The sequence below is a fragment of the Paenibacillus algorifonticola genome (assembly GCF_050481745.1).
Taxonomy (GTDB): Bacteria; Bacillota; Bacilli; order Paenibacillales; family Paenibacillaceae; genus Pristimantibacillus; species Pristimantibacillus algorifonticola_A.
This window is the reverse complement of record NZ_JBCNGR010000055.1, coordinates 1-57,671: the sequence shown is the minus strand read 5'-3', so window position 1 is coordinate 57,671 and position 57,671 is coordinate 1. Positions and strand designations below refer to the sequence as shown.

51 protein-coding genes, 2 tRNA genes and 1 riboswitch (1 of these 54 running past the window's edge) are annotated in these 57,671 nt (G+C 49.8%); of the genes, 46 read left to right on the top strand and 7 right to left on the bottom strand.

Annotation, left to right across the window (positions count from 1 at the left end; all coding sequences use genetic code 11):
* On the top strand, window positions 1–470 hold the final stretch of the coding sequence (locus tag ABEW34_RS30395; RefSeq protein ID WP_430165134.1) for a glycosyltransferase. 727 nt of this gene lie to the left of the window's left edge; only the last 470 of its 1,197 coding nucleotides appear in the window; its start codon lies beyond the left edge, outside the window; the stop codon is at window positions 468–470.
* Window positions 467–1,942 carry a phytoene desaturase family protein gene (locus ABEW34_RS30390; protein WP_430165131.1) on the top strand — a complete coding sequence of 492 codons (1,476 nt, stop codon included), beginning with the start codon at window positions 467–469 and terminating at the stop codon, window positions 1,940–1,942. The genes ABEW34_RS30395 and ABEW34_RS30390 overlap by 4 nt, the downstream gene beginning before the upstream one ends.
* A 280-nt stretch (window positions 1,943–2,222) precedes the next feature.
* On the opposite strand, the gene ABEW34_RS30385 is transcribed toward ABEW34_RS30390, so the two are convergent.
* From ABEW34_RS30385 to ABEW34_RS30375, 3 genes are all read right to left on the bottom strand, one after another.
* A tRNA-Pro gene (locus ABEW34_RS30385) sits at window positions 2,223–2,296 on the bottom strand.
* 9 nt (window positions 2,297–2,305) lie between these two features.
* Window positions 2,306–2,381, bottom strand: a tRNA-Thr gene (locus ABEW34_RS30380).
* Window positions 2,382–2,495: 114 nt separating this feature from the next.
* Complete coding sequence (locus ABEW34_RS30375; RefSeq protein WP_056041703.1) at window positions 2,496–2,705, bottom strand: YrzA family protein; 210 nt, start codon at window positions 2,703–2,705, stop codon at window positions 2,496–2,498.
* A 164-nt stretch (window positions 2,706–2,869) separates the two neighbouring features.
* Window positions 2,870–2,953, top strand: a riboswitch (cyclic di-GMP riboswitch).
* Window positions 2,954–3,048: 95 nt separating this feature from the next.
* Here ABEW34_RS30375 and ABEW34_RS30370 point away from each other — a divergent pair.
* The 5 genes from ABEW34_RS30370 to ABEW34_RS30350 all read left to right on the top strand — a co-directional run bounded on the left by ABEW34_RS30370 (window position 3,049) and on the right by ABEW34_RS30350 (window position 8,100).
* The gene (locus ABEW34_RS30370) at window positions 3,049–4,815 is read left to right on the top strand and encodes a methyl-accepting chemotaxis protein (protein ID WP_430165128.1); all 1,767 of its coding nucleotides are present in this window, start codon (window positions 3,049–3,051) and stop codon (window positions 4,813–4,815) included.
* 180 nt (window positions 4,816–4,995) lie between these two features.
* Window positions 4,996–5,370: a GntR family transcriptional regulator gene (locus ABEW34_RS30365; protein WP_430165125.1), complete on the top strand. Its 375-nt coding sequence runs from the start codon at window positions 4,996–4,998 to the stop codon at window positions 5,368–5,370.
* A gap of 19 nt (window positions 5,371–5,389) precedes the next feature.
* Window positions 5,390–6,088, top strand: coding sequence for an ABC transporter ATP-binding protein (locus tag ABEW34_RS30360; RefSeq protein ID WP_430165122.1), 699 nt, complete (start codon window positions 5,390–5,392; stop codon window positions 6,086–6,088).
* Entirely contained in the window at window positions 6,085–6,828 is a 744-nt protein-coding gene (locus tag ABEW34_RS30355; RefSeq protein WP_430165119.1) for a hypothetical protein, read from the top strand. Before ABEW34_RS30360 ends, ABEW34_RS30355 begins: the two co-directional genes overlap by 4 nt.
* Before the next feature lie 102 nt (window positions 6,829–6,930).
* Window positions 6,931–8,100 (top strand): sn-glycerol-1-phosphate dehydrogenase, encoded by a 1,170-nt coding sequence (locus ABEW34_RS30350; RefSeq protein ID WP_430165116.1) that lies wholly within the window; start codon window positions 6,931–6,933, stop codon window positions 8,098–8,100.
* A gap of 538 nt (window positions 8,101–8,638) precedes the next feature.
* Here ABEW34_RS30350 and ABEW34_RS30345 read toward each other — a convergent pair.
* On the bottom strand, window positions 8,639–9,007 hold the full coding sequence (locus ABEW34_RS30345; protein ID WP_430165114.1) for a DUF6713 family protein: 369 nt from the start codon (window positions 9,005–9,007) through the stop codon (window positions 8,639–8,641).
* A 290-nt stretch (window positions 9,008–9,297) separates the two neighbouring features.
* Here ABEW34_RS30345 and ABEW34_RS30340 point away from each other — a divergent pair, with 290 nt between their 5' ends.
* The 13 genes from ABEW34_RS30340 (at window position 9,298) to ABEW34_RS30280 (ending at window position 22,884) form a co-directional block, all read left to right on the top strand.
* On the top strand, window positions 9,298–10,707 hold the full coding sequence (locus tag ABEW34_RS30340; RefSeq protein WP_430165111.1) for an ATP-binding protein: 1,410 nt from the start codon (window positions 9,298–9,300) through the stop codon (window positions 10,705–10,707).
* 122 nt (window positions 10,708–10,829) lie between these two features.
* Window positions 10,830–11,522 carry a response regulator gene (locus ABEW34_RS30335; RefSeq protein ID WP_430165108.1) on the top strand — a complete coding sequence of 231 codons (693 nt, stop codon included), beginning with the start codon at window positions 10,830–10,832 and terminating at the stop codon, window positions 11,520–11,522.
* Window positions 11,523–11,607: 85 nt separating this feature from the next.
* Window positions 11,608–13,233 carry a DUF2339 domain-containing protein gene (locus ABEW34_RS30330; RefSeq protein ID WP_430165106.1) on the top strand — a complete coding sequence of 542 codons (1,626 nt, stop codon included), beginning with the start codon at window positions 11,608–11,610 and terminating at the stop codon, window positions 13,231–13,233.
* A 197-nt stretch (window positions 13,234–13,430) separates the two neighbouring features.
* Complete coding sequence (locus ABEW34_RS30325) at window positions 13,431–14,030, top strand: nitroreductase family protein (protein ID WP_430165104.1); 600 nt, start codon at window positions 13,431–13,433, stop codon at window positions 14,028–14,030.
* Between the two features lie 344 nt (window positions 14,031–14,374).
* Complete coding sequence (locus tag ABEW34_RS30320) at window positions 14,375–15,049, top strand: lytic transglycosylase domain-containing protein (protein ID WP_430165102.1); 675 nt, start codon at window positions 14,375–14,377, stop codon at window positions 15,047–15,049.
* Between the two features lie 164 nt (window positions 15,050–15,213).
* On the top strand, window positions 15,214–16,380 hold the full coding sequence (locus tag ABEW34_RS30315) for a cysteine desulfurase family protein (RefSeq protein ID WP_430165099.1): 1,167 nt from the start codon (window positions 15,214–15,216) through the stop codon (window positions 16,378–16,380).
* A complete protein-coding gene (gene thiI, locus ABEW34_RS30310) occupies window positions 16,370–17,599 on the top strand; it encodes a tRNA uracil 4-sulfurtransferase ThiI (RefSeq protein WP_430165096.1) in 1,230 nt (409 codons plus the stop codon). Before ABEW34_RS30315 ends, thiI begins: the two co-directional genes overlap by 11 nt.
* A 178-nt stretch (window positions 17,600–17,777) precedes the next feature.
* Entirely contained in the window at window positions 17,778–18,455 is a 678-nt protein-coding gene (locus tag ABEW34_RS30305) for a TerC family protein (protein ID WP_430165094.1), read from the top strand.
* Between the two features lie 203 nt (window positions 18,456–18,658).
* The gene (locus ABEW34_RS30300; protein WP_430165091.1) at window positions 18,659–19,141 is read left to right on the top strand and encodes a hypothetical protein; all 483 of its coding nucleotides are present in this window, start codon (window positions 18,659–18,661) and stop codon (window positions 19,139–19,141) included.
* Window positions 19,142–19,200: 59 nt separating this feature from the next.
* A complete protein-coding gene (typA, locus tag ABEW34_RS30295) occupies window positions 19,201–21,042 on the top strand; it encodes a translational GTPase TypA (protein WP_430165089.1) in 1,842 nt (613 codons plus the stop codon).
* A gap of 32 nt (window positions 21,043–21,074) precedes the next feature.
* Window positions 21,075–21,398, top strand: a complete 324-nt coding sequence (locus ABEW34_RS30290; protein WP_056041674.1) for a YlaH-like family protein — start codon at window positions 21,075–21,077, stop codon at window positions 21,396–21,398.
* Between the two features lie 130 nt (window positions 21,399–21,528).
* On the top strand, window positions 21,529–22,587 hold the full coding sequence (locus tag ABEW34_RS30285) for an LCP family protein (protein ID WP_430165086.1): 1,059 nt from the start codon (window positions 21,529–21,531) through the stop codon (window positions 22,585–22,587).
* A gap of 81 nt (window positions 22,588–22,668) precedes the next feature.
* On the top strand, window positions 22,669–22,884 hold the full coding sequence (locus ABEW34_RS30280; RefSeq protein ID WP_430165083.1) for a hypothetical protein: 216 nt from the start codon (window positions 22,669–22,671) through the stop codon (window positions 22,882–22,884).
* Here the strand turns inward: ABEW34_RS30280 and ABEW34_RS30275 are convergent.
* Window positions 22,881–23,504: a YhcN/YlaJ family sporulation lipoprotein gene (locus ABEW34_RS30275; protein WP_430165080.1), complete on the bottom strand. Its 624-nt coding sequence runs from the start codon at window positions 23,502–23,504 to the stop codon at window positions 22,881–22,883. The genes ABEW34_RS30280 and ABEW34_RS30275 overlap by 4 nt on opposite strands.
* Window positions 23,505–23,619: 115 nt before the next feature.
* Between ABEW34_RS30275 and ABEW34_RS30270 the strand changes: the two genes are divergently transcribed.
* A complete protein-coding gene (locus tag ABEW34_RS30270) occupies window positions 23,620–24,951 on the top strand; it encodes a PhoH family protein (RefSeq protein WP_430165078.1) in 1,332 nt (443 codons plus the stop codon).
* A gap of 423 nt (window positions 24,952–25,374) precedes the next feature.
* The gene (locus ABEW34_RS30265) at window positions 25,375–26,649 is read left to right on the top strand and encodes an ABC transporter substrate-binding protein (RefSeq protein ID WP_430165076.1); all 1,275 of its coding nucleotides are present in this window, start codon (window positions 25,375–25,377) and stop codon (window positions 26,647–26,649) included.
* Here the strand turns inward: ABEW34_RS30265 and ABEW34_RS30260 are convergent.
* A complete protein-coding gene (locus ABEW34_RS30260) occupies window positions 26,644–27,741 on the bottom strand; it encodes a hypothetical protein (RefSeq protein WP_430165073.1) in 1,098 nt (365 codons plus the stop codon). The genes ABEW34_RS30265 and ABEW34_RS30260 overlap by 6 nt on opposite strands.
* A 290-nt stretch (window positions 27,742–28,031) precedes the next feature.
* A complete protein-coding gene (locus ABEW34_RS30255) occupies window positions 28,032–28,268 on the bottom strand; it encodes a DUF2626 domain-containing protein (RefSeq protein WP_056041661.1) in 237 nt (78 codons plus the stop codon).
* Window positions 28,269–28,732: 464 nt separating this feature from the next.
* Here ABEW34_RS30255 and ABEW34_RS30250 point away from each other — a divergent pair, with 464 nt between their 5' ends.
* The 24 genes from ABEW34_RS30250 to sigG all read left to right on the top strand — a co-directional run bounded on the left by ABEW34_RS30250 (window position 28,733) and on the right by sigG (window position 57,631).
* Window positions 28,733–29,386, top strand: a complete 654-nt coding sequence (locus ABEW34_RS30250; protein WP_430165070.1) for an RsfA family transcriptional regulator — start codon at window positions 28,733–28,735, stop codon at window positions 29,384–29,386.
* A 99-nt stretch (window positions 29,387–29,485) separates the two neighbouring features.
* Complete coding sequence (locus ABEW34_RS30245) at window positions 29,486–30,493, top strand: ketopantoate reductase family protein (protein WP_430165067.1); 1,008 nt, start codon at window positions 29,486–29,488, stop codon at window positions 30,491–30,493.
* Window positions 30,494–30,506: 13 nt separating this feature from the next.
* Window positions 30,507–30,902, top strand: coding sequence for a DUF3397 domain-containing protein (locus ABEW34_RS30240; protein WP_046230402.1), 396 nt, complete (start codon window positions 30,507–30,509; stop codon window positions 30,900–30,902).
* A gap of 173 nt (window positions 30,903–31,075) precedes the next feature.
* Window positions 31,076–32,716, top strand: coding sequence for a bacillithiol biosynthesis cysteine-adding enzyme BshC (gene bshC, locus ABEW34_RS30235; RefSeq protein WP_430165064.1), 1,641 nt, complete (start codon window positions 31,076–31,078; stop codon window positions 32,714–32,716).
* 27 nt (window positions 32,717–32,743) lie between these two features.
* Window positions 32,744–34,003, top strand: coding sequence for an adenosylhomocysteinase (locus tag ABEW34_RS30230; protein ID WP_430165061.1), 1,260 nt, complete (start codon window positions 32,744–32,746; stop codon window positions 34,001–34,003).
* 155 nt (window positions 34,004–34,158) lie between these two features.
* Window positions 34,159–35,223, top strand: coding sequence for a DUF4349 domain-containing protein (locus ABEW34_RS30225; RefSeq protein WP_430165058.1), 1,065 nt, complete (start codon window positions 34,159–34,161; stop codon window positions 35,221–35,223).
* 189 nt (window positions 35,224–35,412) lie between these two features.
* The gene (gene mraZ / locus ABEW34_RS30220) at window positions 35,413–35,850 is read left to right on the top strand and encodes a division/cell wall cluster transcriptional repressor MraZ (protein WP_046230405.1); all 438 of its coding nucleotides are present in this window, start codon (window positions 35,413–35,415) and stop codon (window positions 35,848–35,850) included.
* Between the two features lie 76 nt (window positions 35,851–35,926).
* Window positions 35,927–36,877, top strand: a complete 951-nt coding sequence (gene rsmH, locus ABEW34_RS30215) for a 16S rRNA (cytosine(1402)-N(4))-methyltransferase RsmH (RefSeq protein WP_430165054.1) — start codon at window positions 35,927–35,929, stop codon at window positions 36,875–36,877.
* Between the two features lie 20 nt (window positions 36,878–36,897).
* Window positions 36,898–37,299 carry a cell division protein FtsL gene (gene ftsL2, locus ABEW34_RS30210; RefSeq protein ID WP_430165051.1) on the top strand — a complete coding sequence of 134 codons (402 nt, stop codon included), beginning with the start codon at window positions 36,898–36,900 and terminating at the stop codon, window positions 37,297–37,299.
* Window positions 37,300–37,428: 129 nt separating this feature from the next.
* Window positions 37,429–39,582 (top strand): penicillin-binding transpeptidase domain-containing protein, encoded by a 2,154-nt coding sequence (locus ABEW34_RS30205; RefSeq protein WP_430165048.1) that lies wholly within the window; start codon window positions 37,429–37,431, stop codon window positions 39,580–39,582.
* A 148-nt stretch (window positions 39,583–39,730) separates the two neighbouring features.
* Window positions 39,731–41,674, top strand: a complete 1,944-nt coding sequence (locus ABEW34_RS30200; RefSeq protein ID WP_430165045.1) for a stage V sporulation protein D — start codon at window positions 39,731–39,733, stop codon at window positions 41,672–41,674.
* A 99-nt stretch (window positions 41,675–41,773) separates the two neighbouring features.
* Window positions 41,774–43,264 (top strand): UDP-N-acetylmuramoyl-L-alanyl-D-glutamate--2,6-diaminopimelate ligase, encoded by a 1,491-nt coding sequence (locus ABEW34_RS30195; RefSeq protein WP_430165042.1) that lies wholly within the window; start codon window positions 41,774–41,776, stop codon window positions 43,262–43,264.
* A complete protein-coding gene (locus ABEW34_RS30190; RefSeq protein ID WP_430165039.1) occupies window positions 43,261–44,727 on the top strand; it encodes a UDP-N-acetylmuramoyl-tripeptide--D-alanyl-D-alanine ligase in 1,467 nt (488 codons plus the stop codon). The genes ABEW34_RS30195 and ABEW34_RS30190 overlap by 4 nt, the downstream gene beginning before the upstream one ends.
* Before the next feature lie 4 nt (window positions 44,728–44,731).
* Window positions 44,732–45,694 carry a phospho-N-acetylmuramoyl-pentapeptide-transferase gene (mraY, locus tag ABEW34_RS30185; RefSeq protein WP_430165037.1) on the top strand — a complete coding sequence of 321 codons (963 nt, stop codon included), beginning with the start codon at window positions 44,732–44,734 and terminating at the stop codon, window positions 45,692–45,694.
* A gap of 320 nt (window positions 45,695–46,014) precedes the next feature.
* Window positions 46,015–47,460: a UDP-N-acetylmuramoyl-L-alanine--D-glutamate ligase gene (gene murD, locus ABEW34_RS30180; RefSeq protein ID WP_430165034.1), complete on the top strand. Its 1,446-nt coding sequence runs from the start codon at window positions 46,015–46,017 to the stop codon at window positions 47,458–47,460.
* A gap of 44 nt (window positions 47,461–47,504) precedes the next feature.
* Window positions 47,505–48,602, top strand: coding sequence for a stage V sporulation protein E (gene spoVE, locus ABEW34_RS30175; RefSeq protein ID WP_430165031.1), 1,098 nt, complete (start codon window positions 47,505–47,507; stop codon window positions 48,600–48,602).
* A gap of 170 nt (window positions 48,603–48,772) precedes the next feature.
* Window positions 48,773–49,678, top strand: a complete 906-nt coding sequence (murB, locus tag ABEW34_RS30170; protein ID WP_430165029.1) for a UDP-N-acetylmuramate dehydrogenase — start codon at window positions 48,773–48,775, stop codon at window positions 49,676–49,678.
* Window positions 49,679–49,693: 15 nt separating this feature from the next.
* Complete coding sequence (murA, locus tag ABEW34_RS30165; RefSeq protein ID WP_430165026.1) at window positions 49,694–50,971, top strand: UDP-N-acetylglucosamine 1-carboxyvinyltransferase; 1,278 nt, start codon at window positions 49,694–49,696, stop codon at window positions 50,969–50,971.
* Window positions 50,972–51,055: 84 nt separating this feature from the next.
* Complete coding sequence (locus ABEW34_RS30160; protein ID WP_430165023.1) at window positions 51,056–51,805, top strand: cell division protein FtsQ/DivIB; 750 nt, start codon at window positions 51,056–51,058, stop codon at window positions 51,803–51,805.
* A 553-nt stretch (window positions 51,806–52,358) separates the two neighbouring features.
* A complete protein-coding gene (ftsA, locus tag ABEW34_RS30155) occupies window positions 52,359–53,606 on the top strand; it encodes a cell division protein FtsA (protein WP_430165020.1) in 1,248 nt (415 codons plus the stop codon).
* Window positions 53,607–53,622: 16 nt separating this feature from the next.
* The gene (gene ftsZ / locus ABEW34_RS30150; RefSeq protein WP_056041621.1) at window positions 53,623–54,756 is read left to right on the top strand and encodes a cell division protein FtsZ; all 1,134 of its coding nucleotides are present in this window, start codon (window positions 53,623–53,625) and stop codon (window positions 54,754–54,756) included.
* Window positions 54,757–55,013: 257 nt separating this feature from the next.
* Window positions 55,014–56,018, top strand: a complete 1,005-nt coding sequence (gene spoIIGA, locus ABEW34_RS30145; RefSeq protein WP_237163261.1) for a sigma-E processing peptidase SpoIIGA — start codon at window positions 55,014–55,016, stop codon at window positions 56,016–56,018.
* A 5-nt stretch (window positions 56,019–56,023) separates the two neighbouring features.
* Entirely contained in the window at window positions 56,024–56,746 is a 723-nt protein-coding gene (gene sigE / locus ABEW34_RS30140; protein WP_046230421.1) for an RNA polymerase sporulation sigma factor SigE, read from the top strand.
* A 102-nt stretch (window positions 56,747–56,848) separates the two neighbouring features.
* Window positions 56,849–57,631, top strand: coding sequence for an RNA polymerase sporulation sigma factor SigG (gene sigG / locus ABEW34_RS30135; protein ID WP_056041617.1), 783 nt, complete (start codon window positions 56,849–56,851; stop codon window positions 57,629–57,631).
* Window positions 57,632–57,671 lie beyond the last annotated feature (40 nt).

Sequence of the window (57,671 nt, the reverse complement as noted above, 5' to 3'; positions counted from 1 at the left end):
AGATGGCGCGCGCAGTGAAGCGGGCGGGCTTGCCCATGACGCTTGCCGATGTATCGGGGCAGGTGAGCATGCGCATGTATACAGATGCAGCAGGCGTGTGGAACGGTTACAAGAAAAATATTTTTGCCGGAACGGGTCGCCAAACGGGCCTTCTCGCGGCACTGGGTATATTTTATGCGCTCATCTATTTGCTGCCGCCTGCTATGTTTATCGCAGCTTTGCTTGCTTACGCCGTTTTTTCGGCAGGGATGCTGGCAAGTATGCTTGTCCCCTGCTTGCTGCCAGCCGCGATAGGCTGGCTGCTGGCGATCATCATTAAAGGGGTGATCGATCATCGCGGCCGTTTGCCGGTGTGGTTTGCTTTATTGCTGCCGGCCGGCATTGTTATGCTTATTGGCATTGCTGCCGCATCATGGCATGCAGCGGCGAGCGGTGAAGGGTATGTATGGAAAGGCAGGCGTTATCTATGAAGCGGGTTGTCATCATTGGCGGCGGCATTGGGGGGTTATCCGCGGCGGCGCGCCTTGCATATGCGGGCTATGCGGTCACTGTGCTGGAGCAGCAGGAGAAGGTGGGAGGCAAGCTTCAGCGGATCCAGCTTGGGGAATATCGCTTTGATCGGGGACCAAGCACGATAACGATGACGCATGCTTTTCGCAAGGTATTTGCATCTGTAGGCCGCCGCATCGAGGATTATATTGATTTTTATCGATTGGAGCATGGAACACGCAACTGCTTTGCAGATGGCTCGGTCGTGGATTTATCCGCTGACCCGGCTGTGATGGAGGAGCAAATTTTCCGCTATAGTCCGGAGGATGCACGGCGATATCGGGCTTTTATGGCCGAAGCAGCGGTGATGCATGGACAGGCGGAGCGTCATTTTATGAACAAAATGATGCTATCCTGGCAGGATAAGCTGAATCCTGGGCTAGCGGCAGCCTTTATCCGCATTCGCCCGCTGACGAAGCTGTCCATGCTGCTGCGCCGTTATTTTCGTCATCCCAACACGCTGGCCTTGTTTGGACGTTATGCTACCTATGTCGGCTCGGCCCCAGATCGGGCGCCAGCCATCTTTGCGATGCTGCCGCATGTGGAGGCGGAGCTGGGCATTTTCGGTGTTCGAGGCGGCACGTACAGCATTGTTGAAGGACTTGGGCAGCTGGCGGAGGAAATGGGGGCCGAAATACGCACATCGACACGTGTACAACGTATTGTTGCCAATGGCGATCGTGTAAGCGGAGTGGAGTCGGACAGTGGTTTTGTGCCAGCTGATCTGGTTCTCGCGAACGGTGATGTGCTGTCCGTATGCCGCGATTTGCTCGGCGAGCAACTGCGGCCCGCGATGACAAACCGCAAAATGGCAAGCTACGAGCCTTCGCTGTCCGGGTTTGTCACTCTTGCCGGCATTCGCCGACGTTACGATAAGCTGCTGCATCATACTGTGTTTTATCCGCAGCGGTATGGGGAGGAATTTGAGGCGATTTTCGAGCGCCGCGAGGCGCCTGCGAGTCCTGCGATCTATTTATGCTGCTCCTCCTATTCTGAACCGAACATGGCACCGAAAGGCGGCAGCAACCTGTTTATTTTGGCGAATGCCCCTTATACGTCGGACGCTTGGAGCTGGGAGAGGGAGACGGAGCGTTATCAGGGACGTCTATTAAAGCAGTTAGCTGCCTATGGCCTAGAGGGACTGGACCTTCATACAGAGCAGCTTGCTGCTTATACGCCGGAGGATCTGGAGCGGGATACGTCAGCATTTCGCGGTGCCATCTATGGCATTTCCTCTAATTCAGCGAAACAGACTTTTTTGCGGCCGTCCAATCGTGCAGATTTGCGCGGACTGTGGTTTGCAGGCGGAACGACCCATCCCGGCGGAGGAACGCCGATGGTTGCCATGTCAGGGCTGCTCACCGCAGAGGCGATGATTCGGCAGCATTCTTGAAAGAATTTAATGGTATAAAAGAAAAGCCGCGTCTGACTGGGAGCAGCAATGCATCCAGCCAGACGCGGCTTTTCTTTTTGAAAATATAGGAAAGGATATGATTGTTCCATCCATTCTCTATATTTCTGGGAATGAAACGCGCTACGCCGCCAGTGGAAGGCGACAACCGTTTCACCTTGTATCCTCACAGTGGAGCTCATGCCCACAAACTAAAAAAGGGCCAAATAAAATAAAAAACCCTTCTAAGTTAGAGGGCCTGCTTGAAACAACTCATAAAATATCGGGACGACACGATTTGAACATGCGACCCCCTGGTCCCAAACCAGGTGCTCTACCAAGCTGAGCTACGTCCCGGGAAAAAGATGGTGCCGTCGAGAGGACTTGAACCCCCAACCTACTGATTACAAGTCAGTTGCTCTACCAATTGAGCTACAACGGCGCGGTTATGTATCGGACACAAGATGTATTATGCCACAGAACTTTAGGAGGATGCAATACCTTTTTTGATTTTTTTTGAAAAAAATTCGGGCAGCGGTCAAATGCCCGAATTGGCCTATTTTTTAACTTTGAAATGAACGACTGCACTGTACAGCATTTTCCCGCGATCGGGATGAAACACAGCGTGATGACTAATAGCATGAACTTGTAATAGCAGTGCTTTATTCGCTTCAATTTGCTGGTCAATGTGCTTTTCCAGCGTTCGTAAGTCAAAAGCCTCAAAAAATTCGATTTTATCCTCAATTAAATCTAATCGAAAATCCATCATTAACCTCCTATAATCTCTTGCATGCCTAGCTTTCGTTAATATTATAACGTTGTTAGGCACTAGTTTCAAAGTATCATGTCAGAAATTCTTGTTTTTTATAATTTACAAAAGGGTTTCCCTAAATTATACTTTAAAAGTGTCGAAATAAATAGAAAATTACATACTGAAAAAGGCAAACTTATTGAAAAATAAGGGCGCAAAGTTATGGGCCTAAGGTATTGAACTATGGCAGCCAAACCACCGGTACAGGACTATAGGCTGATTCAGCTGTTCAACCCGTGACGGTGATTGGATAGCTTTTGTTTTTTTTCAGTGTAATAGGAGAGATGGAGAGAAAATGATGATTAACCGATTGAGAGAGGCAAAATGGTTAAAATGGACATCAAGGATTTCTGATTTCTTAAAGAAACAAAAGGTTACAACGAAGCTGTTGTTCATCACCTCATTAATCACCTTGTTCAACGTCGTCGCTGGCGGGTGGATTTTTATGCAAAATGCTTCGGTTAGAAGTGCAGTGAAAGCTTCAAATGAGCTTCAGGAGGCCAAGAAGGAATATCAAGGTATATCAGATTCGATGCTGCGCACGCTGCTTTCGATGATTGATGCTGTAGAAAACGGCAGCACCGGCGACGATGGAATCAACCTGGCGCTTAAGTCGATGCCCGAGCGGGTAGAAAAGCTGAAGGTTACACTAGCGTACCTGGATGAAAAATATCCTCACGGGGATAACGGCACCGCCTATTCGAACCAAGGCAATGTGTTTGGCCTTGCACTGGAGCAGCTTAATAAAGAAAACGGCAATCACAGCCTGCTAACCATTGAAGACCGCTCCGCCAAGGTTAAACAGCTTGTCAGTACATATACGATTGTTCTCAGCTTTGCTAATGAAACGGTAGAAAATTGGCTCGAAGTGGATACGATTGCTACACAGGAGACATTAAATAAAAATCTTGCGGCTGCCAATACGATTATTATCATCAATATTGTTTTGCTTGCCGTTTTGCCGTTCCTCATGTCGTATTCGTTAAGCCGGAATGTGAAAAAAGGCATCGTTGGCTTAATGAAGCGTATTGCCTCTTATCAAAATAACGATTTTACCTATGATGAGAAGCTGGATCGCCAAGATGAATTTGGTCAAATTGACCGCTCCCTGGCGCAAATGGGAAGTGCGCTTCGTGACACCCTTCGTTCGACGATGGATGTAAGCACGGTTGTTCTGCAAGCCTCACGCAATATGGGGGATATGATTGTTCGCAATCAGAACGCTTCCGAGCAGGTGAAAGAAGAGATTGGCAACGGCAAAACGATTTTGATGACCCAGTATGATGATGCCACTTCGATCTCGGCCGTAACCGAGCAAATATCGGCAAGCTCGCAGCAAATTGCGGCTTCAACCGAATATATTAATCGTGACATGAAAGAAATGAGAGAGTCGTCGCGCACAGGCTCCACCGATATGAAGGGCGTTGTGCAGATGGTGAATCAGACGGTGCAGCAATTTGCCCGTGTCACCGAGTCCTTCGACCGGATCAATGAGCGCTACAACAATGTAACGAAGTTTTTGGGCGGCATTCAGGATTTGAACACACAGACGAATTTATTATCGCTGAATGCTTCGATTGAATCGGCGCGTGCAGGCGAGCATGGCAGAGGTTTTGCTGTAGTAGCGGAGGAAATCCGCAAGCTGTCGAGTCAGACCGATATGATTTCCAAAGATATTACGAAAGAGCTTAAGCTCATTCAGAACGATTTTGCCGACAGCAGCCAGAGCCTGAGCAGCTTCTCGGAAGTAATTGAAACGACGAAGCAGGCATCGGTGACGGCTAGCGAAATGTTTAATGGTCTGGAAAATCAAAGCAGCGTCTTGTCTGAGCAAATGGGTGAAATCTCTGTCGGCATTGATGAAATTACAAAAGGCATTACTGATATCGTTGGCTCAGTAGACAAGCTGCTGCAAACCTCCTCCGAGGTGAATGGCAAAATGGAGCAGATGAGCGGAATGTCCGAGGAGCAATTCGAGGTATCGATTCAGCTTCAAGAGCTGGCTGGGAAACTACAGGGCTCTTCCACTAATTTGCGTGAAAAAGCGGCTGTATTCAAGGTGTAAGCTCGCCTTTTAATGGGATTAGTAAATATAACAATAAAAAGGAATAGTAAAGAGGAAATAGCTGCTTTCAGCGCCCGTGGGCGATTGGAGGCAGCCTTTTTTTTATCTAACCCTTTACAACAACAGAATACTAGTGTACTATCTGAATATAACACTAATACATGGACACGGAGGTGACTTATGCCAATCGAATTTGACAACAACCAGCCGATCTACATCCAGATCATGAACTACATTAAACAGCAAATTATTAGCGGGAAGCTTAATCCCGGCGATAAAATCGATTCGGTGCGCGAGCTTGCAGTGGAGCTGCAAATCAATCCGAATACGATACAGCGTACTTTTCAGGAGCTGGAGCGAGAAGGCATTGTCGAAACAAGACGGGGGCTTGGAAGATATGTAACGAGCGAGGAGGCGGCGATTGTGAGCATTAAGAAAGAAATGGCGGCTGATTTGCTCGGACGTTTCATTCAGGGGATGCGCGATTTGGGCTTTAAGCAGGATGACATTGTTGCGATTGTAACGGAAGCGGTTAGCAAGGAAGAGCAGAAATAGCCGGGGGGAGAATAAACGAATGAAGAAGATTGTTGAACTGCAAGCCGTAACGAAAAACTACGGACCGAGAAAAGCGCTGCATAATATTAATTTAAACCTGGAAGCTGGCAAAATTATTGGTCTGCTTGGCAGTAATGGCAGCGGCAAGAGTACACTCATGAAGCTGGCTGCCGGACTCATTCAGCCAACCTCAGGCAGCGTTCGAATTTGTGGAGAGCCGATTGGTGTCGGGACGAAGGCGGTTACGTCCTTTATGCCGGATCAGCCGGTAACCGAGTCATGGATGCGGGTGAAGGATGCCCTTCGTTTTTTCAGTGATTTTTATAACGATTTCGATCAGGAGAAAGCGGGGAGCATGCTCGATTATTTGAAGCTGGATCGCAATGATCGCATTAGCTCTTTATCCAAGGGGATGAATGAGCGGCTGCAGCTTACGCTTGCGATGTCGCGCCAGGCAAAGCTTTATTTGCTCGATGAGCCGATAGGCGGCGTTGATCCCGTGGCGCGGGGCAAAATTTTGGATGCCATCGTTAAATTTTATAATGAAGACAGCTGTGTGCTTATCTCGACGCATTTAATTACAGATATCGAACGGGTTTTCGATGAAGTCATTTTTATTAAAAACGGTGAAGTTTCACTGCGTCAGGATGTGGAGAGCATACGCTCCAAGCATGGTAAAAGTGTAGATGAACTATTCAGGGAGGTATTTTCAGAATGATAAACTTATTGAAATATGACTGGAAACGCAACGCGAATTTAATTATGGGCTCGGCGGTGGCGCTTATTATTTTGCAGGGAGCACTTACCTTTTTTAGTACAACTCGTATTTGGCAGCCTGCAATGTCGCTTACCTTAATGTTTATGGGCTATTTATTCGTTGCCTTCATGTTGATTATCTTTTCCTCAAAGACGTACTCCCATAACCTTAAATCGTATGGTCGCCGCTTATTGCCGCTGGCCACGTGGAAAACGATCGCTTCGCCGCTTCTGCTGCAAATCGCATTATCGGCTGCGCTGAGTGGGCTCGTGCTGCTTCATTTCTGGCTGTTTAAATGGCTGTCCCCAAACGCCTTGCTGGATGCAATGGATCCACCTAATTTCGAGACGGGCGTCCTGTTTTTTATTTTAATATTTTGGACGCTCCTATTTTTGATGCTGACAGTCTATTTTTCGATTACAGTAGGGCATCTTTTTAATAAAAAGCTTTTTCCATGGATAGCCATAGCAGTCTTCGTTCTGTTGCAATTTGTCATTAGCTATGTGGAGGGATTTTTGTTTAACGATAATTTATTCGGCACGATGGCCTCAGAGTCTACCTCTTCAAGCTTGACTTTCTTTATGTCTCCAACAGGCGATACTTCGATTGGAAACTGGGGCGTTATGGCGTTTGAAATCGTAATCGGTGCTATCCTTGTGAGCAGCATGATGTATTTGATAAATAAAAAGCTTGATGCTTAAAGGAAAGCGCAGCGTAGCCTGCAAGCCAAAGGTTGACAAACCTGCCATTAGCGCGTGACAATATTCGTATACAACTTCGAAGATAGAAGGGACAACGAACTCATGACGCTAATGGAAAAATTCAAGCTGGCTGCCACAGGCTATGACGCCACCTCTGTTCAGTCTATCGTAATTGAACCGCTGCTTATTGAACGTGGAGCTACTCAGCAGGTCGCACCTTATTTGCAAAAGAAGGGCTATCGCAACGTTTTAATCGTGTCCGACAGCATTACTTATGATATAGCTGGAAAACAACTGGAAGCGGCAATTGCTGCTAGTGATATTGCCGTTAAGGCAACGCTGATAAAGCCTGACCAACAGGGAGATGTCATTGCGGACGAAGTATCCATTGTGCAGCTGCTGCTTGATATTCAGCATTACGCTGCGGAAGTAGTCATTGCGGCTGGCTCCGGAACGCTTCATGATATTACGCGTTATGCGGCCTATACGGCGGGTATTCCGTTTGTATCAGTCCCGACCGCTCCGTCCGTAGACGGCTTCAATTCCAAGGGAGCTCCGATTATTATTCGTGGTGAGAAGATTACGATCGCCGCGATTGGCCCGGACGCGATTTTTGCTGATCTCGATGTGCTGACGCAGGCTCCTGTCGCCATGGTCGCCGCAGGCTTTGGCGATATGCTCGGCAAATATACGTCCCTGTTCGATTGGTCCTACGGCTCGCTTGCGGGCGGGGAAGCTTATTCGGATATCGTGGCGACGATTACGCGTGACGCTTTAATGCAGTGTGTGGAAAATGTAGAGCTGATCGCATCGCGCAGCGAAGAGGGCATTCGCGTGCTGATTAGCGCCTTGATCGAATCGGGCCTTGCGATGCTGCTGTTCGGGCAATCCCACTCGGCCTCTGGCGCGGAGCATCATTTGTCCCACTACTGGGAGATGGAATATATTCGCCTCGGCAACCGCCAGCTGCTGCATGGAGCGAAGGTCGGCGTCGCTTGCGCGGAAATATCCGGGCTGTATCATCGCTTGGCTGCTGAGCAGGCGCCAGCCATTAGCGGGACGGAGCATGCGGAGCGCATCAGCCAGCTGATCGCGGATATTCCCAGTGCGGAGTCCATTCGCGGCTGGCTGAAGCAAGTTGGTGGGCCGTCCACAACGGCTGAGTTAGGTGTGAGCGACGAGCTGCTTGCCCGCAGCTTGAGTGAGGCACATCTGGTGCGGCCTAATCGTTATACGCTGCTGAGAGCATATAACGAAGGGGCGGGGAAGTAATATTTTGTAGATAGAGAATAGAGTGGCGTCGCGGTGCGAATGTGAAGCTCCATATGAAGCCTAGAAGATTCGCACCTCGAAATTTGTTGAATCATACATAAAATGAGTGAATTCTTTAAAAGTCAATAATTTTCTGCGTATAAAAGGCTACAAAGGCGGAACCTCAGTGCTTAGAAAAAGGAAAAGGCTCCCTTGTGCGCCGTCTGAGACATAATCATCTCCTTCTGCCTCATCCTAACAAAATTAGAATAGGAATGCCTTGATTAACAGGTTAATGCCATGAGGTACAGAGCGACAGGGGCTTGATCACAAATCCTTAGTCCATATTCCCGCTATAGTAGTGATTAACGAACATCAATTGAACAAAAAAACGGACCGCCAAAAGTAATAGGCGGTCAGGTCTTTCTTAAACGATTCGCAGGGTCTCCCCTAAGCGTAATATAATAACTTCAACCCTCGCTGAACACCTTCATTTCTTGCATATCCTGCATATCCTACCTATCCAAGATTTCCAGATATAGCCGGACGTATTGAATACTCACTTCATAACCATCAACAACAAATGAATCGCCGCAATTATCCCCATTGAATAGATAAATGCTCGCGAGAACGTATTTTTGAAGCCATTGCGGGGATTCTTTTCAAAAAAGAGATGCAGAATGGCGTGGATGATAAAAAATAAATCCAGCACCCAAAACGTAACCGTCTGATAATCGCTGAAAAGCAGGGCGAGTATAATCGTGTACATCGGAAGATGAATGAAGGTGAACACCTTATAGGCTTTCGAATCCTCCATATCCTTAAGAAAGATAAACAATCGCCATTCAGAATGGCGTATCGCATCCATTTCGTGCAGCAGAAATAAAGATAAATTGAACAAAAATAGCACAAGCAAAAAATCTGGCATAGCCAGCCCCCTATCATTTTATAACAGCGCGGTACTTTATGTATTGCAGCTTAATATTTGAAAAAAATTAATTAGCCGCCTTCTATGTACGTATAAATGACGAAAAAGTAGCAAAATAACCATTTCGAGGTATGTACAATTAATGTCTGAACTCCGAATCTCATGTATAGGCGGGTAGCACTATGCCAATCGCCGCACATATTTTCTCAGAAGCTTGACGCTTTCCGCGCTCCGCTATATGGTTAGAGCAGAGCATGAAAGAGAGCATATAGAGAGAAGAGGGCTGCGGCATGTTATTTGTCCTAATTGCCTTATGGGGAATTGCTTTAATTTTGATGCTGTCCGACCCACGCTCGGCTGTGAGCAGGCGGCTTAGCGGGGTACCTTTTACAGGCGGAGCCGGGGCGATGTCGGTTGTACTGGACGAGCGAATTAATCCTTATGTGAGCCAACATTATATGAATGAAACGGCTGATCAGCTGTTGTATATGCTGCAAGCTTTTTGCTCGCTGCTGTCCTACTATGGTTTGCCATACACCTTCCTATTATTTGCGCTGGCGTATCGTCCCATTGACCGATTGCAGCCTTATGAGCGTGTATTGCCGCTGCTGCTGTTTATCCCGATTGCGGCATGTCTGCTGTTTACACCGGGTTATACGGAAACGTATCCGATTACATTTACTGTTGTTGTCTGGTGGGCTGTGCCATATGTAGCGGTCGGGGCAGTCAATATATTACTGAAAAATCCGGGTTATTTGGCCCAAGCGAGACGCCACTGGATCGTATGTACGTCGGTGCTGACTCCGGTGCTGTTTAGCGCAACGATGAATTATGTACTGCCAAGCCTTGGCTTCCTGCGGATGTGGGTTTATAATACCTGGTTTGTCGGCATAGGGGCGTTGGTTTTTGTTATAGGTCTGTTTACCTACGGATTTCTGGGGGTACGCGTTTTTATCGACCGCCGCCGCCTGGATTCGACACTGCGAGCGGTTACATCAGGTACGGCTATTCTCAATCATGCGATCAAAAATGACGTCGGCAAAATGCGGCTCTTCGGCGAGAAGATGCGCGCTTATGCGGCATCCACGAACCAGGAGGAGCTGCTTGCCGATGCGGAGACGATGCTGCGGACGACGCGGCACATCCAGGAAATGATTGGCCGTGTCCATCATGGCACCGAGGATTTGGCGCTGAAGCCTACGCAGGAAGAGCTTGGCGAGCTGCTGCTCATGACGCTTGAGCCGTATAAGCTGCTTGCCGAAGGCGTTCATTTTACAAGCAGCCTGCCTGAGGGCTGGAGCTGTATGATTGACCGCGCGCAGGTTACCGAAGCTCTCGGCAACTTGATATCGAACGCCATTGAAGCAATGGATGGCAAAGGCGCGCTGAGCCTTATAATGAAAGAGACAAAACGCGATATTATGATCGAGGTGCGCGATACGGGGCCGGGTATGGATCGTACGCAGACGGCCAAAGCGTTCGAGCCCTTTTATACGACCAAACGCGGGGGCAGTGCGAATTTCGGCCTTGGCCTGCCGTATGCGTATCATGTGATGCGCAAGCATGGCGGCTCTTTGCATATTCAGAGCAAGCTGGGAGCAGGGACGCTCGTATCGATGATATTCAAGAAAAAGGCGATTCAGGCGCAGCAGATTGCGGGTGCCGGCACGAGTTATGAGCACAAAGCGGCAGAGAGTTAACAAGAAATAAAAAGAAATAGCTAGAGAAATAGAAAGAGCTAGATAGAGAAATAGACAGATACAGATACAGAAATAGACAGAGATATAAATAGAGATAAGGCTGAGAGAAGGGGAACATGCCGATGGATAACATACAAGTATGGATCGTGGAGGACGACAAGGATTGGCTGCGCGGGCTGAAAGCTTTTCTAGCGGCCCAGCCGAACATTGAAGTCGTATTCACCTCGGATAATCCGCAGGAGGTACGGGAGGCGCTCGCGGGCGAGCGCAAGGCGCCAGATGTCGTGCTCATGGATATTATGCTCGGTGATGAGCCAGCAGGCATTGAGCTGGCGGAGGCGACGGCGATGTCGACGGGAGCAAGGGTCATTATGCTGACGTCGATGGAGGAGAAGGAGCTGATTTTGCAGGCTTTTCAGGTGGGGGCGATCGATTACCAGATTAAATCCGACTTTGAATCGCTGCCTGCGGCAATAGCGGCGGCGGCAAAGCGCCAGTCTCCGATCAGCGCGGCGGCGGCGGAGCAGATGCGCGAGGAATTCCGCAGGCTGAGGCAGCTGGAGCGGGATTTTGAAGTGAAGAAGGTGCGCGATTTGATTACGCCTGCGGAGCTGCAATTGCTGGAGCTGGTCGATCAGGGCTATTCGCAGTCGCAGATGGCGGATAAGCTGTTCGTTTCCATTCGAACGGTCAAAAACCATATTAACCATATACTCAAAAAGCTGCAGCTGGGGGGCTCGAAAGAGGCTGCGCAGCAGGTGAAGGCGCTTGGTCTATTAGAAAAAGAAAATAAGGATGGAAATGGTACCACGTAAAGTTGGTACTATTTTTTTTGCCCTATTTTTCTAAAATAGAGCTAAGACCAAGTCATAAAAATGCAGCTAAACGGAGGTACAACCAATGAATGTATGGATTCGCAAACAATGGACTTTGCTGCTCGGCGTGTTATTTGTCCTATCAGCGTTCATCACTTTGTTCAAATATACGGTGGAGCAGGGCTGGGTAACGAATGCGATGAAAATCGGGCTGGGACTGCTGAGCGGCGCAGGCTTTGCGGCAGCAGGGTTTTCGCTGATTAAGCGGGAAAAATGGCCGCTCATCGGGGAGCTGTTAATCGGACTAGGCGCCTGCCTGCTGTATACGACGGCCGCTTTTGCCGGTGTCTATTATGAAATGTGGGACTCGATGACGGTGCTGCTGGGCATGACGGCTGTTACTGCGGCGCTTACGGTTTACGCTTACCGCTTTGAATCGCGTCTGCTCATCAACATTGCTTTAACGGGCGGCCTGCTGTCGCCGCTGCTGATGCGTCCGGAAACAGATCAAGTATTTACTTTATTTCTGTATATGCTTGTGCTCAATTCCGCTTTTTTCTGGCTGAGCACGGTGAAGAGCTGGAATGAGCTCAGACTGACATCGTTTATCGGAAGCTGGATCATGTATATCGTTTACTTTTTCACCTTCGATCCCGTGGTGGATGGGGTATGGAATTTGCCGCTGCGCTACGCGCTTGCTGCATTCCTGTTTTATCAGATCGGCTTCCTGCTTGCTTCACGGGCAGATAAGCAAAGCTTTGACGGGATGAATATGTTTGCGGGACTGTCCAATGGCGTTATTTTTGGCTTCTGGTCGCTGCTGCTCATTCATGGTGAAGTTCATTATGCTTATCCGCTGGCGTTTATCGGCTTTGCGCTGCTGCTTGCCAGCTGGTTTATTCACTATCATATGAAGCGTATGGAGCCGGCCTCGGCTACGTATGGTTCTGCTGGTGTGCTGCTGATGCTGCTGGCGCTTAATCAGGTGGGCAGCGGTCTGGCGGTCAAACCGATCTTCAATGTATTTCTATGGTCGGCGGTGGCCGCGCTGCTTGTCTGGGTGGGCAAAAGGTTCCGTTGGCAAGCTTTGAATCTGGCTTCGCTAATTATCTGGTTTACGACGGTTTGCTATTGGTACGTCATCACATGGTTTACACCGCGCGGCGAATGGTTCGGCGTCTTCATTCCGTTTCTGAACTGGGGCGCGATGGCATGGCTGGCGCTTGCGGCATTGGGCTTCTATTATTCGGCACGGCAGACATTTGCGTCACTTGGCGATTCAGGCAATCGCGTGATGGGGAACATGTATGCGTTGTGCTCGCATTTCATAATCGGCGGTTTGCTGACCGTTCAAATGATTCGGTTGTTTCAGGAGCATCTTTACGATCTTCCAAGCTTCTATATGCAGCTCAGTCTGTCGGCTTCCTGGGGCGTATATGCACTGCTGCTCGTATTGTGGGGCGTCAATCGCGGCCAATCGGTGTTCCGCTGGTTTGGCTTCTCGGTTTTGGGGCTGACAGCCATTAAAGCCATTTTCTTCGACCTGAGCGGCCAGGAAAGCTTGTACAAGGTGCTTGTGCTGCTATTGCTGGGGGGAATCTCCTTCCTTATCGCTTGGATCAATGGCAAATGGAATAAGGTAAGAGAGCTTGGCGACCAGTCTTGGGAGCAGCATGGTGCAGAGACTGATATCAAGAAAGATCAGGTGTGAATGTCGCCTCAAGAAAGATGAACAATTGGGGAATGAATAAAGCGGTGCGAAAGGCTTATTTTGATAGAAAGACTGTGGAAAAGCTTGACAAAATGGGGTTGAATATACTATTGTTACTTACGTAAAGTAATTAATATTACTTTGGTGTGCATCTAATCAAGCATGGAACTAAACCATTTAACTGGAGGTATTTGATTATGTCACAAAGCTTTTTGGAATCTGTGCAAGCAAGACGTACTTACTACGGAATTAGCAAAGAAGCCGTTGTTTCTGATGAGAAAATCGTAGAATTGGTTAACGAGGCCGTTAAACATTCCCCTTCATCCTTTAACTCTCAAAGTGCTAGAGCAGTCGTCCTGCTCGGCGAAAATCATGATAAATTGTGGAGCATTGTGCTGGAGGCTCTTCGTGCAATCGTTCCTGCTGATCAATTCGCTTCGACAGAAGGCAGAATTGGTTCTTTCAATAATGGCTACGGCACGATTTTGTTCTTCGAGGATCACAATGTAGTTGCAGGCTTGCAGCAGCAATTCCCTTCGTACGCTGACAACTTCCCGCTTTGGTCGCACCAATCCTCGGGCATGCTGCAATTTGTAGTATGGAATCTGTTGGAAGAAGTAGGCTTTGGCGCTTCCCTGCAGCATTACAACCCGCTGATTGACGAAAAGGTAAAATCGACATTTGGCCTGCCTGAATCATGGGGCCTGATTGCGCAAATGCCTTTCGGCAAGCCGACAGCAGAGCCAGGCGAGAAAACATTCCAGCCGCTTGAAGATCGCGTTAAAGTATTCAAATAAGCTTTAAATAGAACGGATAAGTTTTAAATAGCATTGATATGCTTTAAATATAACCGAACAACCTCCGAAGCAAGCTTCGGGGGCTGTTTTTATGTGTTGCTTTTACTCCACGAACCGAATAAACTTGCACATTTTACGATTTGCTGGCGAATAGGGGTAAAAACATGTACAATAAAAGCCGATACATCATTATAGAGCTTTTTTAAAATATAAGCATTTATAAGTTTTCCCTTATAAATAGGCTTATATTTCATCGCGAAACGGTTACTTTGCCGCCAAAGGACGGCTTCAGCCGTTTACGCTTAGACCAGCAGAGCCAAGCGATTTGGTTCAAGGAGGAAATTATGAGTATCGATCCGCGCATTATGAAGCAAATGATCAAGACGCAGCTTGCTCCTAATCTTGACTTTAAGACAGTAGCGAACCCGCTAGGCACGAATAAGGATAAAAGTGTGACTTCGTTGTTCGACATGCTGCTGTCCCAATATATGCATGAAGCTTCGAACGGCTCAAGTGAAGGCACAGATGTATCCGCTCAAGCGTCCGAGGCGCTGTCGCAGCTTGCCAGCTTGAATAACGCTTATCAGGCGGAGGGCGAGACGTTTGCAGCTGGCTCCACTGACTATGATGCGATGATTGCACAGGCAGCAGCCCAATATGGCGTAGATCCCGCTTTAATCCGCGGCGTCATTCGCACAGAGTCCGGTTTTCAGCCAGATGTCGTATCCGGCGCAGGAGCCAAAGGGCTCATGCAGCTGATGGACGGCACGGCACGCGGCCTTGGCGTAACAGATTCGTTAAATCCACAGCAAAATATCGATGGCGGAACCCGTTATTTATCCTTTCTGCTTCGCAAGTACAATGGCAATGAGCAAGTGGCTCTAGCCGCGTACAATGCCGGTCCGGGCCGTATCGACCGCCTCGGTATTACGACAGACAGCGAGCTGATGGCGAATTTGGACAAGCTTCCTGAGGAAACGCAGCGCTATATTGTGAAAGTACAAGCAGCGCGTTATTAAGGAGCTGCGAGGAAATGAGTGCCCGCTTTTGTCAACAAATTAGCGGTACTTTATTTCATCGCAGTCTCTAGGCTGTAAAAGCACTTCTTTTAGATCACGAATGGCAACTAGCTTGCCGTCGCTGATCTTTTTATTTTTTCTAGTAGGAAAGGAACGTTTGGCTCATGTTATATTTCGATCATTGCGCATCTTCACCTCCTTACGAGGAGGTTATTGATACGTTGGCAGAGGTGATGAAGGCGCATTATGCGAATCCATCATCAATTCACCATGCCGGAGCAGACGCTGATAAGCTCATTTCCCGCTCGCGTTCGCTGCTTGGCGAGCTGCTTGGCGTAAAGGCTGAGGAGTGGCTGTTCACTTCTGGCGGCACAGAGAGTAACAATCTCGCGATTAAAGGGGCGGCAAAGCAGTACCAGAGCCGGGGAAAGCATCTCATTACGACCCAAATGGAGCATGCCTCCGTCTACGATACGTTTAAGCAGCTCGAGCAGGAAGGCTACGAGGTTACTTATTTGCCCGTTGACGAGAAGGGGCAGGTAGTGCTGGAAGCGCTGCGGCTGGCTTTGCGGAACGACACGATTCTCGTCAGCATTATGCATGTGAATAATGAAGTGGGCAGCGTGCAGCCGCTCGCTGATATTGGCAAGCTGCTGCAAGGGTATCCGCGCACGCTGCTGCATGTGGACGCGGTGCAAAGCATCGGCAAACTGCCGATTGATGTGCACGGCTGGGGCATTGATCTGCTTAGCGGCTCTGCGCATAAGCTGCGCGGGCCTAAAGGGATCGGCTACTTGTACGTCCGCGAGGGCGTAACCTTGACGCCGCTGCTTACCGGCGGCTCGCAGGAGCATGGCATGCGGGCAGGGACGCAAAACGTGCCCGGCATCGTGGCATCGGCCAAGGCGCTGCGTTTGGCGATGCAGTCGGCACCGGAGCGGCGCGCGCGGATGTATCGTCTGCGCCAGCAATTGACGGATTTCGTTGAGGCTGCGCCGGAGCTGGTATTGAATGGCGGGGCGCCGGAGAGCATGGCGCCGCATATTGTCCATTTTTCCTATCCGGGCATGAAGCCGGAGGTTATTGTTCATATGCTGGAGCAGCATGGCGTTATCGCTTCTACGAAGTCGGCTTGCTCCTCGCGCGATGATAAGCCGAGCCGCGTGCTGCTTGCAATGGGACTGGGGCAGGAGCGGGCAGCCAGCGGCGTGAGAATTAGTCTGGGCGACGAGCATACAGAGCAGCATATTTTGCAGCTGTGCGAAATGCTGCGCCTTACAATAAGCAAGCTTAAGCCGCTTGAAAGGAGCGCAAGAAAAAGTGATGTATGATAAAATAATCATTCGCTACGGCGATCTGGCAATGAAGGGGCGCAACCGCGGAATGTTCGAGAAGCGGATGCTCCAGCAGCTTCAGCTGCGATTGAAGGATTTCGCCGCGCTGACGTATTCAAAAATGTTCGGCCGGCTTTATATTAATTTGAACGGGGAAAATTACTCGCTTATCGCTGAGAAAGTCAAGGACGTTTTCGGTATTTCGACCTTTAGTCCAGTCGTAAGCGTTCAGCCGGAGCTGGAGGAAATTCGGGCAGCGGCGCTTGGGCTGATGAAAGCGATCCCGAAGGAGCCCGCTACCTTTAAAGTAAGCGCAAAGCGCGCATGGAAGAAGTTCCCGCATACGTCGCAGGAGATGAACCATTTGGTTGGGGCCCACGTACTGCGTGCGATGGACAACTTAAAGGTTGATGTGCGGAAGCCTGAGGTAGAGCTGAAGGTTGATATTCAGGAGGAAGCGGCTTATATTTTCAACGAGGTCGTTGACGGTCCAGGCGGCTTCCCTTTCGGTACGAATGGCAAGGCGATGCTGCTGCTGTCTGGCGGCATTGACAGTCCAGTAGCGGGATGGATGGCGATGCGCAAAGGACTGGAGCTGGAAGCGGTCCATTTCCACAGCTACCCGTTTACGAGCGAGAAGGCGAAGGAGAAAGTGATCGAGCTTGCAAGAAGGCTTTCCTATTATAGCGGCGCTCCGCTGAGACTGCATCTGGTGCCTTTTACGGAGGTTCAGACGACGCTAGCCCAGTCGGGACAGGACCCGCTTATTATTACGCTGATGCGCCGGGCAATGCTTCGCATTACGGAGAGCCTTGCCGAGAAGAACGGTGCTCATGGAATCGTGACGGGCGAAAGCTTGGGCCAGGTGGCGAGCCAAACGCTCGTCAGCATGGACGTTATTGGACGTGCGACTGTCCTTCCGCTGCTGAAGCCGCTTGTTATGCTGGATAAGCAGGAAATTATTAATGAGGCGGAGCGTTTGGGCACGTTTGCGACGTCGATTTTGCCATATGAGGATTGCTGTACGCTGTTTTTGCCGAAATCCCCAAGCATTAAGCCGAATTTGCGGTTTGTAGAAAAGGTGGAGGGCTACCTGAATCAGCAAAAAAATCTGGAGCAGCTGCTGGAGGAGGCCGTGCAGCAAACAGAAGTGCTGCTGCTGACGCCGGAAGATCCTGAGCCGGAAGCAAGTGCCGGTGAAGATCGCTGGTTTTAAAAAGCAACGAATATGGGTTGCTGTAAGCCGCTTGAAGACATAGGCCGATTTGCTATGTGAAATGGTGGGTGGCCTTTTATTTAGTAAGAGAGAAGAGAGTGCAGTACCCCCGCTTTAGGCTTTCCGGCATATTCGCCCCAGCTTGGACATACAGGTGGTAGTATAGGGGGCGAGTACTATGGACAGCTTTTTTATATTTATACAAATCATTCTGATTAATCTTCTGCTAAGCGGCGATAATGCTATTGTAATCGCAATGGCGAGCAAGCATCTGCCGGAGCATCAGCGCAAGCGGGCGATCTGGTGGGGGACAACGGCTGCTGTTGTCCTGCGCTGCGTGCTGACGCTGGCGGCAATTTCCTTGCTTCAGACTCCGTTCTTGCAGGCCATTGGCGCCGTGCTGCTGTTTTATATTGCTGTCAAATTGCTGGCCGATGCGGGCGAGTCCGGCGGAGGAGGCGTGGCCTCTCATAAGGTAAAGCGGGCGACATCGCTGCCTGCTGCGATATGGACGATTGTGACGGCTGATTTTATAATGAGCCTCGACAATGTGCTGGCGATCGCGGCTGTGGCGAAAGGGCAGACGCTGCTGCTGCTGCTCGGCATCGCACTGAGCATTCCGATGATTATTTGGGGCAGCCAAATGCTGACCAAGCTGCTGCAGAAATTTCCTTCCCTTATATATATTGGGGCGGGCTTGCTCGGCTTTGCGGCGGGCGGCATGCTTGTCCATGACCCGGGCATGCATCGCCTGCTGTTCAGCAGTTCAGCAACCGCAATGGAAGCGATTCCGCTGCTCAGCATCCCGTTCGTCATTATTATCGGCATCCTGATGCGCCGATCCGCGCTGACCTAAGCTTCCACTCCTGCCCGATATGCAGCAATGAAGCGTGCTAGAATCAGGCGCGAGCGGCTATTAGAAGCGGTTTGCTAATTTTTTTTTTCATGTTGCACTTGTTGCACTGGTATTTTCACTTCACTTCCTTTAAACTAGTAAAGATAAAAACTGTCGTCTTTCGTCAGGATATGCGTAAGGCGTTGTAAGGAGCGGAAGCGCGGATGCCTAACAACAAATATTCCGCTGGAATTATTGTGCTGCTGGCTGGTATCGTAATATTGCTTGGCAAACTGGGTGTGTTCAGCTTTTTGGGATCCAATTTTTGGCCGCTTCTCGTTCTTATTCCGGGAATTCTGCTGCATGTGCTGTATTTCGGCAGGTTGTTTCCGGCAGTTGTGCTTATTCCAGGAGGCATGATGATCGTTTATTCGATTTTGTTCATGCTTTGTATCATGTTCGGATGGGATACGCTCAAATATGTTTGGCCGCTGTTTATAACGGGTGTAGCGGTTGGGCTGTACGAGTACCACTTGTTCGGCGCATCCCGCGAACGCGTTTTTTTTAACGCCTCCGCCATTCTCGCTGTTACGTCGGCTGTACTGCTGATTTTGGCGCTCGTTTGGAGCTGGGGGATATATGCGATTGCTATTATCCTGATTGCGGCCGGAGCATGGATGATGATGGGGAAACGATCCCGCTGGTAGACGGCAAGCAATCGGTTAGGATTATACAAAATTAGACAAAATGGAGTGGATTATTAGTTATGCAAGCAAGAGAGAACATTCGGAACATCGCGATTATCGCGCACGTTGACCACGGCAAAACAACGTTGGTTGACAAACTGCTTCAGCAATCAGGAACTTTCCGTGAAAACGAAGCGGTTCAGGAGCGTGCGATGGATTCCAACGATCTAGAGCGTGAGCGCGGCATTACCATCTTGGCGAAGAACACTGCGATCACGTACAAAGATTATTTGATCAACATCGTTGATACACCAGGACATGCTGACTTTGGCGGCGAGGTTGAACGTATTATGAAAATGGTTGACGGCGTATTGCTCGTCGTTGATGCTTTCGAAGGCTGCATGCCGCAAACGAAATTCGTATTGCGCAAAGCGTTGGAATCGAACCTGAAGCCAATCGTAGTATTGAACAAAATTGACCGTCCTAATGCTCGCCCATCTGAAGTTGTGGATGAGGTGCTTGACCTGTTCATCGAGCTAGGTGCAAGTGATGAGCAGCTGGAGTTTAATGTCGTTTATGCTTCCGCATTGATGGGTACTTCGAGTCTTGACCCTGAGAAACAAGATGAGAACATGGAAGCGATGTATGAAACGATCATCAACCATATTCCTTCGCCAACAGAGAATGTAGAGGAGCCACTGCAATATTTGGTGACGCTGCTTGATTATAATGAGTACTTGGGTCGTATTGCGGTTGGCCGTGTAAACCGTGGTATCGTTCGCCAAGGACAAACCGTTGCCGTTATGACGCGCGATGGCGGCAAGAAGCAGGCTAGAATTGAGAAGCTGTTCGGCTTCCAAGGTCTGAAACGGATTGAAATCGAAGAAGCAGGCGCTGGCGACATTGTAGCGATTGCAGGCATTAAAGATATTAACATCGGTGAGACGATTGCTGATCCAGCAAATCCGGAAGCATTGCCGGTGCTCAAAATTGACGAGCCTACGCTGCAAATGACGTTCCTTGTCAACAACAGTCCTTTTGCTGGTCGCGAAGGCAAATGGGTTACTTCCCGTAAATTGCGTGAGCGTCTATTCAAAGAGCTTGAGACGGATGTTGCTTTGCGCGTAGATGAAACGGAGAGCCCGGATGCCTTTATCGTATCTGGACGCGGTGAGCTTCACTTGACGATTCTGATCGAGAATATGCGTCGCGAAGGCTTTGAGCTGCAAGTATCGAAACCAGAAGTAATCATTAAGGAAATTGACGGCGTGAAGCAAGAGCCTTACGAGGGTCTGATCATTGACGTGCCGGAAGAAAGCATGGGCGCGGTTATGGAGAGCCTTGGCTCGCGCAAAGCTGAAATGGTCAACATGGTGAACAATGGCACAGGCCAAGTTCGCTTGGAGTTCATTATCCCAGCTCGCGGTCTGATCGGCTACCGTACTTCTTTCCTTACCCTTACACGCGGCTACGGCATTATGAACCATGCGTTTGACAGCTATGGTCCGCTTGCTGGTTCCGGTGTTGGTGGACGTCACCAAGGCGTGCTTGTTGCGACTGAGAATGGCGTAACGACTTTCTACGGCATGATGGGCGTAGAGGATCGTGGAATTCAGTTCCTGGAGCCAGGTACTGAAATTTACGAAGGCATGATCGTTGGCGAGCACACGCGTGACAACGATATCGTCGTAAACATCTGTAAAGAAAAGCAATTGACGAATATTCGCTCCGCTGGTAAAGACGATACAGTTAAGCTTAAAACGCCACGTCTGTTCTCCCTGGAGAGCGCGCTTGAATATTTGAACGATGACGAATATTGCGAAATTACGCCGAAGTCGATTCGTCTTCGTAAAAAAATCTTGAACAAAAGCGAACGCGAGCGTGCAGAAAAACAACGCAAGACATCACAAGCTGGCGTTTAAGGCGCTAGCCGCCTGATTGGAGGTTTAACGGCATGCAGCAATGGTTTAGTGATCATTGGGTCGTTTCTTATTTGCTCATATTAGGATTCACGATCTATATTTTCAATACCGTGTTTCGGGCGAATAATGCGAAGCTGCCAATTCTAAAGGAAGTGCTGGTTTACATTTTGATCGTATTCGGTTCTTTCGTGCTTTGGATTTTACAGGTGGATTCGCTGCCGATTATTCAATGTATGGGGATTGCTGTATTAATGATGCTTATGCTTCGCGGTCGCCAGCTGTATGACAAGCTGCAAAGTAAACGGGCAGGCAAGCACGCTGTAAAGGAATCAGACTCCGGAAGTAACGGCATATGAGACGTTAGCGTGTTCTTAAGATCGGATCTGCCTTCTGCAGCAGCGATATCCGCGAGAATTCGTGGGTATCGCTGCTTCTTTGCGTAAGTGAGGACAGAAACGAAATACAAAGGATTTGAAGGTGGTTGCTATGAGCGAGGGCTCTAAAGGTTTACCCCCTAGAACGGCTGCAAGTAGGCCGGGTGGGGCCAAAAAAACAGCTCCGAAGCCTAACAAGAAAAAGAAAAAAGGCAGCGTTTGGATTAAAATTATGTTTGCTGTGCTTTCCGTCCTTATTTTAATTATGCTATATGTCGGTTATCTTGCGTACGTGGCTACCAATGCGGTTGATACGATTGGGACAGCGAATAATATTGTCGTGCCGGAAGAAGAATCTGTTAAGAAAAAGCCTACAGGCATGGTGCTGCTCGGTATTGACTCACGTGAAAATGGCGGAGGTTTAAATACCGACGTGATGCTGGTCGCTATTTTTAATCCGAATACGAAATCAGCCTCCGTCGTCTCGATTCCACGGGATTCGGTGCTGCAAGTAGAAGGTTATCGCGAGCGAAAGGCGAACGCGAATTACAGCACTTTCTTCAATAATGCCCGGACTGAGAAAAATATGGACAAAGAAGCGGCAGAGAAGGAAGCGAAAAAGGAAATTCGCGAAATGCTGTCTAAATATTTTGGCGTTGATTTGAAATACACCGGCATTATTAACTTTAAAGGCTTCACCGATGTTGTTGATGCGCTTGATGGCGTTGAGGTGAATGTCGATATGGATATGCGTTACCGGGATACGGCCGATGGCACAAACATTAATTTGAGCAAAGGCCAGCAGGTGCTTGATGGTAAAAATGCCCTCGATTATGTGCGCTATCGCAAATCGAATCAGGGAACAGCCGAATCCAGCGACTTCGACCGCAATCGCCGGGAGATGGAAGTTATTGGAGCGATTTTTGATAAAATGAAATCGTTTGAGGGCGTTACGAAATACGATAAGGTCATCGGCGCAGTCGGCAGTAATTTGACGCTCGATATGCCTCCGTCTGAAATTAAAAATATGCTCAGTACATATTTGGGTATGGGCAGCTCCGATATTACGTTCCAAGCGTTAAACGGAACGTGGAAGAGCCCATATGTATATGTTGATTCCACATCGCTTGAGGAAGCGCGCGCGGTACTTCAGGCAAAAATGGCTGAATAACCATAGACGCTGGATTCAATAATGGCTATAATAGGAGCTAAGGATACCGAATGCTATTCCTGTTAGAAGGAGGTCATGCTGATGACCGTATTCTTAGCCGCCAATTTCGAGCAACTCATCGAAGCTGATTGCATGCCTCGTTTTAAACGTGGTTTTGCTGGTGTGGCTATGACGGCAGAAGCTTGTCCAAACGTCATTTCGTGTATCTGTACTTCTCGTGAACAAGTATGTACGCCTATAAGAAAGCCTGACGATCATAGGGTCGTCAGGCTTTCTGTGCGTTTGCGTGAGCGTTAATGCTTGTCCACATGCGTTGCGTGCTTTTGGATTTGCTTCTCATGAAGCTGATGCTCTTGCTCCTGCATGCGGGACTGGGTGTGCGATTGCGTCTGTGGCTGCTCCGGCCGATGAGGCGTCACATTGCGTGGTATTTGCGGCACGATGCGGCTGATAATATCGGCCATTTCTTCAGCGAAGCCCTTGATCGGCTTTCCGCGCCGAATATCGGCTCCCATTTCCTTAAGTCGCTGTGAGACGTCCATATCGGCTGTTACGACAGCATCCATACCGTAAGGATCTTTATGGAAAGCTTCGGCAACGGAATATTTAATCGTACCAATTCGAGCACGATCCAGCTTACTGTCGACATCGATGCCGACAACGGCTGTTTTACCGAGCACGACGCAATGCGCGTTGTTTACGCCGCGAACGCCTTTTGCAAGCTTTTCAAGATGATCAGCGACTTCCTTATTCGTTTTCAATGGTTTAACGGAATCTTTCGCAAGCTGCTGCGCCCTTACAGCGCCGTTCGCATGATTTTGCTGTGGAGAGGGTGATGCCATTTCGTTTCGCTTGACGGTGCTGCAACCAGCCGCAATAACAGCGATTGCGATTAATACCAATAACCGTTTATACACGTGAGCCACCTCGTCTTTCTTGTTGCAGATCGTTATTCAGAACCTAGTGTACCCGCAGTATAGTATGGCTATGTATAGGCCTTTCAATTGAATGTCCACGCCGGGAGGGTTTTTCATGAAAAAAATATTCGTGCTCGATACAAATGTGCTGCTTCATGATCCGCAAGCGATCTTCGCCTTTGGCGATAATGAAGTAATCATTCCCGCGGTGGTATTGGAAGAGATTGACTCCAAGAAAAGATTGGCAGACGAGCTTGGCCGCAACGCCCGCTCTATCTCACGTACGCTCGATAAAATGCGTGAGCAAGGACGGCTTCACGAAGGCATTCCGCTGTCTGGCGGCGGCGTTCTCAAGGTAGAATTAAATCACCGCAGCTTCGTGCGGGTGCAGGAAATGTTTGGCGAGATGTCTAATGACAACCGAATACTGGCAGTTGCAATGAATTATCATTTGGAGCAATTGGATCGTCAGGAAACAAGCTCTGTCGTGCTGGTGAGCAAGGACGTGCTCGTCCGCATTAAAGCGGATGTGCTCGGCCTGATGGCAGAAGATTACATGTCTGACCGCATTGTAGCCCCTTCTGACGTATACGCCGGGTATGTGACGTTGTTCGTACATCCTGCGATTATCGACGAATTTTATTCGTACCGGTTTTTGACGGTGAAAAATTTGCAGCTTGGCAGCAGGCTGAATCCGAATGAATTCGTCATTTTGCGAGATGAAATGGGAACCTCCAAGTCCGCACTGCTCAAAGTGTCACAGGATGGGGTTAAGCTGGAGCCGCTGTTCCTCAGCAATGATCCGGTGTGGGGCATTACGGCCCGCAACGCGCAGCAGCGCATGGCGCTGGAGTTGCTGCTTAACGATGAAATTCCGCTTGTCACCTTAACGGGTAAAGCTGGCACAGGCAAAACACTGCTTGCACTAGCTTCGGGCCTGCTCAAGGTAGAAGATGAGCATAAATACAAAAAACTGTTAATTGCCCGTCCGGTCGTTCCAATGGGCAAGGATATCGGATATTTGCCAGGGGAGAAGGAGGAGAAGCTGCGGCCTTGGATGCAGCCGATCTATGACAATCTGGAATATTTATTCGATACGAAAAAATCCGGTGATATTGAGAAAATATTGATGGGTCTTGGCAGCATTCAAGTAGAAGCGCTGACCTACATTCGTGGGCGCTCCATTCCGGGCCAATTCATTATCATTGATGAGGCGCAGAACTTGACCAAGCATGAGGTGAAGACGATTGTATCGCGTGTAGGCGAAGGCAGTAAAATCGTCCTTATGGGCGACCCAGAGCAAATTGACCATCCGTATTTGGATGCAACCAGCAATGGCTTAACACATATTGTAGAGCATTTCAAAAACGAAGGCATCAGCGGCCATATGACGCTGGAGAAGGGCGAACGCTCCAAGCTGGCCCAGCTGGCAGCGGATTTGCTTTAAGCTCTTGTTCTTGCTATCAGCTTTCTAAGCTGAGGTATGCTCTAATTTCTTTCGTTAAGCCGCTGCAAATAAGGCGAAAATGAAATTATGGGTTTGTAAAAGTGGACTGCGACGAAATGAGCGCAGTCCTTTTCTCTGCGCTTTCCCATTTGGTGAAAATGGCAAAGCGGAATGAAAGGTTTGAGCTGTAGAAGCGGAGCGTTCGCATTTGCCGATGGATTTCTACGCTTTAGCGTAAATTCCATGGAATCCATTGGCAATAGCGATCGAAAGCCAAACCTTTCATGCAGCGCCGCTCCTTTTTCGCCAATACTCCGCTCTCTACTAATTTGGACAATACTTGCATTAATTGCTATGATATAAAATGTGCCCAGATGAAAGTGGAGGGGAAGGGTTGCTGTGTCGATCAGGAAATATGCTACAATGACAGCGGTTTTGGCTTTATTCATTATTATTTTTCTACTATTAAACTTTAGCGATAGGACCCTTAACCGGGCTGAAAATTTAAATAGAGATACGAATGCCGAGCCGGCGGGCGGAGAAGAGCAGGCAGATCAATCGCAGATACTAAATGTAACCGTTTCCATGAATGAAGATGAATTTTCTAAGCTTAAGGAAGCGACAAATAGCTATCAAATGAAGCATGCCAATACAATGGTCAAGCTGACAAATATGGTGGATGAAGGCGACGGCTATGCCCAGTGGAAAGAAGCGCTGGAGCTTGGAGCAGCACCGGATGTTATGCTCATGGACAGCGAATGGGTGCGCGAGTTTGCGGTGCGCGGCTTGCTCAATCCCGTTGATGTGCCCAGCACCTCTGATACGATGGCTGAGCGTCCTGCGAGGCTGCTTGACCCGCTGAGGTGGAACAGCTATTTGTGGGGCATCCCAGTTGATGCAGACCCTTACGTGACGGTATGGAACAAGGCTTTGCTCGCTGAAGCAGGCTTGTCGAAGCCACCAGCGGATTGGGACGCTTTTAGCAATTTGATTCATAAGCTGGAAAGTGGCGGCAAAGAGTGGCAGGCGCTTTATGTAGAGCCTCATAATGTCGCATCCTTGCTTGTATGGCTGGATGAATGGACAGCAGAGGGAGAAGAAGCTGGAGCGGCCTATTTGCATTTTGACAGCAAGGCTGTGCAGGAACAGCTCAAACGTCTGGAGTCGGTAGCCGGACGAATTACATCATCAGCTCTGGCAGACTATAGCTTGTCTACTGGCACACAAATGGTGGAGCAGCATATTGCCTCTGCCAGCATTCAATGGTCCGTTTACAGTAAGCTATCTGCGAAGGAGCAAGGCATGCTGCTGCTGGATAAAGGCGCGATTCATGATGTATGGCTTGGAAGCAGGAGCTATGTCGTGGCCGGAACGAGTAAAATGAAGGAAGAAGCTTTTATGTGGATTAAAGAAATGGTGGAAATTGGCGGGCAGCAGCAAAGCTATGCGATAACGGGGAAGCTGCCGGCCAAAAATTCCTTGTATACAGGTTCCGATAATATTCAGGAGAGCGGTACAGCGGGGGCTGGCAGTCCGCCGCAGTGGTGGCTTAAGGTGCTGAACGGCGAGCCTTCCGCTCAGCCGACTGATCCCGATTGGCACGAGCGCTGGATGCATGCTCAGCAGCTATGGCGGCAATATGCAGAAGGCGAAATCACGATGAAAGCATTCGTACAAGCTATAGGGACATCCCTATAGCTTGACTTGTAAGGTGACGATAAGCTCACCGTCTTTAATTTCTACTTCAGTTGCTTGCAGGAAGGAAACAATGAAGGAGGGATAGAAGCCAAGGTCAAACTGCTTCTCAAGCTCCTGCTTAGTTGTGTCAGGCAACGATAGACCATTGAACAGAAGCTCGTCTACATGAAAAATAATACCATTGTGCGGCTCCTGTTCAACCGTATAATGGCCGGCCACGCTTAACTCCAGCGCATCCCGCTTGCCATATGCGGTCAAGGAGCCTTCTTCAAAGGAGAAGGAAAATTGCTTGAAGCGCTCATCTTGATCCCTCAGAAACGCATTCAACGCATCCTCAGGAATGCGAATCGTATACGTTAGTCCAGTCATTTCCAAATACTGCTTATTGTTTTGCAGCCACTCCGGCAGCTTCTGCATCGCTTTCGCTAAGGCGCTAAAATACTGTTTGACTTCATAAAGGCCAACCGACTCCCAGTACTTGTTCAATTCTTCCATCATAAGCCGCAGCTTGTCGGCATCTGAACGCCCGGCAAGTCCACCTTCTATTTGCTCCTGCAGCGTAAGCACTCTGGCACGCTGTTCTTTCAGCCGCTGCTCGATCGAGGCGAGCTCTTGCTGCTTCTTGCCAAGCTGCTCAATCCCTTTCGCGAGCTGGGCATATTCCTCCTTGTACAGCTTCATCACATCGCGGTCATGCGCGAAAATTAAATCGGCATATTCCATGACCATCAAAAAATCCGACAATGACCGTGACGATAACAGCGCAGTCAGCCAAATATCCCGATCCCCCATATAATAAGCACGCAGTACTTTACCAGCTTGTTCGCGCTTGTGAGCGATTTGTCGCTCCTGTTCTTCCAGCGCTTGCTTGGCATCGGCTGTTTCTTTGGTCAAGTCGGCCTGCTGCACTTGAACGCGCTTGATTTCATGATCAATTTCGACGACGGACAGGCTTTTTTCCAGCAGCAGCCGGGTTTCCTCGCTATTAGAGGTTGCGGGCTCGGCAAATGCGGGCATCATGCACCACAGGGACAGCATGCTGGCCATCAGCGCAAGCAGCGCGAACCGTGTAGGAAAGCTTTGAAATGCCACTCTCGGCCTCCTCTCTTCCTGGTCATTATATGCGGCGAATTATTCTATTATATCTTACATTTGGAAAAGCATGAACAGGACTATAGGGCAATTATCGCGGCATTTTACGCGTATACGGACCATTCTGCACATTAAAAAACGGCGGACCCACGAGGATCACGCCGTTTTTTCCGATATTCAAGCGGACACAAGGTGAAACGGCCGAAAGCTGTCCTTTGACAGCGCAGCGCGTTTCATTCCGAGAAATATAAGCCTAATAATAAGTATGAAACTTATAAATGCTTATATTTTTAAAAAGGATTGCCCATTTGGAACACGGTCCAATATGTAAAGCCTCCAAATGCGATAATCATGTAGCCCCAGAACATAACGATGTACGTTTTTTCTGTAAAGTTCAAATAGCCTAAAAATACGAAAGCTACTGCTTGGGCGAAAAACAATAATGCAAATTCTGTCATATGTCCAGCAAACGCCATAAGGCCAATGACAAGGGTCCAGAAACCCAAAACCCGATACATACGTGCCATATCTGTATATCCCCCTTTCGCTTTAGACACGATTTTCTACAGATTATTATAACGTTTGTACAAATAGGTGTAAACCTGCTATTTCAAAATATAAGCATTTATAAGTTTACTCCTATAAATACGCTTATATTTCTCGAAGTGAAACGGGCCGCCAGAGGACGGCTTTCGGCCGTTTCACCTTGAATTCTAAGCATTTATAAATTTCATCCTTATATCCGCTTAGAATTCTAGGGCAAAGCTCTTCGCTCGTCCCAGAAGGACGACGAAGTCGTTTTTGCTTGGCTGAGGACAACATTTTTTGCAAAGAAAGACTGCTTTCTGCATAAGTTTGCACCAGAAACAGTCCGAATATGTATGAGGGCTTGAAAAAATGGTTATACAATTTAGTATCCAATAGATTCTATGAACTCTACCAAGGGCATAGATATAAGGTAAGCGTCTTTACGTTAGGAGGTTTTGGTTGCATGACAGCAGTCAGACAAGATGCGTGGAGTCCAGACGATGATTTAATTCTCGCCGAAGTGACCCTGCGCCATATTAGAGAAGGCAGTACCCAGCTTGGAGCTTTCGAAGAGGTAGGGGAGCGGATTGGCCGTACATCCGCAGCATGTGGATTCCGCTGGAACAGCTGTGTCCGCAAGCGTTATGAAGAAGCCATACAGATAGCCAAGCAACAGCGGCAGAAACGCAATTATTTGAAAAAACAAGCGATAGCGGCAACTCCGCAAGTATCCTCGCTGTCTGCTTATGAGGCGACAGATGAGAGAGGTTTAAAGGCGGAATCGCAAGCAACGGAAGAATTGCTTTCCATTGATTCGGTTATTCGCTTCCTGCGTCAAATCAAGACAACGTACCACGATGTAGGACGTCAGCTCAAGTCGTTCGAGAAAGAGCTGAGAGAGAAGGAAGAGGAGCTTGGCCGTTTGCGGGGCGAAAATGAAAGATTGTCTCGTGAGGTGAACAACGCTCAAAGCGATTACCACACCGTTAACGATGATTACAAAACGCTGATTCAAATTATGGACCGCGCCAGACGGCTTGCCGTGCTGACGAATGATGAGGAAGCGAAGCCGCGCTTCAAGATGGATGCCAATGGCAACCTGGAACGAATTGAATAGAATTGTTAACAGCCCGCCGGATGATTCGGTGGGCTGTTGGCGTCTTTATAGGATAGGCGTATAATGGAAGAAAGCGCATGAAAGCAGGAGGTAGAGGGAATGCATATCGCCATAGTAGGCGGAGGAGCGCTGGGACTGCTTCATGCAGCGAAGCTGGCCTTTACGGAAGCCAAGGTTACGGTATGGACACGCACAGAGCATCAGTCCATTCTACTGGCGGAAGAAGGCATTCGCTTGCTGGAGCTTGACGAAGCGGGCGGAGCAGGGGAAGCTTCACCGCAGCCTGCAAAGATAGCAAGGGTACATAGCAGTAGCTTAAATGCGGCAGCAACTGAAGCAGCGGCTGGCTGCGTAGGGCAGCAGCAGGCGCCAGATTGGATCATCGTCACCGTCAAGCAGGCGGATTTGACGAGAGAGCTGCTTCGCGATATAAGGAAGCTCGCTGAGGCGGCTACGGCCGTACTTTTTTTACAAAACGGCATCGGACATTTGGAGCTGGCGGCGGAGGAGCTTCCGGAGCTTCCTTTGTTTATTGGGGTTACGACCGAAGGGGCGCTGCGCCAAGATGAACGAACGGTCCGGCATACCGGCAGGGGGCAGCTATCCCTTGGTCCAGCGCCATTAAATAGACAAGCAGCGGGCAAAAAGGATGAAAATCAACAATTAATGTTACAAAATGCCTTGCAATGGGCAGGATTTAGGGTGTTGCTGTCGAAGACAATGAACAATCAAGTTTATGAGAAGCTCCTCATTAATGCAATCATTAATCCGCTAACAGCTTTATTTGATGTGACGAACGGCGAGCTGCCACAGCATTCGGCAAGGCTGCGGCTCATGCGCGCTTTATATGAGGAAACAAATAAGATATTACGCGTGGCAGGCGGCGCGGAGCTTGAAGAGGGCGCTTGGGAGAGAGTGCTTGCTGTCTGCGCGGCTACTTCAGCCAATGTTTCATCGATGCTTAGCGATGTACGGGCGGGCCGTCCAACTGAGGTGCAATGGATTAATGGCGGCGTTTCCAGCCTTGCTAGACGTGTTGGCATGGAATCGCCACTGAACGATGCCATGAGCGAAATGGTACGGCATTTGCAGGATGATCGGCGATAGGGAGGCGATACAGATGGGGATAATATGGGAGAGCATCAAGCATTTTTATGCCTATATGGCGGTTATTCCGGTAATACCTTTTCTCCTGATTTATTTTGGCTACGGCGCAATTATACAAGACCGCAAAAAAGCTTTTCGTCTGGCAATGGATGTGACGACTGCGCTGCTGATCGGCTGCGTGGCTGTACTGCTTGATTCCTTATTCCATAATTCTTTTGGTTTGTATGGCATTTTATTGTTTATGCTGATTGGCGGCGGCTTGCTGGGCAACGCCCAGTTCCGCAAACGCGGCAGCGTCAATGTGAAAAGAATATTCCGCGCTGTTTGGAGGCTTGGATTTTTCACGATGAGCATGCTTTATCTGCTGCTTATGTTTATTGCCATAGGCCAATCTATATTTTCGATATAATGGCGGATTGTAACAGACTGCAAACTGCTTCAAAGCAGGCCTTTTTGCAAAGGGCCTGTTTTTCTTTTGACGCGCGCCCTACATCTTGTGTACAATCAATTTGTCTGTTACAGGCAGAATCATAAGCATTTAAGCTTAAATATATGGTTTCAATTAGGAGGTAGGGGTGGCTTATGTCTACCGAAACTTATTCATTACCAAGCACCCAGCCGCTCACGGACGCCTATGTGAACCTGACGGACTCAAGGGTTGAGTCCTTGTTTGGCTATCATCCGGGTCGCAAGGGCGATTGGGAGCTGCGTGCCAAGCGGCTTACAGAATCGGCGGGCGCAAGGGCGGAAGCTGCGTCAGTCGCTGCTGTGCTGCGTGATTACAATAGCAAATGGAACGCTGCGCCCGAGGCGCTGGCTGCCATTGATGCGATTGCGGAAGGTGCGCCGGTTATCGTTGGCGGCCAGCAGGCTGGTCTATGGTCTGGACCTCTTCTCGTTATACATAAAGCCGTATCGATTATCGGCGCAGCCCGCCATGCCGAGCAGCTGCTTGGGAGAAAGGTCGCTGCCGTATTTTGGATTGCTGGAGAGGATCATGACTGGGACGAAGCGAACCATGCCTATGTGCTGACCGCGGACCAAGGGCTGCGCAAGCTTGCGGCTGCCCGTCCGGAAGGTGCAAGAACATCTGTTAGCCGCACGGCTATTGATGCTAATACGTGGGCTGAGCTGCTGGCTGAGCTGGAGCAGGCGCTGCCTCATTCCGATTTTAAGCCGGAAATTCTTCAGCAGCTGGGGCAAATTACGGAGCAGGCGCAATCGTTATCGGAAATGTTTGCCGGTGTAATCAGCTGCTTGCTGAGCAAGCAAGGCCTGGTTATTATGGATGCCGATGATCCGCAGCTGCGCAAGCTAGAGGCGCCTATGTTCGAGAAGCTGATCACGCACAACGACGAGCTGGAGCAGGCGTATACAGCTGTGGCCAACCAGGTGAAGGAGCTTGGCTATCCGCTGCAGGTTGATGTAACGCCTGGCAGTGCCAATCTGTTTGTTTTCCAAACAGATAAAGGGCAGGAGCGGACGCTGCTTTATAAGCAGGAGGGAAGCTTTCAGAGCCGCAAGGGCGATTATTCGCTAACGAAGGAGCAATTGCTGGACATGGCGCGGCAGCAGCCGGAGCAGCTCAGCAACAATGTGCTGACACGCCCGCTGATGCAGGATTATTTGTTCCCGGTGCTTGGTACGGTGCTGGGTGGTGCGGAAATTGCTTATTGGGCGATTATCGGAGAAGCTTTCCGCAAGCTTGATATGGAAATGCCGATTGTATTGCCGCGTATATCCTTTACGCTTGTTGAAGGTACAGTGGCCAAGCATATGGGCAAATACGAACTGACGCTTGAGGATGTGGCGGTGCGCTTCGAGGAGCGCAAGCAGCAGTGGCTGGCGGAGCAGGATCAGCTGTCCATTGACGAGAAGTTTGCCGCAGCGAAGCAGGCGTTTGAGGATTTGTATGCGCCGCTGCTTGACCTGGCTGCTTCGGTACAACCGGGCCTAGCCAAGCTTGGCGATACGAATCGTCAGAAAATCATCGAGCAAATTACGTTTCTTGAGACGCGCACGAAGGATGCCCATGAGAAGCAATACGAAGCGGCTATTCGTCAGCTGGACCGCATTGCGCTGTCCTTGTGGCCAAGCGGCAAACCGCAGGAGCGGGTGCTGAATATGATCGCTTATTGGAACCGTTACGGAACCTCATGGCTCGACAAGCTGCTGGAGGCTCCTTTTTCCCCGCTGGGCGGTCATCAAATCATTTATTTATAAACTTAAATTTGGAGGATGAATATACCCATGAGCACAATTGAGAAAAGCATTATTCGCGACATTAAGCTTGCCCCGGAAGGACATTTGAAAATTGACTGGGTTAGCGCTCATATGCCTGTGCTTTCCAGCATTCGCGAGCAATTTGAGAAGGAACAGCCATTCAAAGGCCTGAAAGTATCGATTGCGCTGCATTTGGAAGCGAAAACGGCTTATTTGGCTAAAGTGGTAAAGGCTGGCGGAGCGGAAGTTACCATTGCGGGCAGCAACCCGCTGTCCACTCAGGATGATATTTGTGCGGCGCTCGTAGAAGACGGCATTACCGTGTTTGCGAAGCATAATCCTAGCCCGGAAGAGTACAATGAGCTCATTATTAAAGCAATCGAATCGAAGCCGGATCTTATTATTGATGACGGCGGAGAGCTGATTACGCTGCTGCATAAAGACCGCCCGGATTTGCGTGAAAATCTTCGTGGCGGCGCGGAAGAAACGACGACGGGCATCATTCGTCTGAAGGCGATGGAGAAGGATGGCACGCTGCAGCTTCCGATGGTGGCGGTTAATGATGCCTACTGCAAATATTTGTTCGATAACCGTTATGGTACAGGCCAATCGGTATTTGACTCGCTGAACAAAACGACGAACCTCGTTATTGCTGGCAAAACCGTCGTCGTTGTAGGCTACGGCTGGTGCGGCAAAGGCGTAGCGATGCGCGCCAAAGGCCTTGGCGCCAAAGTAGTCGTCACTGAAGTGGACGCGATTCGTGCCGTGGAAGCGCATATGGACGGCTTCACCGTGCTGCCGATGATGGAAGCGGTCAAGCTGGGCGATGTATTCATTACGGTAACAGGCAACCGCGACAACATTCGCGGCGAGCACTACAAGGTGATGAAGGGCGGCGCGATTTTGGCGAACGCTGGACACTTTGATGTGGAGTTCAACATTCCTGAACTCAAGGCGCTTTCTACCAATGTGCGCACCGTTCGCAACAATATTGAGGAATACCAGTTGGAAGATGGCAGAAGCATCTATGTCATTGCCAAAGGACGACTTGTCAACTTGGCGGCAGGCGATGGCCACCCGGCAGAAATTATGGATACGACGTTCGCGCTTCAAGCGCTGTCGCTCCGCTACGTAAATGAGCAGTATAAAGCACTGGGCAAAAAAGTGGTTAATTTGCCGTATGAGCTGGACGAAAGCGTAGCGCGCATCAAGCTGGAATCGCTGGGCATCAGCATCGATACGCTGACAGCAGAGCAAATTGCTTATCAGGACAGCTGGAACGTTTAATCCTACCCCCTTGTTGTATAGCAATAGATAAACAGAGAAACAGCCGCTTCTGCCGCTTAAATGCGGTGGCAGCGGCTGTTTTTGTTTCCAAAAAGAGCAACCTTTTGTCAAAATTTACGTCTAGGACGGTAACTAGAGCAAAGGGGGCCATTTTTATGACAAAAATAGAGAAAACAAAAATGAAAGAAACAGCCAAAGAAATAGCCAAAGAAAGAGCAAACGAAAGAAGCTTAAATAAAAAGCTCATTTTGCTGCCGGCATCGCTCATGCTGGCGATTATGCTGCTGCTTTCGGCCTGCTCGTCTGCAAACAGCGATCATGCATCTGAGGGGGGAATGAGTGCGGCCCAGACCTCTAGCGAAAAGCTTGAACAGCAGAGCAGCAGCTCAGACACGAGTGATGGCGCAGCAGCTTCTAAAGAAACGAGCACAGCCTTAAACAATAAAGCGTTGACGACCGCGCCCTCAGATAGCCCAATCGACAGCATGACGATAGGTGGCGAAGCGTTTAACCAAAAGCTGATTTATACGGCGACAATGACGATGGAGGTTGCCGACTATGAGGCGGCGGCTCAGCAGCTGCGTAATGCCATCCATCAAGCTGGCGGGTACATCCTTGCTTTTCAGGATGGGCAGTATGGCAATGAGTTGGGTGCGAACTATACGATCAAGGTGCCGGCTCAAGGATTTATGCCATTCGTGGAGCGGCTGGAGGGGATCGAGAATAAGCATCTGGAGCGCGAGCTGAAAGGAACCGATGTGACGGAGGAATACGTCGATCTGGAAGCGAGGCTGAAGGCGAAGCAGGTGGTGGAGCAAAGGCTGCTTGCTTTCATGGATAAGGCGGAAAAGGCGGATGATTTGGTCAAATTTTCGCAGCAGCTTGCAAAGGTTCAGGAGGAAATTGAACAGATCAAAGGGCGCACGCGCTATTTGGACAAAAATGTAGCTTTCTCAACGATTGAGCTGAGGCTGTATCAGCCGATTGATGTGTCAGTGAAGACGGACAAGGAAGAGAAATCGCTAGGCGGCAAAATGCTGTCGTCCTTCAAAACAAGCTACGAAGGAACATGGAACGTCCTGCAAGGGCTGCTCGTCTTCCTCGCAGGAGCGCTTCCTGCACTCGTTATTCCAGTAATTATCGGGCTTGTCATATGGTGGTTTGTACGTCGTTCCCGCGCCAAAATACCGCCTGCAAAGCCAGAGCCTGAGCAGCAATAGCGCATATTAAGCTCGCTTTCCGTGCTAGAAAAGAAAGGTAAGATGAAAATTTATTCATAAGGCCAAACATTTTAACAAAATCCTGCTCCTATGAGCAGGATTTTATTGTTGTATGGCGAATTACACTATGTTATGTGGGGGAAAGTGGAGCAAAGTGGGGAATAAGGGAGAGAGGGTGGAGGCGATCTTATGTTCATGGGCGAATATCAACACAGCGTTGATGACAAAGGTCGACTTATCGTACCAGCCAAATTCCGTGATTCACTAGGCGCTTCCTTTATTGCCACCCGCGGTCTCGACAACTGCTTGTTTGTTTATCCCATGAGCGAATGGACAGTGCTTGAGCAAAAGCTCAAATCGCTTCCGCTCATGAAGGCAGATGCAAGGGCATTCACCCGGTTCTTTTTCTCCGGGGCAACCGAATGCGAGCTGGATAAACAGGGAAGGGTAAACTTGCCGGGACATCTTAGAGAATATGCGAAAATTGACAAGGATTGTATGGTTCTGGGGGTTTCAAGCAGGGTAGAAATATGGAGCAAGGCAGTTTGGGACGGCTACTATGCTGAGTCCGAGCAAACCTTTAATGAAATTGCCGAGAAGCTGGTCGATTTTGACTTTAACTTTTAAACAGGTGATTTCGAAAACTTGCTGATAATGGAACAATACGACCAAGACTAGACAACAAGAACGGGAGGGCAATTGCGTGTTTCAGCATGTAACAGTACTTATGGAGGAAGCGGTTGACGGCCTGGCCATTAAGCCGGACGGCATTTACGTCGATTGCACGCTCGGCGGGGCGGGACACAGTGAACGCATTGCGTCGAGTTTGGGCGAGGGAGGACGGTTAATCGCTTTTGATCAGGATGATATTGCGCTGAACCACGCAAAGATCAGGCTTGCACCGTATTTGGATAAAGTAACACTTGTAAAAAGCAATTTCCGTTATTTGGAACAAATGCTGCTCACTTGCGATGTGCCAGTTGTGGACGGCGTACCTCAGGTAGATGGCATCCTGTTTGACCTTGGTGTATCAAGTCCTCAGCTTGATGAGGCAGAGCGCGGCTTTAGCTATAATCATGACGCGCCGCTTGATATGCGGATGGATCAAGGAGGAGCAATGACCGCTCATGAAATTGTCAACACCTGGGATGAACGTGAAATATCGCGGATTCTGTCCCATTATGGCGAGGAGAAGTTTGCCAGATCCATCGCCAGGACGATTATCAAGACGAGGGACAGCAAGCCGATCGAGACAACAGGAGAGCTTGTGGAGCTCGTCAAGCTGTCCATTCCTGCGGCCGCAAGACGCACAGGCGGGCATCCTGCAAAGCGTACGTTCCAGGCGCTGCGAATTGCCGTTAATGATGAGCTGCGCGCGGAGGAAGAAGCTTTGGAGCAGGCGATTCGCTGCCTGAATCCGGGCGGCCGGGCGGCCGTCATTACGTTTCATTCCCTGGAGGATCGAATCTGCAAGCAACTTTTTGCGAGCCTTTTAGAAAAATGCACTTGTCCGCCGGATTTCCCTAAATGTGTGTGCGGCGGCACAGGAAAGCTTCGGTTAGTGAACCGCAAGCCCATTGTTCCGAGTGAGCAGGAGCTGGAGACTAATCCACGCGCTCGTTCAGCCAAGCTGCGAATCGCAGAAAAATTGTGAGATCTTAAGGAGGTTCTGGAGTGGCCTATACGAATGGGAATTTGGCTCTGCAGCCTAAGAAAAAACCGGAGCAGAAGCCAGCAATTAAGCAAAACAAACGGGTGGTCGTAAAAAGAAAAACGATAACGATGCAGGAAAAGCTGTTGTACTTGTTTACTGTAATTGCATGCGTGCTTGTTGCAGGCGTTATTATTTTCAGGTATGCCGAAATTTATAAAATGAGCGTAGAGATAAAACATGTGACCAGTGAATATGAAGCGGTGAACGTGGAGCTGAAAGAGCTGAAGAAGCAGGTCGAAATGCTGAGCGACCCAGAGTTTATTCGGAAAATGGCGGAAAGCCAGGGGATGGTCAACAATTATCAGCCAGGCATAACCGTAAATACAGGCAAAGAGGAATCGGCTACTGCAAAGGGTGAGTAGGGAGGACGTATGGTAAAACGAATCAGGATGCGTACATTGTTTTTTGGAGGGGTAATTACCCTCCTTTTTCTTATTCTAATTGGTAGAATTTTCTGGGTGCAAGTAGTTGATAGAGACACTTGGTATAACATGGCAAAACAACGCTGGGCGGATACAGAAACTTTAGTCGCGAACAGGGGGACCATTACGGATCGCAATGGCAATGTGCTGGCAATGGATGCACTTGCCTATAATGTAGCAGTCAATCCGAAGCAGATTGATAGTTTGGGCATTGCCGATGAGGTTGTAGAAGGGCTGAATGCGATTTTGAATAAGCCGCAGGATGAGCTGCGCAAAATTGTAACTGCGCAAAACGATAAAGGCGAATTTTACGGGCAGCGCGAAATTCGTGATGGCGGCTGGAATATCGACAAATCGGTGGCTGATAAAATCAAGGAGCTGCGGGATGAGCTAAAGAAAGAAAACAAAGTAAATGACGTTGGCATTTATTTATATGATGATCAAAAGCGCTATTATCCTCGCAATGCAATGGCATCTCAACTGATAGGCTACGTGGACAAGGATGGTAAAGCGCTCGCGGGCATTGAATCCTTTTTCAATGACAAGCTCGCGGGCACGAATGGTGAGATCAAGTATGAGAAAGATGGCAAGCGTGTTCAACTCGCGGAAGGCGACGTTGTTTACGAGCCAGTCGTAGACGGGCAGGATATTACACTAACACTGGATAACGAAATTCAGCATTATGTAGAGGAAGCTATTAAGGAAGTGGCGAATAAATATCAGCCCAAAAGCATAACGGCCATTGCGGCTGACCCTAATACGATGGAAATTCTCGCCATGGCGAATTATCCGACCTTCAATCCGAATACGTATTGGGATACGAACTTTGAAAATGCATACAACCATGCCATTAAATCCTTGTACGAGCCGGGTTCAACATTTAAAATTGTAACGCTGGCGGCTGCGGTGGAAGAAGGGCTGTTCGAACCGAATGCGACCTTTCAATCCGGCAGCATTAATGTGCCAGGTAGTCCCGTTCGTGATTCCAATCGAATAGGCTGGGGGAAAATCTCTTATTTGGATGGTCTGAAGCATTCCAGTAACGTCGCTTTCGTTAAACTAGGCTGGCAAATGCTCGGTGGCGAGAAGCTGGTTGATTACATCAATCGTTTTGGCTTTGGGCAGCCGACGGGCATTCAACTGGGCAATGAATCAAAGGGTGTTATCAATATTAATTTGAGCATTCCCAGTGATATTGCACGGGCATCGTTCGGACAGGGGCCCGTATCCGTGACACCGATTCAACAAATTGCTGCAGTAGCTGCAGTAGCAAACGGCGGTAATTTAATGCAGCCGCAAATTATTAAAGAAATTTACAATCCGAACACGAATACGACCGAGAAGTTTGAGCCGAAAGTTGTGCGCAAGGTGATTTCCGAGAATACGTCGAAAAAGGTCGGTGAATATTTGGAGCAGGTTGTATCCGACCAAGTAAACGGAACCGGAAAAAATGCCTACATTGAGGGGTACCGTGTAGCAGGCAAGACCGGTACGGCACAAAAAATTATTAATGGGAAATATTCCAAAAATAAATATGTCGTTTCATTTATCGGCTACGCGCCTGTTGAAAATCCGAAGGTCGTCGTCTATATTGTCGTCGATGAGCCGAACGATCCGCTCGCGGGCGGGGGCAAGGTTGCCGCTCCGGCCTTCAAGGAGATTGTTTACAAAACACTGCGCCATATGGGCGTAATGCCGGATAACGCGGCAGTGGAACCGACAGCCGATAAAAAGTCGCCAACCGTTCAACTGCCGGATGTCACCGAAAAGAATTTGTCTCAAGCGCAAGAGGAGCTTAAAGCGCGCAATGTAATGTTTGAGGTTGTCGGCACCGGGACGACTGTAGTCAAGCAGGTTCCGGCAGCAGGGGAAAATATTGCGGGGGCCCAGCGTGTTTATCTCATCACCGAGCAGCAGGACAAGCTGACCATTCCCGACATGACAGGGCTGTCGCTGCGTGATGCGCTGGAGGTTGCTTCACTGATGAATGTGCAGCTTCTAGCAGAGGGGGAAGGCTTCATTATTTCTCAGAAGGAAGAGAAGCAGGGAGACAAGCGGGTTTTGCGCGTACAGCTATCGCCGCCAACTGGCGCAGAGGGTGCTATCACGGCAGAGGAAGCATTGGCAAATGCACAGAACGAGGCTGGCACTGAAGAAGAGGCTGCCTCAGACAGCTCCATGCAGGATGATGTAGAGGATACAGGAGAAATTCAGGAGCAATAGCATATTTGACATGGACTGGAACGGACTGGCAAGAGTAGGATTACGGACTTGCCAGGGGCTTGTTCTATCTCCTCCGCCGCATGAATAGGCTGGGAATGAGCGTCAGTGTACGCTCTGCCTTAAGCAAAGGGCGGAGGAGGAGCAAGCGATGAAAGTATCAAATGTGACGGTGCGCCGTCGATTGTTTATGGTGCTTATTTTTGGGGTAATTGCATTTGCCGCTTTAGGTGCGCGGCTAGGGTATGTCCAGCTTTGGAAGGGCAGCGAGCTGGCGGCCAAGGCGGAAAATTCATGGCGCAGGGATATTCCCTATATGGCGAAGCGGGGAGAAATTTGGGACCGCAATGGCGTTAAGCTGGCTTACAACGTAACCTCGCCTACCATTTGGGCGATTCCTGCACAAATTAAAGACAAGCGGGCGACGGCTGATGCGCTCGCGCCGCTGCTCGATATGACGGCAGATGAGCTTTATGGCAAAATCAATACGAAGAAATCAATGCTCGTCCAGCTTCGTCCCGGCGGCCGCAAAATGACGCTGGAGAAGGCGCAGCAGGTGCGGGAGCTCTCGCTTCCTGGCATTGTAGCTGCCGAAGACAATAAACGCTTTTATCCCTTTGGCAGCTTGGCGGCACATGTCCTAGGCTTTACAGGTATAGACAACCAAGGGCTGACGGGAGTGGAAGCGAAGTATAATGACGAGCTTAGCGGCATTCAAGGGAATGTCTCTTTTCTGTCGGATGCGCGCGGCAGGCAGATGCCGAATTCCTCGGATACGTATGTGGAGCCGAAGGAAGGGCTGACGATGCAGCTGACGATCGACAAGCAGATTCAAGCCATCATGGAGCGAGAACTGGATCAAGCGATGGCGCAGCACCAGCCCGATCAGATTATGGCGATTGCGATGAATCCGAAAAACGGCGAAATATTAGGGATGGCGAGCCGCCCGACCTATGAGCCGGATAAGTACAAGGAAGTCGCGTCCGAAGTGTATAATCGGAATTTGCCGATTTGGATGACCTATGAGCCGGGTTCTACGTTTAAAATTATTACGCTCGCGGCAGCTATTGAAGAAAAGAAGGTCAACCTGAACAATGAGCGTTTCTATGATCCGGGCGCAATTGAAGTTGGAGGCGCAAGGCTTCGCTGCTGGAAGAAGGGCGGCCATGGCAGCCAGACTTTTCTGGAAGTTGTCGAGAACTCCTGCAACCCGGGCTTTGTGACGCTTGGGCAGCGGCTGGGCAAAGATAAGCTGTTCGAATATATTAAAAATTTTGGCTTTGGCACAAAAACGGGCATTGATATTGGCGGCGAGGAAAACGGCATTATGTTTAAGCTGAGCAGGGTTGGGCCGGTGGAGCTGGCGACGACCGCTTTCGGTCAAGGGGTGTCGGTTACGCCTATTCAACAAATTACCGCTGTCTCGGCTGCTATTAATGGCGGTACGCTGTACAAGCCGCATGTGGTGAAGAGCTGGATTAATCCGGATACCGGGGAGACGGTGGAAACCGTGGAGCCGGAGGCGGTGCGAACGGTCATTTCTGAGGTAACGTCGAAGGCGGTTCGGGAGGCGCTGGAAAGTGTCGTAGCGAAAGGAACCGGACGAAATGCGTTTATTGATGGCTACCGCGTTGGCGGCAAGACTGGTACGGCGCAAAAGGTCGTGAACGGCAAATATTCGCCAAACGAGCATATCGTTTCCTTTATCGGCTTTGCCCCGGCGGATGATCCGGAAATCGTTATCTATGTAGCGGTCGATAATCCGCAAGGCATACAATTCGGGGGGCTTGTTGCGGCGCCGATCGTACGCAATATGATGGAGGACGCATTGACGGTACTGCAGGTGCCGCAAAGGGAGAAGCAGATTGGCAAAGTGTATAAATACGGCGAGACGCCAATCGTCGCTGTCCCTAATCTGATTGGCAAGACGGTGTCTGATATTTATGAGGACTTGAACATGAACTTCAACCTCACCTCGGCAGGGACGGGGCAGACGGTTATTCGCCAGGCGCCTGCTGCCGGCACGCGGGTAGATCGCGGTTCTACGATTCGCATCTATTTAGGCGATGAGGATGATATATCTCATACGCATTGACTATACTGGTAGACATAATAAATAATAATGAAGGACATCATGCTCGGTTTGGCAGCAAGGCTTCAGGTTTGCCGAGTAATGGGAGGAGAAGATAAGCGTATGAAATTAAGCGAATTGGCAAGCCGGTTAATCACTTCCAAGCTAATTGGCAGCGGTGATATAGAGATTACAGCTATTGAGACGGATTCCCGCGCAGCACAGATGGGCAGCTTGTTTATTTGTTTGCCTGGCCATACAGTGGATGGGCATGATTTTGCTCCACAAGCGGCGGAGCGCGGGGCGTCTGCCTTTGTAGTCGAGCGCGAGCTGCCGCATATTGCGGCTCCGCAGCTCGTTGTAGGCAGCAGCCGCCATGTGATGGCGGTGCTTGCGGACTATTTTTACAAGCAGCCGAGCAGCTCCTTGCATTTGATTGGGGTTACCGGCACGAATGGAAAGACGACGACGACGTATTTAATTGAGCAAATTTTGAATGATCAGCATAAGCCGGCAGGCGTTATCGGTACAGTGGAGCGGCGTTATGCGGGAAAAACCGAGCCGATGTCGGGCACGACTCCAGAAGCGCTGCAGCTTCAGCGTTATTTGGCGGAAATGCGTGATGCTGGTACGCAATATTGTGCGCTGGAAGTGTCCTCCCATGCGCTGGAGCAGGGCCGGGTGAAGGGCTGCCGTTTCCGCACGGCGATTTTCACGAACCTGACGCAGGATCATCTGGATTATCATGGCACGATGGAGCGTTATGCTGAAGCGAAGGGGCTTTTCTTCTCCCGGCTCGGCAATGTGTATGCAAGGGATGAGGCGGAGCGCTCCTATGCGGTGCTCAATGCGGATGATCCAGCCTCGGAAATGTTTGCAAAAATGACAGCCGCTGATACAATTTTGTATGGAATTGATCATGACGCGGATGTCCGTGCCTCTAATATTCAAATTACGGCGCAAGGCACGTCTTTCCATGTCGACACCTTCGCGGGCAGCGCAAACATTACGCTCAAGATGGTCGGCAAGTTTAATGTGTATAATGCGCTTGCGGCCATGAGCGCGGCGTTAATTGAAGGCATAGCGCTTGAGCAAATCAAGGCGAGCCTGGAAAAAATGGCCGGTGTGCCGGGGCGCGTGGAATCGGTAAGCGTTGGGCAAAACTTTGCCGTTATCGTTGATTATGCTCATACGCCGGATGGGCTTGACAACGTGCTGGGCGCGGTTAAGGAGCTCGCACCGCCACGCATCATTTGCGTATTTGGCTGCGGCGGCGACCGCGACCGGACGAAGCGTCCGATTATGGGAGCCATTGCTGCCAAATACAGCGATTATACGATTATTACCTCGGATAATCCGCGTACGGAGGACCCTGAGCTCATTTTGCGAGACGTTGAGGCTGGGCTTTTGAAGGATGGTGTGGACAAGAGCCGCTACGAGCTGCTCGTTGATCGTCATGCCGCTATTGAAAAAGCGGTTGAAATGGCAAGCCCTGGCGATGTAGTATTGATTGCGGGGAAAGGTCATGAAACCTATCAAATTATCGGGGGCATTACGCATCCGTTTGATGACCGACTAGTTGCGAAAGAAGCGATAAGGGGATTATTACATTGATTAGACGTACGCTGGAACAAATAGGCGGCATGTGCAAGGCGGAATGGAATCCGGCTGCTTCCGCTGTTGCCATCACTGGTGCAGGAACTGATTCTCGTAAAATTGCAGCGGGGCAGCTGTTCGTGCCGCTGGTGGGAGATAAATTCGACGGGCATGACTACGTGGCCCAGGCGCTTAAGGATGGAGCTGCCGCTGCGCTGTGGCAGCGCGGCCATGCTGTTCCGCCGGAGCTTGCGGACGCTCCTCTGCTTCAGGTCGATGATACGCTTGCAGCGCTTCAAGCGCTTGCGAGTGCCTATCGCACCGAGCTTGAAGGGCTGCGCGTTGTGGGCATTACGGGCAGCAATGGTAAAACGACGACGAAGGATATGGTTGCCGCGGTACTCGGCACCTCGCTTCGCGTGCACAAAACGGCAGGCAACCTGAACAATCATATCGGGCTGCCGCTGATGGTGCTGGAGCTGGATGATCAGACGGAGGTAGCTGTTCTGGAGATGGGCATGAGCGGCTTTGGCGAAATTGAGCTGCTGACGCAAATTGCGCGGCCAGATGTCGCCATCATTACGAATATTGGCGATGCGCATATGCTTCAATTGGGCTCGCGCGAAGGCATCGCGAAAGCGAAGCTGGAAATTGTTTCCGGCTTGCAGCCCGGCGGCCTGCTGCTGTATAACGGTGATGAGCCGCTGCTCGCCTCCGGTCTTGGCCACACTACGCTTCCAGCTGGTGCAAGATTGGAAGCTTTTGGCCTGATGGACGGAAACCGGTGGACAGCTGCGAATATGATTATAGACGCGGTATCGGCAGCCTTCGAGCTGAAAGACGGAAGTGCCAGCCTGCAAGCCAATGCAGCGGTGCCAGAATCGGATGTTTCAGCCGAAACAGCTGAAGGGGAAAGCTATGCGATTCCTGTGCCGGGCAAGCATAATGTCAGCAATGCGCTGGCAGCTATAGCCATTGGTCATCATTTTGGCATCACTGGGGAGCGGATTCGCCAGGGATTGTCCAGCCTGCAGCTGACAGGCATGCGGATTCAGCCGGTGAAGGCTTTTAATGGCGCGATGATTTTGAATGATGCGTATAACGCGAATCCGACTGCGGTAAGGGCGGCCATCGATTTGCTGGAGAGCGTAAGCGGCTTCCGCAAAAAATGGATCGTGCTTGGCGACATGCTTGAGCTAGGACCCGATGAGGAGCAGCTTCACTATGAGACGGGCGTATTTATTACGCCAGCGAAAGCGGATGCGGTGCTAACTTGCGGACAGCTGTCGCGTCACACGTCGCTTGGCGTGAAGAGCAGCTTTGGCGCTGCGGCTGATGCAGCGGATATTATTCATTTTGAAGAGAAGGAAAAGCTGGCAGAGTGGCTCAAAGCGCAGCTGCAGCCTGCGGATATTGTGCTGGTTAAAGGCTCGCGCGGTATGCGTATGGAACAGATTGTCCAAGCTTTAGAGGTGGGGTGAGAGCATGGACATGATGATTATTTTATTCACACTAGGCGTTTCTTTTTTGCTCGCGGCTCTACTTGGGCCTATTTGTATTCCCTTGCTGAAACGAATGAAGTTTGGCCAGCAAATTCGTACAGACGGACCGCAAAGCCATTTGAAAAAAAGCGGCACGCCAACGATGGGCGGCATCATTATTATGCTGGCGCTGCTCATAGCCTTTTTGAATTTTGCCGATAAGACGGCGGATTTCTGGGTGCTGCTTACCGCCTCGCTAGGCTTCGGCCTCGTAGGGTTTCTCGACGATTACATCAAAATCGTCTTCAAGCGCTCGCTCGGCCTAACCGCGCGCCAGAAGCTGTTCGGACAGCTGCTGTTCTCGGTTATCGTCTGCGCTTTGCTGTACCAGATGCATCATAGTACAGAAATCAACGTTCCCGGCACGTCCTGGAGCTTCGATATGGGCTGGTTTTATTATCCGTTTGTCGTCATTATTTTGTTCGCTGCCAGCAATTCGGTTAATTTCACCGATGGGCTGGACGGACTGCTCGCTGGTACAAGCGCGATTGCCTTTGGCGCCTTTACCATTGTGGCGCTGCAGGTGTCGGCTTATGGCTCTGCCATTTTCTCGGCCGCGATGATTGGAGCCGTGCTCGGCTTTCTGATCTACAACGCCTATCCAGCCAAAGTATTTATGGGGGATACCGGCTCGCTGGGCATCGGCGGGGGCATTGCGGCGGTAGCGATTTTGACGAAAATGGAGCTGCTGCTCATTTTGATCGGCGGTATTTTCGTACTCGAAATGCTGTCGGTCATTTTGCAGGTCGGTTCCTTTAAGCTGCGCGGCAAGCGGATTTTCAAAATGAGCCCGATTCATCATCATTTTGAATTGTCCGGCTGGTCCGAGTGGAGGGTTGTTTCCACGTTTTGGGCGGTTGGCCTCGTGTTTGCGGTGCTGTCGCTGCTGTTGATACGCGTATTTTAAATTCACTTCACACGAGCAAAAACGACTTCGTCGTCCTTCTAGGACGAGCGAAGAGCTTTGCCTTAGAATTCTAAGCGGATATAAGGATTAAACTTTTACATTCTTGGAATTCAAGGCGAAACGGCTTTCGCCGTCCTTTGGCGGCAAAGCAGCCGTTTCGCGTAGAAACATAGAGAAAGGATAGAAAAATCATATCCTTTCCTATATTTTTCAAAAAAATAGGGATAGCAGCTGGCGCTTCTTGCAACGCCGAGATTCCAACTTGCGAATCACGGCCTTGCGGGGCTCATGCTGCTGGCCTTTACAAGGAGCTGTCATTTATGGATCATCCGGCATCATACCGGGGCCGCCGCGTTGTGGTGCTTGGCCTGGCGAGAAGCGGGGTTAGCGTCGCGAAGGTGTTTCATTCTTATGGGGCGGAGGTAATAGTAAACGATAAGAAAGAGCAAGACCAATGTCCCGAAGCGGATGAGCTAATCGCTTTGGGCATTTCTGTGCTTTGCGGTTCTCATCCAGACGACCTCATTACAGCTGATACAGCACTGCTCGTGAAAAATCCGGGCATCCCTTATTCTACTCCGCCCATTAGGCAAGCCGCAGCAGCAGGCGTTGAAATTGTGACCGAGGTGGAAGTGGCGTATTGGCTTTCGCCGGCACCGATTATTGGCATTACAGGCTCGAATGGCAAAACGACAACGACCACCTGGATCGGCGAGCTGCTTGAGGCTGCAGGCAAAAACCCTATCGTGGCCGGCAACATTGGCCGTCCATTATGCGAAGCAGCAGTTGAGGCGACAGAGGACAACTGGCTTGTCGCCGAGCTGAGCAGCTTTCAGCTTAAAGGGACATCGGGCTTTCGTCCCCGCGTCGCCCTGCTGCTCAATGTAGTAGAGACGCATCTGGATTATCATGGCGGCATGGAAGATTACATACATTCGAAGGCAAAGCTGTTTGCCAATCAGACAGCAGAGGATACGGCTGTGCTGAACTGGGATGATCCGGTTTGCCGGCAGCTCGCTGAAAGTCTGAATGCTACTATTTTTCCCTTCTCGCTTTATGAAAAGCTAAGCTTTGGGGTGGCGATTGAGCCTCCATTCGTGAAGACAGCTGCAAACACTTCGCTGGGTGAAAATGAAGCTGCTGACGTGCGCCATATCGTATGGCACAAGCAGGATGGAACGCAAACGAAGCTGCTTGAAGTGGGCGAGCTGGGCATCCCAGGGCGCCACAATGCGGCAAATGCGCTTGCGGCCATTGCGGCATGTCTAGCAGCCGGAGCATTGCCAGAGCAGCTTACCGAGACGCTGCGGAGCTTTAAAGGTGTAGAACACAGGCTGGAGTATGTAGGCGAAGTAAAAGGGGTCAAATATTACAACGATTCCAAGGCTACGAATCCGACAGCGACGACGATGTCCGCTCACTCATTGACTGCGCCAATCGTGCTGATTGCAGGCGGCCTTGATCGCGGCTCTGATTACATGGAGCTGCTGCCGCTGTTCCGTGACAGGCTCAAGGGGCTTGTGGCGCTCGGCGAGACACGCGGCAAGCTGGGCCATGTTGCGGAGCTGGCAGGTTTAGCAGGCGTTCGATTGGTCGAACCTGAAGAGAGCGCCGAAGCGACCTTGCGCGAAGCGGTGCGGCAAGCAGCCGCGCTAGCAGCGCCGGGCGACATCGTATTGCTGTCGCCGGCCTGTGCCAGCTGGGATATGTTTACATCCTATGAGCAGCGCGGGAGCATTTTTAAAGATTCGGCGCATACCTTGTAAGTAGGGGGCTTGTCCCTACTTTTACATGCAAAGAGGTGTACGCTATGGCCAAAGCCAGGTCTGCCCCGGACGTATGGATGATCGTCTCCATTGCGCTCATTCTGGCTATCGGAATCATTATGGTATACAGCGCGAGCGCAGTGCTCGCTTTTCATGAATTCGGAGACCGCTATTATTACGTCAAGCGCCAGCTGCTGTTTGCCGGTCTCGGCATTGGCGCACTCATCTTCACCATGAATATGAATTATCTCGTTTGGCGCAAATGGGCAAAAATCGCCTTGATCATTTGCTTCGTTCTGCTTGTCATCGTACTGATCCCCGGCGTAGGCGTCGTGCGCGGCGGAGCGCGAAGCTGGCTCGGCATCAGCTCGTTCGGCATCCAGCCTTCCGAATTCATGAAGCTGGCGATGGTTTTATTTTTGGCAAAATGGCTTTCCGAGAAGCAGCAGACGATTACACTGTTCGTGAAGGGGCTGCTGCCCCCGCTTGGGATGGCGCTGCTCGCCTTCGGGCTTATTATGCTGCAGCCGGATCTAGGTTCCGGCGCGGTCATGGTCGCGGCCTCGCTGCTTTTGATCTTTACGGCAGGCGCACAGCTCAAGCATTTGGGACTGCTCGCGCTTGCAGGCGCCGCGGGGCTAGTCGGCCTTATTCTGGCCGCTCCCTACCGGCTGCAGCGCATCTCGGGCTTCCTTGATCCATGGGCGGATCCGCTTGGCTCAGGCTATCAAATTATTCAATCGCTATATGCAATTGGCCCAGGAGGGCTAGTCGGGCTTGGCCTTGGCATGAGCAGGCAGAAGTTCAGCTATTTGCCGGAGCCGCAAACGGACTTTATTTTCTCCATCGTTGCAGAGGAGCTTGGCTTTATCGGAGGGTCGGCACTTATTGTGCTGTTTATGATTGTGGTTTGGCGCGGCATTCGAACGGCGATTTACGCGCCTGATACGTTCGGCAGCTTGCTCGCAGTTGGAATCACGAGCATTATCGGCGTTCAGGTGCTTATCAACATCGGTGTTGTTATCGGCATGATGCCTGTAACGGGCATTACGCTGCCGCTTGTCAGCTATGGCGGTTCATCGCTTACGCTTCTGCTCACATCGCTGGGCATTTTACTTAATATTTCACGTTATTCAAGGTGAAGGAACAACTAGGCTAGCGAAGCTTGCTCTGCACAATAAGCGGGCTTTGAAGTGGGCGCTATAGGCATTTGTAACACTAACCGGGCATGAGGCATACGATACTCTTATAAATCGTGACCATCGCCGAGTGAGCCTGTTCTTCACCTTGAAGCAGAAGGAGGTTAGACAGCATGGAACATATAGCTGAGCTGTTGAATAATGCAAAAATTGGTAAAGTTTTCGTTAATGAACGGCTGGAAAATCATACTACTTGGAAAATAGGCGGTCCTGCCGATATTCTTATTATACCGGATGGACAGGAGCAAATAATGTCGGCTGTCCGGCTGCTTCATGAAAACAGCATACCGTGGACCCATTTGGGGCGCGGCTCCAATATGCTGGTGAGCGACAAGGGCATTCGCGGCGTTGTCATTAAGCCGCGGGGCGGACTGGATTATGTGCGCTTCGACGGGAACACCGTTCATGCCGGAGCGGCTTATTCCTTCATTAAACTGTCTGTGATGTCCAGTAAGGAAGGACTGACGGGCTTGGAATTTGCCGGGGGCATTCCGGGAACCGTAGGCGGGGCCGTCTATATGAATGCCGGTGCGCATGGATCGGATGTGTCGCGTATTTTCAAATCAGCTGAGATTGTGCTGGAAAATGGTGAATTGGTAACCTACGGACCCGAGGATATGCAATTTTCTTATCGACACTCCGTGCTCCATGAGCGCAAAGGGCTCGTGCTTTCAGCGACCTTCGAGCTTACGCCAGGAGACCGTCAGGAAATAGCTGCAACGCTGGCCTCTTACAAGGAAAGGCGGCTGCGTACCCAGCCGCTGCAGCTGGCATGTGCGGGCAGTGTTTTCCGCAATCCGCCAGGCGATTATGCTGCCAGATTGATCGAGGAGGCGGGGCTTAAAGGCTTCCGTATAGGTGCGGCCGAAGTGTCTGGGCTGCATGCCAATTTTATCGTCAACACCGGGCAAGCGACAGCTGAAGAAGTGCTTACCCTCATGGCTCATATTCAAGGCGTCATTGTGGATCGATATGGGATCAGCTTGGTGCCGGAAGTGCTGGTGGTGGGTGAGCGGTAATTCGGAGGTGAGACATTGGACAAATTGGTGATTGAAGGCGGGAAACCACTCTCAGGAACCATGGTTATCCAAGGAGCGAAAAATGCCGCTTTGCCAATATTGGCAGCCAGCTTGTTGGCCGAAGGCGAAACGACGCTGGAACATGTGCCGAAGCTGCTGGATATCGACGTCATGCTCAGCATACTGCGGGAACTCGGATGCCATGCGGAGCATGAGGGCGATACGGTACAGCTGAATACGGAAAGCATGCACCTTACCCATGTGCCGGAAAAGTTAATGGGGCAGATGCGCTCGTCCATCTTTCTAATGGGGCCGCTTCTTGCGAGATTTGGTGAAGTACAGGTGTATCAGCCTGGCGGCTGCGCAATTGGGCAGCGCAAAATTGATTTGCATCTGGAGGGACTTCGGGCGCTCGGGGCCGATATTGAAGAAGCGGGCAATCGCATGATTTGCCGGGCAGACCGTCTCAAAGGAGCCGATATCCATCTAAGCTTCCCTAGCGTCGGAGCGACGGAAAATATGATGATGGCCGCGGTGCTTGCTGAAGGGCGAACGATGATTACGAATGCTGCTCGCGAGCCGGAAATTCAAGATTTGCAGCGGTTTCTGAATGCGATGGGCGCCGAGATGATCGGGGCGGGTACGGATACGATTACGATCAATGGCGTGAAGTCGCTTTCTCCCTGTACGTACAAGGTCATTCCTGATCGAATTGTAACCGGCACCTTAATGGTTGCCGCGGCTGCGACGCGCGGTCAAATTACTCTTCTGAATACATGCCCCTCCCACTTGTCTTCCTTAATACACGTGCTTCGCAGGTCAGGTATTCAAATCACTACCCACGATGATATAATAAAAGTCAGTTGTGCATCCCGCCCCAAGGCCATTGAACGAATTGTTACTTCTCCATACCCTGCTTTTCCAACCGACCTGCAATCTCAAGTGATGGTGCTGCTAGCGCTTGCAGACGGAACGAGCATTATGAAGGAGACGATTTTCGAAGGCAGGCTGAGGCATGTTGACGAACTATCACGAATGGGTGCGGATATACGGGTTGATATGAATGCGGCTTTTATCCGTGGGGTTCCGCGTCTTTATGGAGCGACGGTGGAAGCAACGGATTTGCGGGCAGGAGCAGCGCTTGTTATTGCAGGCCTCGCTGCGCAAGGAAAGACGGTAGTGGAGCAAATACATCATATTGATCGGGGCTATGATCGCATTGAAACAATGTTAAGCAAACTGGGAGCAAGAATTTCTCGCAATTCTCCTGTTCCTCATGTTCCTAATAACTAGTGTATGCGAACAAGCGCCTGAATAGAAACTCCCGGCTCCTGCTATTTGGGATCCGGATGTTTTTGGGGAAAGAAGGGACAAGTTATGAGCGCGCCGATGCCAGTGCTTAAAAAACCGGTTGGCAAACGAAAAGGCAATCGCAAGCTGCTTAGCGTGCTTGTGCTGCTTTTTATCATTTTGCTGTCCGTGCTATTTTTTAATTCTTCTATTAGTAAAATTTCGGAGATTCATATTGAGGGCACTGCCTATACGACGACTGCAGAAATTGGACAAGCTGCTGCCATATCGGTGGGTGACGCTTTTTTTGGCACAACGTCAGCAACGATCGAGCAAGCGGTTAAAGCGATTCCTACCATTAACAACGTTACCGTGGACAAAGCTTTCCCTGGGAAGGTAACGATTACGGTGGAGGAATATCCAGTAGTTGCCTTTGAACTATTCAGTGACGGCAAGTTGACAGCATTGCTTGCGAACGGATCAGAGCTTCCAGCAGCTAATGAGGAGCTATTGGTCAATAAGCCTGTATTGTCTGGCTGGAAGCAGGGAGATGAATATCGCGTAGAGCTTGCGGAGCAGCTTGGCAAAATTCCGGCGAAGCAGCTGTCTGATTTATCTGAAATTATGCCATATCCATCGAAGGCGTATCCTGACCGCATCAAAATTTACACGCGCACGAAATTTGAGGTAGTAACGGCTATTTCACTGCTGAGCGAGAAAATCGAAACGATGAATGCGGTCATTGAAACACAGGAGCCTGGAAAAATCACCCTGCTGCTCGCCGATACGTATGATTCTTTTATTAAGACAGATCCAGAAAATGAAGAGGACAGTTGAAAAACAGACTACTCATTTTAAGAAAACAGTGATAAAATTTTAGAGGTGGACTTTTAAAAAGAAAGCAAAACGACGTGCATGGCGCTTAAACACCATATGAGTATTTTTTAAAATATAGGAAAGGATATGATTTTCCCATCCTTTCTCTATATTTCTATGCGAAACGGTAGCTTTGCCGACAAAGGACGGCGACAGCCGTTTCACCTTGAAATATAAGAATTTATAAGTTTTACACTATAAATACGCTTATATTTCTCGGACTGAAACGCGCCGCGCCACCAAAGGACGGCGACAGCCGTTTCACCTTGAAATATAAGAATTTATAAGTTTTACATTATAAATACGCTTATATTTCTCGGACTGAAACGCGCCGCGCCACCAAAGGACGGCGACAGCCGTTTCACCTTGATGAAATTAAAATTCATATAGAGTTAGAAAAATAGTGCCTAAAAAAGAGGGATACTATTAACTGCGTTGAATATGTAAAAAGGCGTTTTGTGATTAAACTGATACAAGCTGTATAATTTATAAGTTGAAACGGAGGTGCCGCGGGTTGAGCAGCAACGACATCATCGTCAGTTTAGACATCGGTACATCCAAAGTTCGTGCTATTATTGGTGAAGTAAATAACGGAGCCATTAATATTATTGGAGTTGGATCTGCCGACTCAGAGGGTATTCGCAAAGGAGCTATTGTAGATATCGACCAGACCGTTCAGTCTATTCGTAATGCAATTGAGCATGCGGAACGAATGGTAGGTATTCAAATATCAGACGTCTATGTAGGAATTCAAGGCAACCATATTGCTTTGCAAACCAATCATGGCGTCGTTGCCGTATCCAATGAGGACCGTGAAATTGGCGAGGAAGATATTGAAAGAGTTGTGCAGGCTGCGAAAGTAGTAGCTTTGCCGCCTGAACGCGAGATTATTAATTTAGTGCCGAAGCAATATTTGGTAGACGGACTGGAAGGCATATCCGATCCTCGGGGGATGATCGGCGTGCGTCTGGAAGTGGAAGCCACCATTGTAACAGGTGCTAAGACAGCGATACATAATTTGATGCGCTGTGTGGAGAAAGCAGGACTCCGCATTTCCGGCGTCATCTTGATGTCATTGGCATCCGGCGTCATATCGCTGACGAAAGACGAGAAAATGATGGGTACTGTACTAGCGGATATCGGCGCAGGCTCCTGCACGATTACGATTTTCGAGCAGGGCGGACTTGCGGCGACTTCTACGCTTCCTATCGGCGGAGAATACGTAACGAACGATATCGCTTACGGCTTGCGTACCCAAAGTGATCAAGCGGAGAAAATCAAGCTGAAATACGGCTGCTCCTACATTGGCGATGCTGCGGAAGATGTGAAGTTCAAAGTTCTCCGTATGGGAAGCAATGTTGAGAAGGAATTTTCTCAAGTCGATTTGGCGAGCATTATCGAGCCTCGAATGCAGGAAATTTTCAGCCTGATCAAGCAAGAGGTTCGTCGTCTTGGTTATCATGACAAGGTCAGCAGCTATGTCCTGACTGGAGGAGCAGTGACAATGCCGGGCACATTGGCGCTTGCTCAAGCAGAGCTTGAATCCACCGTGCGCGTGGCACTTCCGGATTATATCGGCGTGCGCGACCCCGCTTACAGCAGCGGTGTGGGAATGATTCAATACGTATCGAAATATATGGGAGTGCGCGGAACGACCAGCACAGTGAAAAAAGCCGCAAGCAGCCGCAAAACGGGTTCCACCGCTTCATCCAAACCCGGTATGTTCGAACGGATAAAAAATATGTTTAACGAATTTATTTGATCGGGGGAAATTGATGATGTTGGAATTCGACATGGAATTGGAGCAGCTCGCTCAAATAAAAGTAATCGGCGTCGGCGGCGGCGGCAGCAATGCGGTTAACCGAATGATTGAAAATGGGGTAAAAGGTGTTGACTTCATTACAGTCAACACGGATGCTCAGGCGCTGCATTTGGCGAAATCCGAGCACAAGCTGCAAATCGGCGATAAGCTGACACGCGGACTTGGCGCGGGCGCTAACCCGGAAGTGGGGAAGAAAGCGGCTGAGGAATCCCGTGATCTGGCACTCAACCAATTGAAAGGCTCGGACATGGTATTCGTTACTGCAGGTATGGGTGGCGGCACAGGGACAGGTGCTGCGCCTGTTATTGCAGAAATTGCAAGAGAATGCGGAGCGCTGACAGTAGGCGTTGTAACCCGTCCATTCACCTTCGAAGGCCGCAAGCGTGCCGCACAAGCGGAAATGGGCATAGAAGCGCTTAAAGAGAAAGTAGATACGCTGATCGTTATCCCAAATGACCGTCTACTCGAGATTGTCGACAAGAAGACGCCTATGCTGGAAGCGTTCCGTGAAGCGGATAATGTGCTTCGTCAAGCGGTGCAAGGTATTTCTGATTTGATCCAAGTGCCTGGTCTGATCAACCTTGACTTCGCAGACGTTAAGACGATTATGACAGAGCGCGGTTCTGCACTGATGGGAATCGGCGAAGCCAGCGGTGAGAACCGCGCAGCAGAAGCGGCGAAAAAAGCAATTATGAGCCCGCTGTTGGAAACGTCCATTGATGGCGCGCGTGGTGTTATTATGAACATTACAGGTGGCAGCAACCTGAGCTTGTATGAAGTTAATGAAGCGGCTGAAATTGTTATTTCCGCCTCCGATCCGGAAGTGAATATGATTTTTGGTGCCATCATTGACGATAATTTGAAAGATGAAATCAAAGTTACCGTCATTGCGACTGGCTTTGAACACAAGGGCGCTCCAGCTGCTAGACGCTCGCCGCAGCAGCAAGGAGAATCAGAGACTCGCCAGCCGGCAAGTCCGACCTCCACGCCTGCTTCGACATCGTCTGTCAAGCCTTTTGGCGCAAGCACCTCGAGCGATCAGCTTGAGATTCCAGCCTTTTTGCGCAACCGTCCACGCAGCGATCGCTAGATGGCCGTTTATCCATTTCAAGAAAGTCCGCTTTTCCCCATATTATTTTGGGGGAGCGGGCTTTTTTTGCGTTTCCTATTCCTATCAGGAGCGAGGCGAAAACACTTTTGCCGCTGTCAAACGACCGCTTGTCCTGCCGTTTTTTATTTGCTTGCTCGACAAAAAAAGATGGCTCACCCCGTCATGATTAGACAGACTTTGAAATAGGATTTTAATATACTAGTCTCAATCGTTCTCACCGGCGCTATGAAGCAAGCTTGGCGGACGGAATTCGCGGGAAGGTGACGATTGTGGCTGTATATGTCGATGTCATGTTTGTGCGGGAGCTGCTGGTCGACGGCGGGCTGCTGCTGACGACAGCATGGGCGAGGAACATTCGTGCCAAGCCATGGCGGGTGCTCGCCGCTGCAAGTGTAGGAGCCAGCTACGTCGTGCTTATGCTGTTTCCGATGCTGTCCGTCCTGTTTACCTTAGTAGTCAAGCTGGGCATCTCGATGCTGATGCTGTGGATTGCTTTTGGTTATGGGTCGATTCAGCATTTTCTTCGCACGACGGCAGCCTTTTATGCCGTTAATTTTGTGGCGGCAGGAGCGATCATCGGCATTTATTATTTGCTGATGCAGGGCTCGGGAGAAGTTTGGAGGACGATTGCCTTTGTCGATGGAAGCATGCATGTTGAACTGAAAATGAGCCTTATTTATTTATTTGCAGCGTTTTGTATCGGGCTGTATATATACCGCACCGTGTTGACGCAGCGTCGTGAAAGGGAGTTGGTGCAAACTCATCTTGCCGATGTAAGTATTCATATTGAAAATCAGGAATTTCGCTGCATCGGATTGATTGATACGGGCAATCAGCTCTATGATCCGCTGTCACGAACTCCGGTAATGGTCGTTGAAGCCGCTCTTTGGCAAAATGAATTGCCACCTTCATGGCTGCAAAGCATTCGCGAGGCCGAGGTGGATCGTCTGGTAGCAGGCATGGGTGAAGAAGTGTTTATTTGGCAGCATCGATTGCGCCTCATTCCTTATCGCGGCGTCAACCGCGGCTCGCAATTTATGCTGGCGCTAAAGCCGGATTTTGTCCGAATTGAGCGAGATGGCTGCAGTTATGTAGCGAAAAAAGTGTTGATTGGGCTCGATGGCGGCAAGCTGACAGCAGACAGCTCGTATCAGGCGATCATTCATCCGGCACTTGTGCAGACCCCGCAAGCGGATGTGAAACAGGAGACTGAAAAAACTACGATTATCGGGGAGGGATAGGCCGGATGCTCGTCAAGTGGAAATTGGTTCTGCAGTTATATTATTATCGGACTTTATTTTTATTCGGACTAAAAAGCGAAGAGATTTATTATATTGGTGGAAGCGAGGCGCTGCCGCCTCCCTTGACTCGGGAAGAAGAAGAATATTTGCTGGGCAAGCTGCCTTCTGGCGATACGGCTATCCGGGCGATGCTCATTGAGCGCAACCTGCGGCTTGTCGTATACATTGCCCGCAAATTCGAAAATACAGGCATTCATATTGAGGATTTAGTGTCGATTGGCGCCATTGGCTTAATTAAAGCGGTCAACACCTTTGATCCTGAGAAAAAAATCAAGCTGGCCACCTATGCATCGCGCTGCATCGAAAATGAAATTCTCATGTATTTGCGCCGCAACAATAAAACGCGCACCGAGGTCTCTTTTGACGAGCCGCTGAATATTGATTGGGATGGCAATGAGCTGCTGCTGTCGGATGTGCTCGGAACGGAAAACGACACGATTTACCGTAACATTGAAGAGCAGGTCGATCGCAAGCTGCTGCATAAGGCGCTCGACAAGCTGACGGAGCGTGAACGCATCATTATGGAGCTGCGATTCGGGCTGGCGGACGGGGAAGAGAAAACACAGAAGGACGTTGCCGATCTGCTCGGTATCTCTCAATCTTACATTTCGCGTTTGGAAAAACGCATAATTAAGCGGCTGCGCAAGGAGTTCAACAAAATGGTATAAAAGGGCAATCCATAGACTTGCAAAGCGGAGGGCAAAGCAGGAATATTTCGGGCGTCCGAGGAGATAATGAACATTAATGTTTCTCCTTGGGAGGTAATCACGTTGGCACGAAATAAAGTCGAGATCTGTGGAGTGGATACCGCAAAACTGCCTGTCCTGACAAATGTTGAAATGCGGGAGCTGTTCACCGCTTTGCAAACCCGCAATGAGTGGGCAGCCAGAGAGAAATTGGTTAATGGCAACTTGAGGCTTGTGCTCAGTGTCATTCAACGGTTTAACAATAGGGGAGAGTTTGTAGACGACTTATTCCAGGTCGGCTGCATTGGACTTATGAAGGCGATAGATAATTTTGATCTTGGCCAGAACGTCAAATTTTCCACCTATGCTGTCCCGATGATTATCGGTGAAATCCGCCGTTATTTGCGTGACAATAACCCGATTAGAGTATCTCGTAGCTTGCGGGATATCGCTTATAAAGCGCTGCAAGCCAGAGACAGCTTGACGAATCAAAATTCGCGCGAGCCGACGATTTTTGAAATTTCCGAAATGCTGAATGTTCCAAAGGAAGATGTTGTGTTCGCGCTTGATGCGATTCAGGACCCGGTATCATTGTTTGAACCGATCTACCATGATGGCGGCGATCCGATTTATGTCATGGATCAAATTAGCGACGACAAAAACAAAGACGTGTCGTGGATCGAGGAAATCGCGCTCCGCGAAGCGATGCATAAACTGAATAATCGGGAAAAAATGATTTTGTCGATGCGGTTTTTCGAAGGCAAGACGCAAATGGAGGTCGCCGATGAAATCGGCATCTCGCAGGCTCAAGTATCACGCCTGGAAAAGTCGGCGATCCAGCAAATGCAAAAGTATGTCAAGACGTAGACGCTCGAGACAAAGATGACGGGGCTGTCCAATAAGTCCC

Coding starts and splice junctions, on each gene's coding strand:
- ABEW34_RS30390 (WP_430165131.1), top strand. CDS start 467: ATGAAGCGGGTTGTCATCATTGGCGGCGGCATTGGGGGGTTATCCGCG.
- ABEW34_RS30375 (WP_056041703.1), bottom strand. CDS start 2,705: ATGGATTTTCGATTAGATTTAATTGAGGATAAAATCGAATTTTTTGAG.
- ABEW34_RS30370 (WP_430165128.1), top strand. CDS start 3,049: ATGATTAACCGATTGAGAGAGGCAAAATGGTTAAAATGGACATCAAGG.
- ABEW34_RS30365 (WP_430165125.1), top strand. CDS start 4,996: ATGCCAATCGAATTTGACAACAACCAGCCGATCTACATCCAGATCATG.
- ABEW34_RS30360 (WP_430165122.1), top strand. CDS start 5,390: ATGAAGAAGATTGTTGAACTGCAAGCCGTAACGAAAAACTACGGACCG.
- ABEW34_RS30355 (WP_430165119.1), top strand. CDS start 6,085: ATGATAAACTTATTGAAATATGACTGGAAACGCAACGCGAATTTAATT.
- ABEW34_RS30350 (WP_430165116.1), top strand. CDS start 6,931: ATGACGCTAATGGAAAAATTCAAGCTGGCTGCCACAGGCTATGACGCC.
- ABEW34_RS30345 (WP_430165114.1), bottom strand. CDS start 9,007: ATGCCAGATTTTTTGCTTGTGCTATTTTTGTTCAATTTATCTTTATTT.
- ABEW34_RS30340 (WP_430165111.1), top strand. CDS start 9,298: ATGTTATTTGTCCTAATTGCCTTATGGGGAATTGCTTTAATTTTGATG.
- ABEW34_RS30335 (WP_430165108.1), top strand. CDS start 10,830: ATGGATAACATACAAGTATGGATCGTGGAGGACGACAAGGATTGGCTG.
- ABEW34_RS30330 (WP_430165106.1), top strand. CDS start 11,608: ATGAATGTATGGATTCGCAAACAATGGACTTTGCTGCTCGGCGTGTTA.
- ABEW34_RS30325 (WP_430165104.1), top strand. CDS start 13,431: ATGTCACAAAGCTTTTTGGAATCTGTGCAAGCAAGACGTACTTACTAC.
- ABEW34_RS30320 (WP_430165102.1), top strand. CDS start 14,375: ATGAGTATCGATCCGCGCATTATGAAGCAAATGATCAAGACGCAGCTT.
- ABEW34_RS30315 (WP_430165099.1), top strand. CDS start 15,214: ATGTTATATTTCGATCATTGCGCATCTTCACCTCCTTACGAGGAGGTT.
- ABEW34_RS30305 (WP_430165094.1), top strand. CDS start 17,778: ATGGACAGCTTTTTTATATTTATACAAATCATTCTGATTAATCTTCTG.
- ABEW34_RS30300 (WP_430165091.1), top strand. CDS start 18,659: ATGCCTAACAACAAATATTCCGCTGGAATTATTGTGCTGCTGGCTGGT.
- typA (WP_430165089.1), top strand. CDS start 19,201: ATGCAAGCAAGAGAGAACATTCGGAACATCGCGATTATCGCGCACGTT.
- ABEW34_RS30290 (WP_056041674.1), top strand. CDS start 21,075: ATGCAGCAATGGTTTAGTGATCATTGGGTCGTTTCTTATTTGCTCATA.
- ABEW34_RS30285 (WP_430165086.1), top strand. CDS start 21,529: ATGAGCGAGGGCTCTAAAGGTTTACCCCCTAGAACGGCTGCAAGTAGG.
- ABEW34_RS30280 (WP_430165083.1), top strand. CDS start 22,669: ATGACCGTATTCTTAGCCGCCAATTTCGAGCAACTCATCGAAGCTGAT.
- ABEW34_RS30270 (WP_430165078.1), top strand. CDS start 23,620: ATGAAAAAAATATTCGTGCTCGATACAAATGTGCTGCTTCATGATCCG.
- ABEW34_RS30265 (WP_430165076.1), top strand. CDS start 25,375: ATGACAGCGGTTTTGGCTTTATTCATTATTATTTTTCTACTATTAAAC.
- ABEW34_RS30255 (WP_056041661.1), bottom strand. CDS start 28,268: ATGGCACGTATGTATCGGGTTTTGGGTTTCTGGACCCTTGTCATTGGC.
- ABEW34_RS30250 (WP_430165070.1), top strand. CDS start 28,733: ATGACAGCAGTCAGACAAGATGCGTGGAGTCCAGACGATGATTTAATT.
- ABEW34_RS30245 (WP_430165067.1), top strand. CDS start 29,486: ATGCATATCGCCATAGTAGGCGGAGGAGCGCTGGGACTGCTTCATGCA.
- ABEW34_RS30240 (WP_046230402.1), top strand. CDS start 30,507: ATGGGGATAATATGGGAGAGCATCAAGCATTTTTATGCCTATATGGCG.
- bshC (WP_430165064.1), top strand. CDS start 31,076: ATGTCTACCGAAACTTATTCATTACCAAGCACCCAGCCGCTCACGGAC.
- ABEW34_RS30230 (WP_430165061.1), top strand. CDS start 32,744: ATGAGCACAATTGAGAAAAGCATTATTCGCGACATTAAGCTTGCCCCG.
- ABEW34_RS30225 (WP_430165058.1), top strand. CDS start 34,159: ATGACAAAAATAGAGAAAACAAAAATGAAAGAAACAGCCAAAGAAATA.
- mraZ (WP_046230405.1), top strand. CDS start 35,413: ATGTTCATGGGCGAATATCAACACAGCGTTGATGACAAAGGTCGACTT.
- ABEW34_RS30205 (WP_430165048.1), top strand. CDS start 37,429: ATGGCAAAACAACGCTGGGCGGATACAGAAACTTTAGTCGCGAACAGG.
- ABEW34_RS30200 (WP_430165045.1), top strand. CDS start 39,731: ATGAAAGTATCAAATGTGACGGTGCGCCGTCGATTGTTTATGGTGCTT.
- ABEW34_RS30195 (WP_430165042.1), top strand. CDS start 41,774: ATGAAATTAAGCGAATTGGCAAGCCGGTTAATCACTTCCAAGCTAATT.
- mraY (WP_430165037.1), top strand. CDS start 44,732: ATGGACATGATGATTATTTTATTCACACTAGGCGTTTCTTTTTTGCTC.
- murD (WP_430165034.1), top strand. CDS start 46,015: ATGGATCATCCGGCATCATACCGGGGCCGCCGCGTTGTGGTGCTTGGC.
- spoVE (WP_430165031.1), top strand. CDS start 47,505: ATGGCCAAAGCCAGGTCTGCCCCGGACGTATGGATGATCGTCTCCATT.
- murB (WP_430165029.1), top strand. CDS start 48,773: ATGGAACATATAGCTGAGCTGTTGAATAATGCAAAAATTGGTAAAGTT.
- ABEW34_RS30160 (WP_430165023.1), top strand. CDS start 51,056: ATGAGCGCGCCGATGCCAGTGCTTAAAAAACCGGTTGGCAAACGAAAA.
- ftsZ (WP_056041621.1), top strand. CDS start 53,623: ATGTTGGAATTCGACATGGAATTGGAGCAGCTCGCTCAAATAAAAGTA.
- sigE (WP_046230421.1), top strand. CDS start 56,024: ATGCTCGTCAAGTGGAAATTGGTTCTGCAGTTATATTATTATCGGACT.